Consider the following 55,251-nt stretch of genomic DNA (forward strand, 5'->3'; position numbering starts at 1 on the left):
ATCTCCCGGGTCAGCCGGCCCAGCCACTGCTTCGCCGTACCGTGCCACTGGTGGTCCATCACGACGATCCGCAGCGCCTTGCCGCGCCACTTCCGGGCAGCCTTCATGTACGCCGGGATGTGCCACGAGTTCACGACCAGGACGTCGGGCTGGAACTCCTCGAGCTCGGCCAGCAGCAGGTCGACGTCGGGCTGACCGGTCCACCCGGTCGCGTGCAGGCCCTCGGTGAGCTCCTCGTCGTTGAACGCGCCCCAGAACGCCGTCTTGGTCTCCTGGTACATCAGCCGGACGTCGTGCCCGGCAGCGTGCAGCTCCTGCATGCCCGAGGTCGAGTAGCCGGTGATGTACTGCCAAGCGAGGTAGATCCGGAGGCGCTCGGTCACGGGACCGGTCACTGGACAGCCTCCACCAGCCCGCGGAAGTACTCCACGGTGGGCTTGAGGCCCTGGTCGAGCGAGACCGTGGGGCTCCAGCCCAGCAGGCTCTGCGCCTTGTCGATGTTCGGCTTGCGGCGGACCGGGTCGTCGGTGGGCAGCGGCTCGTGGACCAGCTTGCTCTCCCCGCCGACCAGCGCGATCACCTTCTCAGCCAGCTCCAGCATGGTGAACTCGCCCGGGTTGCCGATGTTGATCGGGCCGGTCACCTCGGGCGGCGAGTCCATCAGCGCGATCAGGCCGCTGACCAGGTCCTCGACGTAGCAGAACGAACGGGTCTGCTCACCGTCGCCGAAGACGGTCAGGTCCTGGCCCTGGAGCGCCTGCATGATGAAGTTCGAGACCACCCGGCCGTCGTTGGGCAGCATGTTCGGGCCGTAGGTGTTGAAGATCCGGGCCACCTTGATCGGCAGGTCGTGCTGGCGGTAGTAGTCGAAGAACAGCGTCTCCGCGCAGCGCTTGCCCTCGTCGTAGCAGGAGCGCAGGCCGATCGGGTTCACGTTGCCCCAGTACGACTCCTCCTGCGGGTGGACGGCCGGGTCGCCGTACACCTCGGAGGTGGAGGCGAGCAGGATCTTGGCGCCGGTCCGCTTGGCCAGGCCTAGCATGTTGATCGAGCCGTGCACGCAGGTCTTCGTGGTCATCACCGGGTCGCGCTGGTAGAAGACCGGCGAGGCCGGGCAGGCGAGGTGGAAGATCTCGTCGACCTCGACGTACAGCGGGAAGGTGACGTCGTGGCGCATCAGCTCGAAGCGGGGCTCGTCGAGCAGGTCGTAGAGGTTCGCGCGGGTGCTGGAGTAGAAGTTGTCCACCACCAGCACGTCGTGTCCCTGGTCGAGCAACCGCCGGGTCAGGTGCGAGCCGATGAAGCCGGCACCACCGGTGATCAGCACCCTTTTGGGCGGGCCCGGGACATCAGGAACGGGGTTGGGGATCATGGGAGGGAACTTAGCCGACAAGCACCTCCCACGTTCACGTAACCCACCGGTCCCGGCCATCGGCCGACAGTAGGATTCGCCGCATGAAGATCACCATCGCCGGAACCGGCTACGTGGGGCTGTCCAACGCCGTGATCCTGGCGCAGCACCACGACGTCTGGGCGCTCGACCTGGTCCCGGAGAAGGTCGACCAGATCAACGCGCGGCAGTCCCCGATCGAGGACGCCGAGCTCGAGGAGTACCTGGCGACGCGGCCGCTCAGCCTGACCGCGACCCTCGACAAGCACCAGGCGTACGACGGCGCCGAGTTCGTCGTGGTGGCGACGCCGACGAACTACGACGAGCGCACCAACTACTTCGACACCGGCTCGGTGGAGTCGGTGATCGCCGACGTCGTCGCACTCGCCCCGGAGGCGACCGTCGTGGTGAAGTCGACCGTCCCGGTCGGGTTCACCGCCCGGATGCGCGAGGAGCACCCCGGGGCGTCGATCATCTTCTCCCCCGAGTTCCTCCGCGAGGGGCACGCGCTCTACGACAACCTGCACCCGTCCCGGATCGTCGTCGGCGCCGACGACGAGCGGGCCCGCCGGTTCGCCGACCTGCTCGTCGAGGGCGCCATCAAGACCGACATCGAGGTGCTCTTCACCGGGTCCACCGAGGCCGAGGCGATCAAGCTCTTCGCCAACACCTTCCTGGCACTGCGGGTCGCCTACTTCAACGAGCTGGACACCTACGCGCTCAGCCACGGGCTCGACACCCGGCAGATCATCGAGGGCGTCGGGCTCGACCCCCGGGTCGGCAAGCACTACAACAACCCGTCCTTCGGGTACGGCGGCTACTGCCTGCCCAAGGACACCAAGCAGCTGCAGGCCAACTACCGCGAGGTCCCGCAGAACCTGATCAGCGCGATCGTCGAGGCGAACACCACCCGCAAGGACTTCATCGCCGTCGACATCCTGCGCCGCAACCCGCAGACGGTCGGCGTCTACCGGCTGATCATGAAGGCCGGTTCGGACAACTTCCGAGACTCCTCGATCCAGGGCGTGATGAAGCGGATCAAGGCCAAGGGGATCGAGGTGGTGATCTTCGAACCGGCCCTGGAGGACGAGCTCTTCTTCAACTCCGAGGTGATCTCCGACCTCGACGAGTTCAAGAAGCGCGCCGACGTGATCATCGCCAACCGCCGTACCGACGCGCTCGACGACGTCGCCGACAAGGTCTACACCCGCGACATCTACGGGAACGACGAGTAGGTCCACAGAGACTGCACAGACGCCGCACAAGGTCGTCGCAGGGCGGACGGTCAACCTCGGAGGCATGACCTCCCTCAGCGTTCTCCCCCAGCAGCTCGCCCGCTCCGCCGTCCGGATCCGCCCCCTCCAGGCCGCGTACGCCGGCCTGCTCGCGGCGACCGCGCTGCTGTACCTCTGGGGCCTCGGTGAGTCCGGCTGGGCCAACTCGTTCTACTCCGCCGCGGTCCAGGCCGGCTCCGAGTCGTGGAAGGCGTTCTTCTTCGGCAGCTCGGACGCGGCGAGCTCGATCACCGTCGACAAGACCCCGCTGGCGCTCTGGCCGATGGCGCTCTCGGTGCGCCTCTTCGGCCTGTCGAGCTGGAGCATCCTGGTCCCCCAGGCGCTCGCCGGTGTCGCGACGGTCGCCCTGATCCATCGCACGGTCTCCCGGACGACCGGATCGGCACCGGCTGGGCTGCTCGCCGGCGCGGCGATGGCGCTGACTCCCGTCGCGGCGCTGATGTTCCGGTTCAACAACCCCGACGCGATGCTGGTGCTGCTGCTCACCGGCGCCGGCGTCGCCACCCTCCGCGCCATCGACGAGTCCCGAACCGAGACCGGCCGCCCGTTGCGTTGGCTGGTCCTCGGCGGCGGTCTGGTCGGCCTGGCCTTCCTGGCCAAGATGCTGCAGGCGTTCCTGGTGCTGCCGGCCCTGGCGCTCGCCTACCTGGTCTGCGCGCACACCCCGATCGGCCGCCGGATCGTGCACCTGCTGGCCGCCTTCGGCGCGATGGTCCTCGCCGGGGGCTGGTGGGTGGCGATCGTCGAGCTCTGGCCGGCCTCGTCCCGGCCATACATCGGCGGCTCCCAGAACAACTCGATCCTGGAGCTGACCCTGGGCTACAACGGCCTCGGCCGGCTCTCGGGCAACGAGACCGGCTCGGCGGGCGGCAACGCCGGTGCCGGCGGTGGCGGCTGGGGAGCCACCGGGATCGGCAGACTGTTCAACAGCGAGATCGGCGGGCAGGTCGCCTGGCTGGTCCCGGCCGCCCTGGTCCTCGGCGCCGGAGCGCTCTGGGTGGCGCGGCGCGACCCGCGGATCCGCTCGGCGGTCGTCGTCTGGGGCGGCACCCTGGTGGCCACCGGGCTGACCTTCAGCTTCATGGCAGGGATCTTCCACGCGTACTATACCGTCGCGCTCGCCCCGGCGATCGCCGCACTGGTGGGCATCGGCTCGGCCGCGATCTGGCGGGACCGGCACGACCCGGTCGCGCGGGCGGTGCTCGCCGTCGCCGCCGCGCTGACCACCGCGACCGCGTTCGTGCTGCTCGGCCGGTCGCCGGACTTCCAGCCCTGGCTGCGACCGCTGGTGGTCGTCACGGGTCTCGGCGCCGCACTCGCCCTGCTCGGCGTGCACCGGCTGCCCCGGCGCTGGGCGGCTGCGGTCGCCGGCGTCGCCCTGGTCAGCGCGCTGGCGGGGCCTGCGGCGTACGCCGTCCAGACGGCGAGCGTGGCGCACACCGGGTCGATCCCGTCAGCCGGGCCGAGCGTGTCCGGCGACGCCCGTCGCGGTGGGCCGGGTGGCGGGCCGGGCGGTGGTCCTCGCCCCGGTGGCGGTCAGCCTCCGCAGGGAGCTCCTGCGGCAGGTGGCGGTCCCGGTGGCGGTCCCGGTGGCGGTCCCGGAGGCGGCGGAGCCGGCGGGCTGCTGAACGGCAGCACCTCGACCACGGCGATCACCGCGCTGCTGCAGACCGGCGCGTCGTCGTACACCTGGGCCGCGGCGGCGATCGGCTCGAACACCGCGTCGGGCTACCAGCTGGCCTCGGAGCTGCCGGTGATGGCGATCGGCGGCTTCAACGGGTCCGATCCGTCCCCGACGCTGGCCGAGTTCCAGACCTACGTCGCGAACGGCGAGATCCACTACTTCATCGCCGGCGGGAACGGCGGCGGGCCGGGAGCCGGCGGGAGTACCAGCTCGGAGATCAGCGCCTGGGTGAGCGCGAACTTCACCGCGCAGACCGTCGACGGGATCACCCTCTACGACCTGTCCGGGAGCAACGGCTGAACGCGTCAGGACAGCACGATCGCGGGCAGCGCCCGGGCCAGCCGCTCAAGCAGGTCCTCGCGGGCGATCCCGCGCGGGTCGTCCACCCAGTCGATGATGACGACCTCGAGCATCGCGGCCCAGCCGTTGACCAGCAGCCGTATCGTCGGCGAGTCGGAGAGCCCGAGCGCCTCGAGCCCCTCGGGGCCGGTGACCTCGAAGATCCGATCGGTCAGCGCCTTGCGGCCCTGGTCGTAGATGGCCCGGAGCTCCTCGTTGCCGCCGGCGGCCGCGCGGACCAGGGAGACGTAGCCGGTGTAGTTCTCGACCACGTAGTCGAGGTAGGCGCCGATCGAGACAGCCAGCTGCTCGATCGGGTCGTCGATGTCCCGGGGCGCGGTGATCGCGACCAGGTCCTCGACAGCCCGTCGTACGACGGCCAGGTGGAACTCCTGCTTGTTGCCGAAGTAGTGGTACAGCAGACCGCGCGAGATCCCGGCCTCCTCGGCCAGCACCTCGATGGAGATCTCCTCGAGCGTCCGGGTCGAGAGCAGCCGGGTGCCGAGGTCGAGCAGCTGCTCGCGACGGCTCTCCGGGGACATCCGGAGCCGGCCGGTGCGGGCCGACCGGGGCTCACTACTGGTGGTCATGTGTCCTACATTACTGAACCTCAGTCAATAGCGCTATTGACGATCGTTCAACAGGCGGTAGGATCATCAGCATGACCTCCACGACCAGTCTCCCCGAGCGCGTTCGCGTCCTCGTCGTCGGTGCCGGGTTCGCCGGCCTCGGCGCGGCCATCAAGCTGGACGAGGCCGGGCAGGCCGACTTCCTGGTCCTCGACAAGGGCACCAGCGTCGGCGGCACCTGGCGCGACAACACCTACCCCGGTGCTGCCTGCGACGTGCCCAGCCAGCTCTACTCGTTCTCGTTCGCCCCGAACCCGAACTGGTCGCGGTCGTTCTCCCCGCAGCCGGAGATCCACGCCTACCTCCAGGACGTCGCCCGCTCCTCCGGCGTGCTCGACCGGTTCCGCTTCGGCGTGACCGTCGAGGACGCCGCCTGGGACGAGACCGACCAGGTCTGGACCGTGACCACCAGCGCCGGCACCGTCACCGCCGACGTCGTGATCAGCGGCTCCGGCGGTCTCTCCGAGCCGAAGAACCCGGAGATCAAGGGCATCGACGGCTTCACCGGCGAGATCTTCCACACCGCCCGCTGGGACCACGACGTCGACCTGGCCGGCAAGCGGGTCGCCATCATCGGCACCGGCGCCTCCGCGATCCAGGTGATCCCGGAGATCGCCAAGACGGTCGGCCACCTCGACGTCTACCAGCGCACCGCGCCCTGGGTGATGCCGCGCCACGACCGCGCCTACACCCGCGTGGAGAAGCTCGGCTTCCGGTTCCTGCCGGGGCTCCAGAAGCTCTACCGCACGGCGATCTACTGGGGCCGCGAGACCTACGTCCCCGGGTTCGTGAAGGCGCCGGCGATCCTGACCCCGGCCAAGACGATGGCCCTGGCGAACATCAAGAAGGGGATCAGCGACCCGGAGCTGCAGCGCAAGGTCACCCCGGACTTCCAGATCGGCTGCAAGCGCATCCTGATCTCGAACACGTACTACCCCGCGCTCGCCCAGGCCAACGTCGACGTGATCACCGACGGCATCGCCGAGATCACCCCGACCGGGATCGTGACCAGCACCGGCGAGACCCGCGACATCGACGTCCTGATCGTCGCGACCGGCTTCTACACCACCGACCAGCCGATCGCGCACCACATCAAGGGCCGCGACGGCCGCACCCTGGGCGACGTCTGGGCCGAGCACGGGATGGCGTCGTACAAGGGCACCACCGCCGCCGGGTTCCCGAACCTGTTCCAGATCGTCGGCGCCAACACCGGTCTCGGCCACTCGAGCATGGTCTTCATGATCGAGAGCCAGATCGCCTACATCCTCGACGCGCTGGCGCAGATGGGAGCGCGGCAGCTCGCGACCGTCGAGCCGACCCCCGAGGCGCAGAAGTCCTGGAACGAGGACATGCAGCGCCGGATGCGGAGCACCGTGTGGAGCACCGGCGGCTGCGCCTCCTGGTACCTCGACGAGCACGGCCGCAACACCACCCTGTGGCCGCGGACCACGTTCGCGTTCCGCGGGCTGCTGCGCAGCTTCGACATCGAGAAGTACGTCGTGACCGCCCGGTCCGACGCCCCCGTGAGCAAGGCCAACACAGAGAAGGAGAGCGTCGCATGAAGTCGCTCAACGACAAGGTCGTCGTCATCAGCGGAGCCGGTGGCGGCATGGGTCGCGAGATGGCCCTCAAGGCGGCCCGCGAGGGTGCGCTGCTGGCGATCTCCGACTGGAACGCCGAGGCACTGGCCGAGACCGTCGACCTGGTCAAGGGACTCGGTGCCGAGGTCCGCAGCGACGTCATCGACGTCTCCGACCGGGCCGCGATGGGTGCCTGGGCGACCGCCGTCGCCGAGCAGTTCGGCCGGGTCAACGTGGTCGTCAACAACGCCGGCGTCACCGTGACCGGCGACTTCGAGGAGATGTCCTACGAGGACTTCGACTGGATCGTCGGCGTCAACTTCAACGGCGTCGTCAACGGCACCAAGGAGTTCCTCCCGCACCTGATCGCCTCCGGCGACGGCGCCCTGGTGAACATCTCCAGCCTCTTCGGCCTGGTCTCGATGCCCGGGCAGACCGCCTACAACGCGACCAAGTACGCCGTCCGCGGCTTCACCGAGGCCCTCCGCGAGGAGATGCTGATCAACAAGCACCCGGTCACGGTCACCTGCATCCACCCGGGCGGCATCAAGACCGGGATCGCCCGCAACGGCCGCAAGACCGCGAGCCAGGACGCCGGCAAGATCGACGAGCTCTTCGACAAGCGCCTGGCCCGGATGACCGCCGAGAAGGCCGCCGGGATCATCCTGGACAACGCGGTCAAGGGGAAGGCGCGGGTCCTGGTCGGCATCGACGCGCACATCATCCACCACCTCGCCAAGGTCGCCGGCTCGCGCTACCAGGACGTGGTGGCGTGGGGCGCACCGAAGACGATGCCCAAGCCCAAGAAGTAGGCAGGACCTCCGTAGGCTTGCCCGCGTGACCGACCTCCGAGCCGTCCGCGTCCGCACCCGCAAGTGGCCCGACGAGCCGCACTGGGAGTTCGACGCGGTCCGGCTGGGGGTCGACGCGCTCGGGCACTGGCTCGGCGTCACCAGGGGCACCTGGCTCGCCAAGCCGGGCAAGGGCTTCACCGCCTGGGCCGACCACGTGGTGCTGCTCCCCCACGACGACTGGTGGGTGGCCACCATCTACGGCAACGATGCCGACCGCCCGGTGGACTTCTACGTCGACATGACAACGCCCTGCACCTGGTCGGAGGACGAGTCCGAGGTCCGCTGCGTCGACCTGGACCTGGACGTGATCCGCGAGACCGACGGCCGGGTCTGGATCGACGACGAGGACGAGTTCGCCGAGCACCAGGTCGCGCTGGGCTACCCGGCCGAGGTGATCGCCGGTGCCCGGGCGAGCTGCGACGAGGTCTTTGCGGCGATGTCGGCGGAGAGGGCGCCGTTCGACGGCAGCGTGGCCCGCTGGCTGGCGAAGCTCGCCGAGATCCGCCAGCCGTAGTTCCCGTACAGCTAGAGCACGCCGGTGTACGGGTCCCGGTCGGTGATGCAGTACGTCGCCCCGGACGGGTCGCGGAGCACCGTCCAGTGCTGCCGGGTGGCCTCCACCCGGGCGCCGAGCCCGCGGTGGCGATCGGTCTCGGCGGCACGATCGGTGGTCGCCAGGTCCAGGTGCGCACGGACCGGGCCGTTCTCCTCGTCCAGGCGCTGCAGCAGGATCCGTAGCGGCACCTCGTCGGGCCGGGCCAGGAAGCGGAACTCGGGACGGCTGCCCTCGTGCAGCTCCCACCCGGTGGCGTCGGCCCAGAAGGCGCACTCCGCGTCGTACGCCGACGGGGGCACGTCCAGGCAGACCTGGTCGACCAGGCTGGCCTGTCCCCCGGCCCAGATCCGCGGCAACGGCCGGACGCCCGACTCGCCCTCGTTGAGGCAGTAGGGCAGCCCTCCGGGTGACCGCAGGACCTCCAGGTCGCGGTCGCCCTCGTGCAGGTCGAGGTGCACCCCGGCCGGTCCGGCGCCGATCCGCTGGAACCGGAGATAGGGATCGCCGTCGGGAGGCAGGAAGGTGGCGAACTCGCCGTCGGCGCCGCGCGTGCTCGAGAGCGTCGAGCCGGTGACCCCGCACCAGAACGCCGCGGCCGCGGCCTGGCGGGAGGCGGGCACGTCCACGAAGGCGGTGATCCAGGCTGTCGTCACCCTGGTGATGCTCCCATGTGTCAGCATCCTCATGTGGCCATCGACTTCGCGGTATCGCCCCGGCCGACCCTTGGGGTCGAGTGGGAGTTCGCCCTCGTCGACCACCGCACCCGGGACCTGGTCAATGCCGCCTCCGAGCTCTTCGACCTGGTCGAGGAGCGCCACGGACCGGAGCCGCGGCTGCACAAGGAGCTGCTCCGCAACAGCGTGGAGCTGACCACCGGCATCTGCGAGAACACCGACCAGGCCATCGCCGAGCTCGTCGAGATGCTCGCCAAGGTGGTCCCGGTCGCGGCCGACCTCGGCGTCGACCTGTTCAGCGCCGGGACGCACCCGTTCGCGGCCTGGTCCGACCAGCTGCTCACGCCCGGGCACCGCTACGAGGAACTGATGGCCCGGACCCAGTGGTGGGGCCGGCAGATGCTGATCTGGGGCGTGCACGTGCACGTCGGCGTCGCGAAGGACCAGGTGATCCCGCTGGTCTCGGCGCTGCTGAACTGGTACCCGCACCTGCAGGCGCTCTCCGCGTCCTCGCCGATCTGGGCCGGCCACGACACCGGCTACGCCAGCAATCGGGCGATGATGTTCCAGCAGCTGCCGACCGCGGGCCTGCCGTTCCAGTTCTCCGACTGGGCCGAGTTCGAGTCGTACGCCGACGACCTGCTCACCACCGGCGTAATCGAGAACATCGACGAGATCCGCTGGGACGTCCGGCCGGCGCCCCGCACCGGGACCGTCGAGATACGGATCTGCGACGGCGTGTCGACTCTCTGGGAGATGCGCGCGCTGGTGGCCCTGACGCACTGCCTGGTGGTCGACCTCTCCGAGCGGCTGACCCGGGGAGAGACGCTGCCGACGATGCCGCCGTGGCACGTCCAGGAGAACAAGTGGCGCGCGGCCCGGTACGGACTGGAGGCCTGGATCATCCTGGACGCCGACTCGAACGAGCGGCTGCTGCGCGAGGACCTGACCGACCTGGTGGACCGGCTGATGCCGGTGGCCGCCCGTCTCGGGTGCGCCGAGGACCTGGAGCTGGTCCACGAGATCACCCGGCTGGGGGCGTCGTACCAGCGTCAGCGCGCGGTGGCCGAGGCGACCGGCGGCGACCTGGTCGCGGTCGTCGACGCGGTGGTGCGCGAGCTTTAGGAGGACCAGGCGTAGCTCCGTAGCGGCGGCTCCGCGGCGACCGTGTCGGCTGCCCCGAGCCCGATGGTGTTGCCGAGGACCAGCGACGGCAGGCTGAGCGCGCCCAGGACCGGATCGAAGCCCGGCGGTGGCTTCGCGCAGCCCTGCGCGGCGACCCGCGCCGGGGAGGCCGGCCCGTCGTGATCGAGCGCGTCCAGGGCGAGCTGGAAGCCGACCAGGTCGATGGCACCCAGCAGGATGTGGTCGGACGGGTCCCCGGGGCAGATGTCCTGGAGCGCCACGTTGGTGATCCGGCCACCACCGCCGTGCAGGGACGAGCTGCCCCGGTCATCGGCGTTCGGCACGACGACCTTGTCGCGATGGGTGTACACGTTCGTGTAGGAGATCCGCGGGAACGTCTCCTGGCCGCTGTTCAGGGCCGCGATGAAGGCCGAGGTGCTCCGCTGCTGGAACTCGGCCGGCCGGCAGCCCTTGGTCGCGCACGCGGCGAACCCGGTGGTGCCGTGGTTCGACGGCGCCAGGCCGATCAGGTCGTCGACCATCGGGCGCAGGTCCGGCCAGAACCGCAGCGCCCACCGCGGCAGCATCCCGCCCTGGCTGGCACCGATGATCGAGATCTTCCGCTCCGCCCGGCGGTGCAGCTCGCGGATCGCCCAGACGACGTACTCGGCGTTGACCTGGATGTCGCCCGTCGCGCGGTAGGGCAGCTGGACCAAGCAGTACGGCGTCCGACTCGCCTTCAGCGCCGGCCGGTAGAGGAACGACCAGTTCTCCTCGGCGGTCACGCTCGTGCCGTGCACCAGGAGCACCGGGGTTCGGGTGGCGCGGTCGACGTTCGCCGAGCACACCAGAGCGGCACGGAGCACGGCCGGTGGCGTGGTGAGCGCCGGTCCCGGCCGGTCGACCGGCGGGTACCCGACCGTCGTTGCGTCCGCGGGCGCACCGAGCATGCCGACCATCAGCGCGGTGACGGTCAGGGCGAGGAACCTGTGCATGGCGAGAGCATTTCCCATCACGCCCGTGATGTAAATACTCGTGACCTGAGGCGCTGGAGCGCTACGACCGCCGGAACAGACGCCGCAGCAGGCTTCGCCGGCTCCTGCGCGGCGCCGGTGGCGTCGCGACGGCGTCCGTGCCGAGCCGGATGCCGTCCCGGTCGGCCCGCACCGGCACGTTGATCCCGCCGTCGCGGGTGACCTGCACCGCGCGGAGGTTCTTCCCGAGGTCTTCGCCGAAGGGTTTCGTCACCGTTCCTCCTAGGTCTCACGCCAGTATGCGCCCCTTGGACGCGGTGCTCACTGGTCCCAGCCGATCGGCGGGATCGCATCGGTCGCTTCCAGCGGGTCCATGCCGCTGACCGCGAGCAGGTCGGCGATCAGCGACCGGACGCTCGCCAGGACCACCTCGGCCGAGAGCATCGGCGTGCGCTCCAGGGTGGACGACGCCTGTCCCATCGCCAGCAGCGGGTCGCGGAGCCCGCTGGCCATCCGGTCGGCCTTCAGCTCGGCGGCCATCCCGTCGGTGACGTCGGCCAGGTCTCGGAGGAAGACGGCGTACCCGGCCGGGATCGGCTCCCGGCGGTGGCAGGCGACGGCGACCCGCCGGGCCAGGACGCGGGTGTTGCGCAGCGCGAAGTCGAGCGGTTCGACCAGCTCGGCCATCCGGCGCACACCGCCCTTGTGCCGGTAGCGGAAGGGCGAGGAGGCGAGCACCGAGAGGCCCTCGTCCGAGGCGGCCTGCAGTTCCGCGATCAGGGCATCGGTACGGCGGGCCTCGGCCAGCGTCGACAGCGCACGTTCGGCGTCGCCGTCCTCGATCCGGTCCGCCGACGCCCGGAGCAGCGCCGAGATCTTCCGGATCACCACCGAGACCTGCTCGCGCGGACGGCGCAACGGTGCCCGCGGGACCACGGTCGCAGCGACCAGCGCCACCGCTCCCCCGATCAGCGCGTCGCTCCAGCGCAGGAACGCCTTGCCCGGGTCCGGCAGCAGCGTGCTCACCACGATCGCCTGGACGGCCGCCTGGGTCACGAAGATCGCGCCGGCGTCCAGCAGCAGCGCCGAGACCATCGCGAGCGAGACGATCAGCGCGATCTGCCAGCCGCCCGAGCCGAGCAGGTGGGTCAGCGCATCGCCGAGGAAGACGCCGATCGCCACCCCGAGCGTCACCTCGGCCACCCGCCGCAGCCGTTGCCCGTACGACGTCCCGAGACTCACCACCGCGGCGATCGGCGCGAAGAACGGGGTGTCGTGCCCGATCAGGTCGGCGGCGACGAACCAGGCGACACCGGCCGCGATCGCGCACTGCCCGATCTGCCAGCCCTTCGACCGCAACCGGGCGAGGCGGGCCCGCAGCGACGTGCGGCTCCGGGTGAAGGCCAGGTCGAAAGTGGTGCCGCTACTTCTTCGATCCACGCCCGTGCAGCATCGTGATCAGCTTGCCCAGTTGCTCCTCGGCCTTTTCGGTGCGCTGGAACGTGGTCAGCGCGAGCAGCGGCTTCATCCGCTGCTTGGTGATCGCGTGGGCGTAGGTGAACTCCTTGAGGCCCTCGGGCCCGTGGATCCGCCCGAAGCCGGAGTCGCCGACCCCGCCGAAGGGCAGCGACGGCACCCCGGCGAAGGTGATCACGCCGTTGATCGCGGTCATCCCGACCCGGAGCCGCTCGGCGATCCGCATCCCGTTGCGCTTGCTGAACACCGAGGAGCCGAGCGCGTACTTCGACGCGTTGGTGAGCGCGACCGCCTCGTCCATGGAGGCCACCTTGGTGACCGTCATGGTCGGGCCGAAGGTCTCCTCGGTGACGGCCGACGACGTCTCCGGCACGTCCACGAGGATCACCGGCTGCACGAACCGGTCGCCGACCGACTCGGGTCCGCCGAGGACCGCCTTGCCTCCGTCGGCGATCGCGCTGTCGATGTGCCGCTTGATGATGTCGATCTGGCTGGGCATCGTGATCGGGCCGATCTTGGCGTCGGCGTCGTTGGTGGCGTGCACCTCCTTGGTGCGCGCGATCACCTGGGCGAGGAAGTCGTCGTACACGCGCTCGTGCACGTAGACGCGCTCGACGCCGGCGCAGGTCTGGCCGGCGTTGGCGTTCGCGCCCCAGACGGCACCGTCCACGGCCGCCGCGACGTCGGCGTCCTCGTCGACGATCAGGGCGTCCTTCCCTCCGGCTTCGATCAGCACCGGCGTGAGCGTCTCGGCACAGGCGGCCATCACTCGCTTGCCGGTCGCGGTCGACCCGGTGAAGGCGACCTTGTTGACCCCCGAGCGGCACAGCGCCGCGCCGGTGTCGCCGAGGCCGGTGACCACCTGGAGGACCGGCTGCCCGAAGACCTCGGCGGCGGTCTCGGCGAGCCAGACCCCGACGCCCGGGGTGTACTCGCTGGGCTTGAAGACGACCGCGTTGCCCGCAGCCAGGGCGTAGGCGATCGAGCCCATCGGGGTGAACACCGGGTAGTTCCACGGGCCGATCACGCCGATCACGCCGAGCGGGCGGAACTCGACCGTCGCCTTCTGGTTGGCCATCACCAGACCGCTGGGCACCTTGTGCCGGCCGAGCACCTTGCCGGCGTGCCCGGCGGCCCAGGCCAGGTGATCGATCGCCAGCGCGCACTCGAGCATCGCGTCGCCGTGCGGCTTTCCGGTCTCGGCCTGCATGATCGCGGCGAGCTCGCCGACCCGCCGGGTGACCTCGCCCTTCCAGGCGTTCAGCAGGCCCTTGCGCTCGGCGAAGCTCAGCCCGCTCCACCAGTCGGCGGCCGTACGGGCCCGAGCGACCGCGGCGGCGACCTCGGCCTCGCCGGCGATCGGGTGGCTCGCGACCACGGCACCGGTCCGCGGGTTGATCGAGGCGAACGACGAGGAGGTCGCGGTGCTGGGGTCGGTGATCGTCATGGCACGAACCTACTCCCGCCGGGCTCGGGTGTGCAGCCCCGTGCACCACCCTGCTTCCCAAACGCCACACGAGGCGCAAGGATCGCGACGTGCCCACACCTATCGACCCCACCTCGCTCGGGTTCCTGCTCGCCGAGAACCGCAACCAGCCGATGCACGTCGCCGGTCTGCAGCTGTTCGAGAAGCCCGCCGATGCCGGCCCGCACTTCGCCCGCGAGCTCTACGAGGCCGCGCTCGACACCGAGGAGATCGCGCCGCTGTTCCGCAAGCGCCCGTCGCGGAGCATCAGCAGCCTCGGCCAGTGGGTCTGGACCGACGACGCCGAGTTCGACATCGAGCACCACGTCCGGCACAGCGCGCTCCCCGAGCCGGGCCGGATCCGGGAGCTGCTCGAGCTGGTCTCGCGGCTGCACGGTCAGATGCTCGGCCGGGAGCGGCCGCTCTGGGAGGCGCACATCATCGAGGGGCTCGCCGACGGCCGGGTCGCGATGTACACCAAGCTGCACCACTCCTTGGTCGACGGGATCTCGGCGATGAAGCTGATGCAGAGCGTGCTCAGCACCGACCCGGACCGCCGCAACATGCCACTCCCCTTCGACGCCCGCGCGGTCCGGTCGAAGAAGGTGCGCGAGCCGTCCGCCCGGGACCTGACCTCGGTCCCGATGGACACCCTGCGCAGCGCGATGGGCCTGGCCGCGGACGCCGGCGGGCTGCCGGCCGCGCTGATCCGCACCCTCAACAAGGGCGTCAAGAACGAGGCGTCGGCGCTGTCGTTCTACGCCCCGAAGTCGATCTTCAACGTGAACATCACCGGGTCCCGCCGATTCGCCTCGGACGGCTGGGCGCTGGACCGGCTGCGGGCCATCTCCAAGGCCAGCCGGACCACCTTGAACGACGTCGTGCTGGCGATGTGCGGCGGCGCGGTCCGCAACTACCTGATCGAGCTGAACTCCCTCCCCGACACCTCCCTGGTCTCGATGGTCCCGGTCGGGCTCAAGTCCCGAGGCTCCGACTCCGAGGCCGGTGGCGGCGGGAACGCGGTCGGCTCGGTGATGGTGAAGCTCGGCACCGACCTGGCGGACCCGGCCGACCGGCTCGCCGCGATCCACGCCTCGATGAAGGCCGGCAAGGCGGCCCTGGAGTCGATGACGCCGAACCAGATCGTCGCGATGAGCGCGCTCGGCATGGCCCCGTCGCTGGCGATCCCGATGCTGCGGCTCAACGGGGTCGTCCGGCCGCCGTTCAACCTGATCATCAGCAACGTCCCCGGGCCGCGCAGCACCCAGTTCCTCAACGGCGCCCGGCTGACCGGCACCTACCCGGTGTCGATCCCGATGCAGGGCATGGCTTTGAACATCACCTGCAACAGCTACGCCGAGGACATGTGCTTCGGGCTGACCGGCGACCGCCGCCGGGTACCGCACCTGCAGCGGCTGCTGGTGCACCTGGACAGCGAGCTGACCGCTCTGGAGCAGGCTGTCGGGGCCTAGAGCGCCAGGACGGCGCCCTGCCAGCGACGGCGCAGCCAGCGGTCGTGCGAGGTCATCAGGACCGTGCCGGGCGTGGCCCGGAGGGCGTCCTCGATCTCGGAGGCCAGCGCCAGGGAGAGGTGGTTGGTCGGCTCGTCCAGGAGCAGCAGGTCCGGCTCCGCGGCGACTGCCAGGGCCAGCGCCAGCCGGCGCCGTTGACCCACGCTGAGGTCGCCGATCGGGCGGGTCAGGTCCTGGGGAGCGAGCAGCCCGAGTGACCGCAACGAGGTGCGTCCGCTGCCCGGGGCGGCCGCGAAGGTCGCGGCCGCGCTCAGGTCCATCCGGGCGAACACCGGGTCCTGCTCGACCATCGCCACCTGTCGGGCCGTCACGGTCACGGTGCCCGCGTCGGGCTCGATCCGGCCGGCGATCGCGGCCAGCAGGGTCGACTTGCCGCTGCCGTTCGGTCCGACGACCAAGAGCTGGTCGCCGTGGCGCAGGTCCAGCTCGTCGAGAGCGACCCGCGGACCTGACGGTCCGTCCACCCGGAGCCCGCGGACCGAGACCGCCGGCCCGGTCCCGCCGCCGTGGGCGAGCCGGCCCGCGAAGGCGATCCGCTTCGGGGGCTTGCGGACCTGGGAGCGCTCGGCGAGGTCGAGCCGTCGCTGGGCATCGTTGACGCGGCGGGCCTGGGCGCGCTCGACGTTGCCGCCCTTGAACTGGTGGATGAACTTGTCGTTGTCGCGCGGGCCCCGGCCGCGGGCGATCGCGTCGGTGCCGATCCGGGTCTTCTCGCGCAGGCGCTCGAGCTCGTCCTGCTCGGCGGCGTACTGCTCCTCCCAGCGCCGCCGGCTCTCGGCCTGGTGCTCCAGGTACGCCGAGAACGAGCCGCCGAAGCGGCGGCCGCCCTTCCCGTCGCTCCCGAGCGCGCCGGCATCGAGGTCGACGATCTCGGTGCAGACGGTGTCCAGGAAGGTGCGGTCGTGGCTGGCCGCGACGATCACGCCGTGCTGCCGGACCAGCGACTCCTCCAGCAGGCGCAGCGCGTCGCCGTCCAGGTGGTTGGTCGGCTCGTCGAGGAGCAGAACCGCGGGCCTCCGGACGAGCGCCGCCGCGAGCGCCAGCCGGCTCCGCTGACCCCCGGAGAGCGTCGAGAGCGGACGCTCCCGATCGAGGTCCGCGAGACCGAGGCCGGCCGCCGTGACCACCGCACGGCGCTCGGCGTCCCACGCATCGTGCTGCGTCGCCCAGGCCAGCACCCGGTCGTAGCGGTTCGCCGCGTCCGGGTCCGTCCCCAGCCGGCCCGCGAGCTGCTCCAGCTCCGCGACCGCGGCCCGCAACGGCTGCAGCGCCCCGTCGAGGAGGTCGCCGACGGTCCCGGTGACCTGCGGGTCGGGCTCCTGGGGCAGGTAGACCAGGTCAGCCGGGGCCCGCACCTCGCCGGCGTCCGGGAGATCGATCCCGGCGAGCACCCGGAGCAGGGTGGACTTCCCGGAGCCGTTCTCGCCGATCAGGCCGACCCGGGATCCGGGCGCTGCGGTCATGCTCAGGTTGTCGAGGACGGTGCGGACCCGGTCACGGGTGGCGTAGCGCCGGATCAGGTCGGTGGCGACGAGCGGGGACGGTTTCATGACGACGTGCTCCAGGAACGGAACGAGGCAGGTCGGGCACGGCCACGGGCACCTGCGGGGACGTCGTCAGATCTTCATGATGGAACCACCCTACCGAGGCCGGCACCGGGACCAAACCCCTTTTCCGGGCCCGGCCGTCGGTAGGGTTCGCTCATGGCTGCTGACTGGAGATCCGAGCTTGTCGACCTGATCCGCACGCTGATCCTCCAGGCCGCGCCGGACGCGGTCGAGGAGGCGAAGTGGCGCAAGGCCTCCAACCCGGACGGCGTGCCCACGTTCTCGCGCTCCGGGTTGATCTGCACGGTGGAGACCTACAAGGACAAGGTCAAGGTCACCTTCGCCAAGGGCGCCTCGCTCGCCGACCCGGACGGGCTGTTCAACGCCAGCCTCGACGCCGGAACCCGTCGGGCGATCGACGTCTTCGCAGGCGACAGCCTCGACCAGGACGCGTTCGCGGACCTGGTCCGGGACGCGGTCGCGCTCAACCAGGCCTAGACGTCACTCCTGGGCGAGCGTCGCCGGATCGGTGTTGGCGCCGCAGATCAGGACCGCCACCCGCTCGCCGGGTTCAGGGACGTAGGCGCCGGAGGTGAGGGCGGCGTAGGCCGCCGCCGCGCCGTACTCGGCCGGGATCCGGTAGCGCCCCCACAGGGCGGTGCGCGCTGCCGTGATGTCGTCGTCGCCGACCAGCACGGAGGTCGGACCGGTGCGCTGGGCGACCTCGAACGCGATCTCACCGACCCTCCGGGCGCCGAGGGAGTCGGCGGTGATGCCGGAGACGGTCACGTCGACCGGACGGCCGGCGTCCAGGGCGGAGCGCAGCGTCGGGATGCTCGTGGGTTCGACTGCCACGATCCGGGCCCGGTCGTGCGCCGCCGCCGCGACGCCGGCGTACAGGCCGCCGCCGCCGACCGCGACCACGATGGTGTCGATGCTCGGCTCGTCCTCGAGGATCTCCAGCCCCAGGGTGCCCGCCCCGGCGACGACCTCGGACTGGTCGTAGGCGTGCACGAAGACGGCGTCCTGCTCGGCGGCGTGGGTGGTGGCCGCGTCGTACGCGTCGGCGTACTCGGTGCCCACCTGGTGCACGACCGCGCCGTAGGCCCGTAAGCGGTCGACCTTCACCGCAGGCGCGTTCGCGGGCACGAAGACCGTGGCCGGGACGCCCAGCACGGAGGCGGCGTACGCGTTGGCCAGCCCGGCGTTGCCGCCGGAGGCGACCACGATGCCGTTCCGGTCGTCGAGCTCACCGCGCTCCCGGGCGGCCAGCTGCCGGTTGAAGGCACCGCGGGTCTTGAAGACCCCGGCGTGCTGCAGGAACTCGCACTTGATCCAGAGCCGGCCGTCGCCGGTGTCCAGCAGCGGCGTACGGCGGATCCGGCCCGCGATGCGCGCCTGGGCAGCCTCGACCTCGACCCGGGTGACCAAGCGATCAGGCAGCGGAGGCGACGACGTTGCCGCCGCGCGCAGGGACGCGTTCGACGGCGGCCTCGGCGATCAGGCGGGCCTCCTCGACGGCGACGGTGTCGCTGACCTCGCGGAGCACGTCGGAGAGCGGGACCTCGAGGGCTTCGCAGAGCGAGGCGAGGAGCTCGGAGGAGGCTTCCTTCTGACCGCGCTCGATCTCGGAGATGTAGCCCAGACTGATCCGGGCGTCCGAGGAGAGCTCGCGCAGGGTCATGCCACGACGCATCCGCTCAGCGCGCAACACGTCACCGAGTTGCCGGCGAAACAGCACCATCCCGCGATCTCCTCTTCGTCCTGCTGAGCCCAACGCTACCGGTAGCCAGGTTCTTCCCGACCAGAACTCGACCAACGGGACGGACTTTCTCTACGGAATTGTCCGGTACCGGCCCCGGCGGTGCTCCAGCGGGCTCTCGTCGTCGACGATCAGCAGGTCCTCGATGCTCGTCACGACCAGCTGGGACCAGGCTTCCTCGCGCAGCTCTTCGACGCGGACCAGCGCCCGGGTCCGGTCGGCCAGGACCGGCCCGTGCTCGGTCTGCTCCCACTCCCCCGTCCGGAACGGTCCGCCGGGGGCCGGTGCGGTGCCGGCGAAGGCCTCGGCCAGGTCGCGATCGGCCCAGGTCAGCAGCTGGACGACCGCGCGGCCACCGGGTGCGAGCGCCTCGGTCAGCGCCGCGTCGGGGTCGAGCAGCCCGAGGATCCGACCCGGGTCCCCGTTGGCGACCATCAGCGACGACACGGTGAGCCCGACCCGGTCCGCGCCGGAGCCGGCGGTCCACAGCGAGACCGCCCCGCCGAGGCGACCGCGGAAGCGTCGTACCGGGTCCGGCGGCTCGGCGAAGGGGTTCGTGGAGTGGATCGTCAAGATGCTTGCGGCTCGGCGGCCCGGGAGTCGTCGCCGTCGTCGTCGGCAGCGGTCTCCGGGGCCGGCTCAGCGGCCGCGGCCTTCTCGGCGGCCTTCGCGGCGACCTCGGCCTTCTTCTGCTCCTCCTTGGCCCGGGAGGCGTACATGTCGACGTACTCCTGGCCGGAGAGGCGCATGATCTCGTACATGATCTCGTCGGTGACCGAGCGCAGGATGTAGCGGTCGTTCTCCATGCCCTCGTAGCGCTCGAAGTTCAGCGGCTTGCCGAACCGGACCACCGGACGGGTGATGGTGCCGAACTTCTTGCCCGGAGGGGCGACCACGTCGGTGCCGATCACCGCGACCGGGATCACCGGGACCCCGGTCTCCAGGGCCAGCCGGGCGACGCCGGTCTTGCCGCGGTAGAGCCGGCCGTCGTGCGAGCGGGTGCCCTCGGGGAAGATCCCGAACATGTCGCCCTCGGCGAGGATCCCCTTCGCCGAGCTGAGCGCACCCTCGGCGGCTGAGGCACCGGAGCGGTCGATCGGCACCTGGCCGGCGCCGGAGAAGAACAGCTTCTGGAACCAGCCCTTGATGCCGGGGGTGTTGAAGTACTCGGCCTTGGCCACGAAGGTGACCCGGCGCGAGAGCGTGAGCGGCATGAAGAGCCAGTCCGCGTAGGAGAGGTGGTTGCTCGCCAGGATGGCCGGACCCTCGACCGGGAGGTTCTCGGCGCCCTCGGTGCGCGGCCGGAAGACGACCCGCAGCAGCGGCCCGATCGCCACGAACTTCAGGAACCAGTAGAACAACTCGTCACCTCCTCGACACCTGAACGGTCACCCGAACCCTAGCCCCTCCACCAGGTGCGTGAAACGATGAGTGCATCTGCTGATACACCGCCGAAGTGAGGTTCTCGTGTCCTTGGCCCCCCACGCCGAGCCGTTCTACGCCGACGGTACGCCGGACGCCTCCGGACGTCGCGTCGGCGTCCTGCTCAGCCACGGTTTCACCGGGTCCCCGGCGTCGGTCGTCCCCTGGGGTCGGCACCTCGCCGGACTCGGCTACGCGGTCGCCGTACCGCGGCTGCCGGGGCACGGCACCACCTGGCAGGAGATGGCCGAGACCCGGTACGACGACTACTACGCGGCGATCGAGTCCGAGTTCGAGGCGCTCAAGGCCCGCTGCGACGTCGTGGTGGTCGGCGGCCTCTCGATGGGCGGCTGCCTGACGCTGAACCTGGCCGAGCGGCGCGCCGGAGAGATCGCCGGACTGGTGATGGTGAACCCCGCCGTCGCGAGCACCAACAAGCAGCTGTTGCTGCTCCCGGTGATGAAGCACCTGACCAAGGCGTTCCCCGCGATCGGCAACGACATCAAGAAGGACGGCGTCCTCGAGTACGCCTATCCGAAGACGCCGCTGAAGCCGCTCGCCTCGATGCTCGCGGCCTGGAAGCAGGTCCGGGCAGACCTGGCCAAGGTGACCGCGCCGGTGCTGCTGTTCCGCTCGGCCGACGACCACGTGGTGGATCCGTCCTCGGCCGCGATCATCCTGGCGGGGGTCTCCTCCACCGAGGCGACCGAGCGGGTCCTGACCGAGAGCTATCACGTGGCCACCCTGGACAACGACGCCGAGACGATCTTCACCGAGTCGGCCGACTTCATCGCCCGGGTGACGGCGCCGTGAGCGTCGGCGACGAGAGCGCCCGCCGGGCGCAGGAGGACGCGGACTTCCAGCGGATCGTCGAGGGGTACGGCGAGCGCCCGGAGTTCCCGGAACTGGTGGTCCCGGAGGTCGTCGAGCCGCAGGCCGAGCTGGCCGGGCCGGTCATCGACGGACCTCCCGAGCTGGCCGAGTCGCCGTGGGCGGACGACGACCACTTCGTGCCACCGCCGCCTCCCGCCGCGCCGATGCCCCGAGGTATCCGCGGGCTGGCCTGGAGCGGGCTGTTCGGCGTCCCGATCCTGGTGCTGATCTCGATCATGGTGGACGTGTCGCTGCCGACGCCGATCCCGTTGCTGCTGCTGATCTGGTTCGTCGGCGGCTTCGGCTACCTGGTCGCCACGATGGCCGGCGGCCCCGACCCGGACTCGGGCTGGGACGACGGGACCGCCCTGTGACGTCCACCGACACCGTCGAGATCAGCGGCCACCTGATGGACTCGGGGATCCTCTCCCGGGTCCTCGACGACATCCGCGAGTACGGCGGCGACTACGTGATCGTCCGCTTCGACCTCGGTCACGACGCCGGCGACATCTCGCACGCCGAGCTGAAGGTCTCCGCCGAGGACGACGAGGCGCTGCAACGGCTGCTGATGCGGCTGCAGACCCGCGGCGTCAACCAGGTCGACCCGGGGGTCGCGGCGGTCAAGGTCACCGAGCAGGACGGGGTCTTCCCGGACGGGTTCTACTCCAGCACCAACCTGGAGACCCAGGTCCGCCTGGACAAGTCCTGGCTGCCGGTCGCGAACCCGGAGATGGACTGCGGGCTGATCGTCGAGGACACCGAGGGCGAGCCCCGGATCCACACGCTGCCGATGGCGGACGTGCGCGCCGGGATGAAGGTGATCTGCGGGGCCTCCGGGATCCGGGTCGACGTCCCGGTGGTGGCGGACACGGGCGGATTCGGCTTCATGGAGTCCGACGTGTCCAGCGAGAAGCCCCAGGCAGTCCTGGTCCGGCAGGTGGCCGACGGGATGCGCGAGGCGAAGGCAGCCGGCAAGAAGGTCCTCTGGGTCGGCGGGCCGGGCGTGGTGCACACCGGAGCTGCCCCGGCGATGGTCGAGCTGGTCAACGCCGGGTACGTCGACGTGCTCTTCGCCGGCAATGCGCTGGCGACGCACGACATCGAGTCCGCCCTCTACGGCACCTCGCTGGGCATCGACCTCGCCCGCGGCCAGGGCGTCGAGCACGGCCACGAGCATCACATCCGGGCGATCAACACGATCCGCAAGGCCGGCTCGATCCGTGCCGCCGTCGAGACCGGGGTCCTGACCGGCGGGATCATGCACGCCCTGGTCAAGCAGGAGAAGTCGTTCGTCCTGGTCGGCTCGGTCCGCGACGACGGGCCGTTGCCGGACGTCTACACCGACGTGATCGACGGCCAGAGGGCGATGCGCGCCGAGCTCACCGACGTCGGCTTCTGCCTGATGGTCGCGACCATGCTGCACTCGGTCGCCACCGGGAACATCCTGCCGGCCTCGATTCCGCTCGTCTGCGTGGACATCAACCCCGCGACGGTGACGAAGCTCGCGGACCGGGGCTCGTCCCAGGCCCGCGGGATCGTCACGGACGTCGGGTTGTTCCTGGAGCAGCTGGCCGGGGAGCTGGTGCCGGAGTACCGGCGGCGGTAGTCGTAGAGGAGCCCGCTCGTCCGAGCATGCAGGTGTGCGTCGCCACCGTTTCGTTCACGGCGGCGAGGAATGCTCGCAGGCTTCCTTACCTAGCAACAGGTCATCGAACTCAGACGGATTCACGCAGATGCCCTGCGACTCTCGAAGGAGCCTGACGAGGGAGGGTGGCGGTGTCCAGAGGCCACCGGGAACCCATCCGAGATGTTCTCGAACCGTGTCGTCATCGAGCTCGGGGAGGACCCACCTAGTGACGCCATGAGCGCCACTGAATCCCTCAAGAACCCAAACCCAATCTCGATCAGCAGTCACCGAGCTTCCTTCCCGGAACAGAGGGCCCCGGGTAAGGGGATCACCGCGGCCGCCTGCGGACATAAATATCAGAGATCGGCCCGGCCGTCGCCGCGGCGAACGGATGGCGGCCGTTGCGCTGTAACCGGTGATGACGTCGTACGACGCGGGAGACCCGCGCTCCGAGGTGCTGCTACACGACGGCGCCGAGTGGTGGTGGCGGTCGTAGACGAAGGTCGCGGACGGAGTAGCCGCAACGGCCGATGCCTCGGCCTGGTGCCAGATCCCTATCCAGGCAAAGACCATGGCCATGGCCGTGGCAAGCGCCCGAAGCATCGGTCGACACGCGCGGTCACTTCGTGAACTCCTGTCCGATCAAGGTCCCTGTGCTCGGCGAGATCAGGACCCGGTAGCCGCTCCAGGTTGACGCGGCAATCAGCCCTTTCTCGGTGAGTTCGATCGAGACGAATGCGTCTGACTCTCCTGTTGTGGGGAGCTCGGCTCGCCAGGAGACGTGGGCGTCCGGTCCCACCCCGACCAAGTTCCTCACGGCTGCGTGTCCGCCAGGCGGGTCCAACAACACGACGGCCGCCGTACCGGATGACAACGCGATTAGGTCAAGCACCGGCAAACCATCGAGCATCCCCTCCCATGCGATTGAAGGATCGTCGCGTGAAACCCGAAGTCGCCCGTCGTGCACCGAGAACCAAGCTGTCATTGGAGCGGCACTCCCTTGCCGAAGCTCGACAGCGGAATTCGAACCCAGGAGTATCCAGTCATGATCCGCACCTTCTCCCCCGAGTAGGAGGTCGCCGCGGCGACCTGCGGACATGAATATCAGAGATCGGCCCGGCCGTCGCCGCGGCGAACGGATCTTTGTCCAGCAGCTAGGGAAGCCGGATCAGCTTGATCCCCGCGGACGCCTGCGACAGAGCGGTCTTGAAGATCGGCGCCATGTCGGTGCCCGACGCGGCGCAGAAGAAGTAGTCGCCGTCGCTGTTCTCGGCGTCCCGGCCGGTCGTCGTACCGCAGTCCTTGTCGTTGACGCTCGGGGCGCCGTCCGCTGTCGGCGAGGCGACGTTCGCGAGGACCCCGGTGACCTGCTCTCCGGTCGGTCCGACCCAGACGGTCCTGGTGATGGTCCGGTTGACGGTCTGCAGGATCGTGCGGACCTTGCCGACCAGGACGTCGCTGACCGGGATGATCGCGCTGTCGACGGTGGTCGACGTCGGCGCCGGCGGGTTCGGGTTGTTCAGGTCGCAGGTGATGCCGGAGAGGTTGTAGGCGATCGTGACGACCAGGATCCCGGCAGCCTTCGCGTTGGCCGCGACCGACCCCAGGTTGGTGCAGGCGTTCTGCCCTCCGACGTACGTGTTGGTCGTCGTCTTGGTGGTGGTGTTGTACGTCGTGGTCGTGTTGATCGTGATCTTCAGGCTCCCGGAGCCGACGGTGGTGGTGACCGTCACCGGGTTCGCGACCGGACCGACGGTCGCGTTCGACGTGGTCACCGAGTCGGAGTTCGAGAACAGGTCCGAGCTCGACGACAGCGACGGCGTCCCCGCGGTGGCCGCAGTCTCGTTCGGCTGCCCGTCGGTCTCGAAGATCAGCACCTTCCGCGGCGTACCGGAGTTCCGCGCCGGGAGTGAGCCGAGGTTGTTGGTCGCCCCTACCGCCGATCCGAGGAGGTAGCGCGCCGCCGACTTGAACGGTGCCGCCAGCGACGTCCCGGTGCTCGACGCGGTCAGGCAATTGACGTCCTTGACCAGCTGGTTCGAGGTGTTCACGTCGGTGCCGGCCGCGTTCAGGTAGCCAGTGGTGAACGGCGTCGGGATCCACGGCCCGGTCGTGGTGGTGCTCCCGGTGGGACTGCTCTTGCACGACGACGGCGCCGACGGCCCCGCGCGGCCGATCGTGCCGAGCGCGACGTACTGCTGGGACGGCGTCATCACCTTGAGCATCCCCTTGATGCCGGTGACCATCGCCGCACGGTCCGTCGAGGACATGCTGCCGGTCCGGTCGGCCACGATCGCCACGTCCAGCGGGTTCGGCGGGATCGTGCCGCACGAACCCTTGCAGGCGACCGACTGGGTCGCCCCGGTGCTGCCCTGGTCGATCCCGAGCGCTCGCGCGAAGGTGAACGGGACGTCCCTCGCGTCGGTGAGCCGGATCGTGTTGCAGAGGTCCCCGGAGAGCGGCCGGCACGGGATCGAGCAGATCGACGGACCGCAGCGCAGTCCGGTGTAGACGCTGCCGAGCTTCGACGAGGCCGGGTTGCAGACACCCGGGATCTGGCTGGCGTCCAGCACCCAGGCACTCCCGCTCTTGATCGATCCGACCACGCAGAAGTAGTCGACGTCCGGCGTCGAGGTGGCGTCCGCAGCCTTGGCGAACGCGATCGCGTCGCTCTGGGACTTCATCCCGTTCGTCGGCAGCTGGTACGCGCCGGCCTGGGCACCGGCGTCCATCGAGTCCTGGAGCTTCTGGCGTTCGTTAACCTGGGAGGCGAAGTCGACGCCGAGCGCGGCGATGCCCATGAGCACGACCGCGAGCAGCCCGAACATGATCGCGATCGCGCCGGACTCGTCGCGACGGCGCCTCACTCGATCCTCATCTCGACGGTCTTGGTCAGCTCGACGCCGTCGCCGAAGGTGCTGCCGACCGGGGTGATCCAGGAGTGGTCGAGCGCCACCGTCACGATCACGGTGCCGCCGGCCACCGCGTCGGTCGCGAAGTTCGTGCATACCGAGTCGTCCGGCCTGCGGCACCCGACGGTGACGGTGATCTTGGACGGCGTCTGGCCGACCGGTTCGATCGACACCAGGCTGTTGCGCACCGCGGCGACGATCGCGGCCTGGTCCGGGTCCAGCGACCCTTCACGAGCGCCTTCGCGGGCGGCGTTGTTGACCAGGGTGTCCCGGTTGATCGCCCAGCCGAAGTCGACGATGCCGAAGACGACCATCACCAGGATGGGCACGATCAGGGCGAACTCCAGCGCAGCCGCACCGCGCTGATCGCGATGGCGGCGCCGCGTGCTCGGAGTGACACGTCCGTGTGGCATCGCCAGCCCCCTCCCTGGGACCGGACGAGCCTAACAAAGAAACGGACATTTAGGACACGTTTGTGCCAAATGCCTAGGTGGCCTCAGGGACGACGTGCGAGATCCGCCGCACCGATCAGGCCGGCCTCGTTGCCGAGCGCCGCCCGGGCGATCACCGGAGCGGGACGGTGCCCGAACCCGGTCTCCGCCCCCTCGAACGCGGTCCGGATCGTCTCCATGTCCAGCCAGCTCGACTCGCTGACCCCGCCGCCGACGATGATCACGTCCGGGTCCAGGATCGCCGTCAACGACCCCAGCCCCTCCCCGATCCAGCGGCCCAGCTCGGCGAAGCTGGTGAGCGCAGCGCGGTCACCCCTGCCGGCGGCCTCGGAGACCATCGGCCCCTCGATCGCGGCCGCGTCGCCGCCGGCCAGCTCCAGCAGGATCGCAGCACCGGCCGGGTCCTCGATCGCCAGCTCGCGGGCTCGCGTCGTCAGTCCGGTCCCGGAGCCGTACTGCTCCCAGCACCCGCGCAGCCCGCAGGCGCACGTCCGCCCGCCCGGTACGACGCGCATGTGCCCGAACTCCGCCGCGACCCCGAACCCGCCGCGGAACACCGCGCCGTTCTCCGGCCCGCCGAGCACCAGGCCACCACCGATCCCGGTGCCGATCGTGACCATGGCCAGCGTGCGCGCACCCTGGCCGGCCCCGAACCGGTACTCCGCCCAGGCCGCGGCATTCGCGTCGTTCTCGATCACCGTCGGCAGCGAGACCCGGTCGGCCACCAGCTGGCGCAGCGGCTCGTCGCGCCAGGCCAGGTTCGGCGCGAACATCACCTCGGTCCGGGCCAGGTCGATGAATCCCGCGGCAGCGACGCCGACGCCGGCGATCTCGTGCTCACCGGCGTACTCGGCAACCAGGGCGCCGATCGCATCGGCGATCGCGGCCGGGTGCTCGGCCGGCGACTCCCGGCGGGTGGTCTCCAGGACGGTGCCGTCCTCGGCCACCACCCCGGCGGCGATCTTGGTGCCGCCGACGTCAATCCCTACGGTCAGCGTCACGACTCGTCCCAGCCGCCGTCGTCGTCGAGGTTGATCTTCTCGACCGGCGAGGTCTTGGCGTCGCTCGGGACCTGGGTGGCGAGCACGCCCGCGGCGGCCTGCATCAGCGAGCTGGCGGCGACCGCGAGGTGCGCCTTCACCTCGGGACTGGTCGTGCGTACGACCGTGATCAGCTGGCAGACGGGGCAGTACTTGCAGTCCTCACCGCCGGTCGCGATGTGCTCGTTGAGGTTGTGCATCGCGTCCGACATCGCACCGGCGGCGGACGCCGACGTACCGGAGAAGTCCGTGCCCGCGCCCTTGGCGAGCCCGGAGAGCGCGGCGAAGAGCTTCGCAGCCTCCTCGCCGACGCTGCCGATCGGTTCGCCGTTCGGTCCGGTCTCGTCACTCACGGCTGCTCCTGGGGATCGTCGTTGTCACTGCGGAACTTCACTTGCAGGGAGCCGGCCTCCACACGGGCGCCGGTCACGGTGTGCCGGGCCAGCGCGGCCGGCAGTGCGAGCAACCGACGATAGGACCCGACGGTCACCACCAGCTCGTCGCCGTGCCGGGCCAGGTCGACATCCTCCTTGGCCGCGAACGGCAGCGCGATCCGCAGGACCGCACCGCCCTCGGTACGGGTGATCGTCATCGGGCCGTCCCCGGACGGGATCGCGAGCGGGTCGCTGTCGCCGTACGCCGCCTCGGCGAACGCCGCGAGCGCCTCGGCGCCCATCGGCTCACCCGGCTGGTACGACGACGTCCAGATCGGCAGATCGACGAAAGACTGCCGCACCTCGGCCAGCACACCCTCCTGGGCGGCCACCCAGGCGTCGCGCCAGGCATCGGCGCCGTCGCTGGGAAAGACCCGGTTGGCGATCACGCCGTCGACCCGGTAGCCGTAGAGCGACAACGTCGTCAGCGACCGGCGCGCCTCGGCGACCACGACGGCCTCCGGGGTCAGCACCAGCCGGACGCTGGCGTCCTTGTCGGACAGGATCTGCTGGACCTCCTCGAGGTCGCGGTGCAGCCGCTCGACGGCGTCGAAGACCGAGTCCTCGGGCATCGGCACCCCGGCAGCCCGGGTCAGCACCGGTCGGAGCGCCCGCATCACCTTGCGCTGGACGCCGAACATCCGGGACATGTACCAGTTCAGCGCCTCCGGGAGCGCCAGCAGCCGCAGCGTCTCGGCGGTCGGGGCGCAGTCGACGACGATCACGTCCCACTCCCCCGACAGCGCGTGCTGGCGCAGCTCCAGCAGGGCGAGCACCTCCTCGGCACCCGGGATCACGGTCAGCTCCTCGGCCGTGATCGGGTCCACCCCGGCGGCGTCGAGCACCGACATCAGGTAGCCCTGGATGTCGCCCCAGGAGAGCTCGAAGCGGCGCTGGGCGTCGACCTGGTGCACCCAGAGGTTCGGGGCCACCGGGGTCGGCTCGGCACCGATCACGCAGGCGAACGCGTCCCCGAGCGAGTGTGCGGCATCGGTGGACATCACCAGGGTGCGCTGACCGCGGCCCGCGGCGAGCGTCGCCGTACCGGCTGCGGACGTGGTCTTGCCGACGCCGCCCTTGCCGGTGAACAGGATGATCCGCACGCCCATCAGGTCACCCCAGGGACTCGACGCGCTTCTTCAGACCCTTGAGCGCGGTGTCGATGATGACCTTCTCGGCCTTGCGCCGCAGCAGGCCGATCATCGGGATCGCGACGTCGACGGAGAGCTGGTAGGTCACCTCGGTCCGGGCGCCGACCGCGGCGAGCTCGTAGGAGCCCTCCATCGCGCGGAGCATCTTGCCCTCGGCCAGGGTCCAGCGGAGGACGTCGTCACCGGCGTAGGTGTACGCGAGGGTGTACGAGTCCCGGATCGGCGTGGCCTCCAGCTCGAAGTGCACCTTGTCGGCACGTCCGGCGGCGTCCCGGCCGACGACCTCGGCGGCCTTCATCCCCTGCGCCCACGCGGGGTAGGACTCGAAGTCGACGATCACCGCCATCACCTGGGCGGGAGTCGCATCGATCTCGATGCTCGAGGTGGTCTGTTCGGCCATGGATGGGAGGCTATCCGATGCCGGACGCCCCCTAGTACCGTGCAGGTGCTGGATGAGCAGCAGGTCACATCGATGAGGAGAAGCGTGCGCGAGTACTCCACCCCCCAACAGGTCACCATCCCGGACGTCGGGAACCTGACCGACGACGTCGTCACCAACGGGGTCGAGCACCCGGAAACGGTCGTCTTCGCACGTCGTTCCGGCGACTCCTGGGTCGATGTCACCGCCGCCGCGTTCCTCGACGAGGTGCGTGCCGTGGCGAAGGGGCTGATCGCCGCAGGCGTCGAGGCCGGCGACCGGGTCGCGTTGCTCTCGCGGACCCGCTACGAGTGGACCCTGTTCGACTACGCGATCTGGTTCGCCGGTGCCGCGACGGTGCCGATCTACGAGACCTCCAGCGCCGAGCAGATCGAGTGGATCCTGTCCGACTCCGGTACCCGCGCGGTGATCGCCGAGACCCCGGAGCACACCGGCCGGCTCAAGGCGATCCGCGACCGGCTGCCCGAGGTCCACCACGTCTGGTCGATCGACGACAACGCGGTCGCGGTCCTCACCACGCTCGGCAGCGAGATCAGCGACGAGGACCTCGAGGCCCGCCGTACGGCGAACGGCCCGGACGCGCTGGCGACGCTGATCTACACCTCGGGCACCACCGGACGGCCCAAGGGCTGCATGCTCACCCACGGCAACTTCATGTTCGAGCTGGGCGTCGCCGTCGACGAGCTGGACAAGCTCTTCACCGGCGACGAGGCCTCCACGCTGCTCTTCCTGCCGCTGGCGCACGTCTTCGCCCGGATCATCCAGGTCGGCTGCGTCAAGGCCCGGGTCCGGATGGGGCACTCCGCGGACATCAAGAACCTGCTCGACGACTTCGCGGCGTTCAAGCCCACCTTCATCCTCGCGGTCCCCCGGGTCTTCGAGAAGGTCTTCAACACCGCCTCCCAGCGGGCCGCCGCCGACGGCAAGGGCCGGATCTTCAACCGGGCCGCCGAGGTCGCGATGGCCTACTCCCGCGGCCTGGAGACCGGCAAGGTCGGCCTCGCGGTGAAGGCCCAGCACTCGGTCTTCGACAAGCTCGTCTACGCGAAGCTCCGGACCGCCCTCGGCGGCCGCTGCGAGTACGCCGTCTCCGGCGGCGCGCCGCTCGGCGACCGGCTTGGGCACTTCTACCGGGGCATCGGCGTGAACGTCCTGGAGGGCTACGGGCTCACCGAGACCACCGCCGCGCTGACCGTCAACCTCCCCGACGCCCAGAAGGTCGGCACCGTCGGGCGTCCGATCCAGGGCACCGGGGTCCGGGTCGCCGACGACGGCGAGCTGCTCTTCCGCGGCGGGCAGGTCTTCGCCGGCTACTGGAACAACGAGGCGGCCACCGCTGAGGCCAAGGACGCCGACGGCTGGTTCCACACCGGCGACGTCGGCGAGATCGACGAGGAGGGCTTCGTCCGGATCACCGGCCGGAAGAAGGAGATCCTGGTGACGGCCGGCGGCAAGAACGTCGCACCCGCGGTCCTCGAGGACCGGCTGCGCAGCCACCTGCTGATCGACCAGTGCGTCGTGGTCGGCGACGGCCGGCCGTTCATCGGCGCGCTGATCACCCTGGACCGGGAGACCGTTCCGGGCTGGGCGGAGAGCAACGGCAAGCCCACCGACATCGCGAAGCTCCTCGACGACCCGGACCTGTACGCCGCCGTCGAGGGCGCCGTCGAGGACGCCAACAAGGCGGTCTCGAAGGCGGAGTCGATCCGCAAGTTCGTGATCCTCGGCGACGAGTGGACCGAGGAGGGCGGGCAGCTCACCCCGAGCCTGAAGCTCAAGCGCAACGTGGTGATGCGGGAGAACGTCGACGAGGTCGAGGCGCTCTACTCGCGCTGACTGCTCTCGCTGCGGGCAGGCGGCATAGCCCGTTCGGACTACCCTTTTTCTGACTATCTAGACAGAAAGTGCACATTTAGGTGCAGATGCCCGAATTGTCGGGCATTGTTCATGGTGCGACCGGCACTGGAGGGTGTGCCGGGCAATCACTTCGGTGCTCGCGTGCGAATGCCCTCCGGCGCCTTCGCGCCGGACGAGGACGCCGTACACGGGACGCCATGAACGAAGGGGGTCCCTCAGATGGATCGAAGGAGAGCTCTGCTGATTGGCGCCGCGGTCATCGCCGCGCTGGGCACGCTGCTGGTCTTCCTCTACGTCCGGAGCGCCGACACCCGCGCCGCGGACAAGTTCGAGGCGGTGCCGGTGCTGATCGCCACCAAGCAGATCAACGCCGGTGAGTCGATCGCCGCGGCCCAGGCGGCCGGCAAGATCCAGGAGGGTTCGGTCGGTGACGGTCAGCGCCTCGCCGACGCCCTGACCTCGCTCGACGGGATCAGCACCCAGGTCGCCCAGACGACCATCTACCCGAACGAGCAGATCATCGCCTCGAAGTTCGCCGCGACCCCGGCCTCGACGAGCACGCTGACCATCCCGAAGGGGATGATGGCGGTCTCGATCAACCTGACCGACACGGCCCGCGTCGCCGGGTTCGTGAACCCCGGTGACGAGGTGGCGGTCTTCCTCAACACCAGCGGCGCGGCCGGCCTCGACTCCGCCAACAAGCTCCTGCTGCCCAAGGTCGAGGTGATCGCGGTCGGCACCACCACCGTCGTCGCCACCACCACGACCGATGCGACCGGAGCCCAGACGACCGAGCAGCTGCCTCGTACGCTGTTCACCCTGGGGGTCTCCCAGGCGCAGGCACAGCGGCTGATGTTCGCCACCGCGAACGGTGAGCTCGCCTTCGGCCTGCTCAACAAGGACTCGGTCGTCACCCCGCGCGAGGCTGTCGACGCCGGCAACCTCTTCCGATGACCAGGCCCTAGCGAAAGGACATCGGAATGCCAGTCCTCGTCGAACCTGATGCCGGGTGGGCCACCGCCCTGGCCGTCGCTCTGCCCCTGGGCACCCAGGTGGTGGAGGACTCCGACCAGTTGGCCAAGTGGCTCGTCGACAACGACCGCGAGTACGTCGTCCTGATCGGTCCCAGCACGGACCTGGCGACCGCACTCGCCGTCGGGGCCGCGCTCCGCTCCACGCACCCCGCGCTCGGGGTGGTGCTGCTCCGCGAGCAGGCCACCGCGGACGTGTTCCAGGCAGCGATGCAGGTCGGCGTCACTGCGGTCGCGAGCGCGCACGACCAGGACAGCATCGCCGCCGCCGTCGACCGGAGCCGGCAGACCTGGGAGGCGATCCGGGGCCCGATCGGCGAGCAGGACGGCCGTGAGGGCAAGGTCATCACGGTGTTCTCGCCCAAGGGCGGCGTCGGCAAGACCACGGTCGCGGTCAACCTGGCGGTCGCGCTCAGCAGCGGCGGCGCCTACCGGTCCTGCATCGTCGACCTCGACCTGGCCTTCGGAGACGTCGCGATCACCTTGCAGGTGATCCCGGACCACACCATCTCCGAGGCGATCGAGGCCGAGGAGCACCTGGACTTCAGCCTGCTCGAGACGCTGCTCACCGTGCACGAGAACTGCTCGATCCTGGCGGCGCCGACGCACCCGGAGGCCAAGGACCGGGTCTCCCCCGCGCTGGTACGGCGGGTGCTGCGGATCCTGCGCGAGCAGTTCGACTACGTCGTGGTCGACACCTCGCCGGCCTTCGACGACCAGGTGCTGCACGCCTTCGACGAGACCGACGACTGCATCCTGGTCGCCACCCTCGACGTGCCGACCGTGAAGAACGTCAAGGTCGCGATCGAGACCCTCGACGCGCTGAACCTGGTCGAGGGGCGGCGGCACCTGCTGCTCAACCGCGCCGACGACGAGGTGGGGCTCTCCCCGCAGGTCGTCGAGGGGCTGCTGAAGATGAAGGTCACCACCGCACTGCCCTCGGCCCTGGCCGTGGCGAACGCGACCAACCACGGGCGGCCGATCGTGCTGAGCCGCCCGGACCACCCGGTCAGCAAGGCGCTGGTCCGGCTGGCGCAGGACCTGCGCACGACCAACACCGACGGATCGCCGATCCGGAGCGCGCACGCACGGCCCGTGGAGCCGGCACCCAAGCGTCGCGTCTTCGGCCGGCGTCGCAAGTAACCACACACGGGGGGCTGGGGAGCAATGAGCGATTTTTCGGACCGACTCGCAGAACTGATGCGGACGTCGCAGCCGCCGGCATCGGACCAGCCGGCCGCGCCGGCAACCGATGCCGGGACCGCGACCCGGCCCACGGCGGCCGCGCCCACCGTGGCCGCAGCAGCACCGGCACGCGCCGCCCGGCCCGCCCGGGCCGCGACCACCGCGGCGCCCGCCGCGCCTGCCAAGACCGCGCCGACGCACTTGGCGACCCCGCCCGGTCGGGACGTCGTCGCCCCGACCTCCGCGGCCGCCGTACCGGCGAAGGGGAAGCCTGCCAAGGACCGGTTCGACGACCTCAAGGGCTCGGTCCACGAGGAGCTCCTGGTCCAGCTCGGCCCCAAGCTGTACGACGCCAACCTGACCGCCGCCGAGCTCGAAGCGATGGTCCGCCAGGCACTGGCCGACGTGATGGCCGCCAGCGACCGTCCGCTCACCGCCAACGACCGGCAGCGGATCACCCAGGAGATCGCCGACGACATCCTCGGCTACGGCCCGCTGGAGCCCTACCTGCGTGACGAGAGCGTCGCCGAGGTGATGGTCAACGGTCCGTTCGACATCTGGCTGGAGCGCAACGGCAAGTTGGTCCGGGTCGACGGCACCTTCAACGACGAGGCGCACCTGCGCCGCACCATCGACAAGATCGTCTCCCGGATCGGCCGGCGCATCGACGAGGCGTCCCCGATGGTCGACGCCCGGCTCCCCGACGGCAGCCGTGTCAACGCCGTGGTCCCCCCGCTGGCCATCGACGGCAGCTCGCTGACCATCCGGAAGTTCGCCACCGACCCGCTGACGGTGCAGAACCTGATCGACTTCGGCTCGATGTCCCGCAAGACCGCCGACTTCCTGGAGGCCTGCGTCAAGGGCCGGCTGAACGTGATCGTCTCGGGCGGTACCGGTGCCGGCAAGACCACCACCCTGAACGTGCTCTCCTCGTTCATCCCCTCCGACGAGCGGATCGTGACGATCGAGGATGCCGCCGAGCTTCAGCTCAAGCAGGACCACGTCGTCCGGCTGGAGTCGCGCCCCTCGAACATCGAGGGCAAGGGCGAGGTCAGCATCCGCGACCTGGTCCGCAACTCCCTCCGGATGCGGCCCGACCGCATCGTCGTCGGCGAGGTCCGGGACGCCTCGGCGCTGGACATGCTGCAGGCGATGAACACCGGTCACGACGGCTCGATCTGCACCGTCCACTCGAACGGTCCGCGCGACACCCTGGCCCGGCTGGAGACGCTGGTGCTGATGGCCGGCATGGACCTGCCGATGCGCGCGATCCGGGAGCAGGTCGCCTCCGCGGTCGACCTGATCGTCCACCAGGCGCGCCTCAAGGACGGCAGCCGGCGGATCACCCACGTCACCGAGGTCGAGCGGATGGAGGGCGACGTGATCACCCTCCAGGACATCTTCCTGTTCGACAACAACGCCGGCTTCGACGCCGACGGACGCAGCCTCGGCACCCTGAAGGCCACCGGTCTGCGACCGAGCTTCCTGGAGAAGATGGCGCACTCCAACGTGACCATCGACCCGCGCACCTTCGTCCCGGAGTCGTTGTGAGGACCTCCTGGCGGCTGCTGGCCGCGACCGGGGTGGCCGCCCTGGGCCTGCTGGCTCCCGGTACGGCGCACGCAGCGGGCGACGCGACCATCGACCACTCAGAGCTGCGCGGGGACACCCTGCGACTGCTGGTCTCGGTGCGCGGCGACGCCGACGTCGACCTCGGCTCGACGAAGGTCACCCTCGGTGGGGACGCGGTCGAGGCCACGGCCGAGCTCGCGGCCTCCAGCGACAAGGTGCGCCGGACGACCGTGCTCGCGATCGACACCAGCAACAGCATGAAGGGCGCCCGGATCGCCGAGGCGAAGAAGGCCGCGCTCACCTACCTGAACGCCGTTCCGACCAACGTCCGGGTCGGCATCGTGACTTTCGACGACAAGGTCGTCGTCCGGCAGGCCCCCAGCCTGGACCGGGCGCAGTCCAAGTCCGTCATCGACGGCCTGACCCTGCGCCTGAACACCGCGCTGTACGAGGGCGTCCAGACCGCGATCGACGCCACCGGTGAGGCGGGGGGCCAGCGCCAGGTGCTGGTGCTCTCCGACGGCGAGGACAACACCAAGGCGGACCTGCAGCCGGTCGTCGACCGGATCGCCGGATCCGGGGTGAAGGTCGACGTGGTCTCGCTGGAGCAGGGCGCCGACGCGCCGGCGCCGCTGGCCGCGATGGCCGAGGCCGGCGAGGGCGTCGTGATCGCCGCGGCCGACCCGAAGGCGCTGACCACCGCGTTCACCGCCGAGGCCGGTGCCCTCGCCCGGCAGGTCCTGGTGACCGCCACGGTGCCGTCCTCGGTGACCGCCAACGACGCCACCGTCGCCGTCACCCTGACCGCAGGGGGCAGCACCCACACGGCCGACGCCTTCGTCTCCGTCCGGGACGCCGGCTCGCCTGCGGCCGGTACGTCGAAGGTCTCCGACGTCGTCAACGGGTCGATGGCGATCTCGCAGCCGCTGATGTACGCCGCGGTGCTGGCCATCGGCGTCGGGATGATCGGTCTGATCGTCGCCCTGGCCGGTGGTTCGCCGCGCGAGGCCAAGGTGCCGCTCTCGGACCAGTTCGACCTCTACACCGCGACCGCGCCGGTCGGAGGCCCGACCCGGTCCCAGGTGCTCGCGAACCAGGCCGCAAGCCACACGCTGGCCGAGCAGGCCCGGCAGGCGGCGAGCACCGTGCTCTCCTCCAACGCCGGCATGGAGGCCAAGATCGCGCGGCGGCTCGAGGGCGCGGGGATGGCGCTCAAGTCCTCGGAGTGGCTGCTGATGCACCTCGGCATCACCTTCCTGGCCGGCATCGTCGGGCTGCTCGGCACCGGCGGCAACGTGCTGGCGATGCTGCTCTTCGTCGTACTCGGCGCGATCGGTCCGTGGGTCTACCTCGGGGTGAAGCGCGCCAAGCGGCTCAAGGCGTTCGGCGCCGGACTGGCCGACACCCTGCAGCTGATGTCCGGGAGCCTCTCCGCGGGGCTGTCGCTGGCCCAGTCGATGGACACGATCGTGCGCGAGGGCGCCGAGCCGATCACCTCCGAGTTCAAGCGGGCGATCGTCGAGAGCCGGCTCGGGGTCGGCCTCGAGGACGCGCTCGACGGCGTCGCCGACCGGATGGGCAGTCGCGACTTCAAGTGGGTCGTAATGGCGATCCGGATCCAGCGCGAGGTCGGCGGCAACCTGGCCGAGCTGCTGCTCACGGTCGCCGGCACGCTCCGCGAGCGCGAGTACCTGCGCCGGCACGTGCAGGCGCTCTCCGCCGAGGGGCGGCTGTCCTGCTGGATCCTCGGCGGACTGCCGCCGGCGTTCCTGGTGTACCTCACGCTGACCAAGCCGGAGTACGTGAAACCGATGTACACCACGCCGATCGGCTGGTTGATGTGCGCCGGGATGGGCATTCTTCTGGGTGTGGGCATCGTCTGGATGTCGAAGGTCGCAAAGGTGGACGTGTGATGAGTGCTCTCGTGATGATCCTCGGAATCGCGCTGATCTTCGGTGCGCTCGTGATCGTGATCGCCGCCCTGGCGCTCTCCCCGCGCGGTGACCTGGGCGTGAACCGGTCGATCGCGGTCCTCGAGGCGCTCACCTCGGCGCCGAAGGAGATGACCAAGGAGATCGACGCCCCGTTCGCCGACCGGGTGCTGATCCCGCTGCTGTCGAAGGCCCAGGGCCTCGGCAAGCGGCTGACCCCGGACGACGCGAACGAGCGGATCCACCAGAAGCTGGAGCTGGCCGGCAACCCCCAGGGCTGGACGGCCGATCGGGTCAGCGCCGGCAAGGTGGTCTGCTTCTTCGCCACCCTCGGCCTCTCCCTCGCGCTCACGCTGGCGATGGGGCTCGCCTTCCTGCCGACGCTCGTCATCGTCGTCGGCCTCTCCGTCCTCGGCTACCTGGCACCGAACTTCTACCTCTACCAGCGCGCCTACGACCGTTCCGAGACGATGCAGCGCGCCCTGCCGGACGCGATCGACCTGCTGACCATCTCGGTCGAGTCCGGGCTCGGCTTCGACGCCGCGGTCGCCCAGGTGGCCCGGAACACCGAGGGTCCGCTCGCCGAGGAGTTCGCCCGGATGCTGCAGGAGATGCAGATCGGCCGCGGCCGGACCGAGGCGCTGCGCTCGATGGCCGAGCGCACCAACCTGCCCGACCTGCGCTCGTTCGTCAGCGCGATGGTGCAGGCGGACTCCTTCGGCATCCCGATCGCCCAGGTGCTCCGGGTGCAGTCCTCCGAGATCCGGGTCAAGAAGCGGCAGTGGGCCGAGGAGATGGCCCAGAAGGTGCCGGTCAAGATCCTGATCCCGCTGATCTTCTGCATCCTGCCGTGCCTCTTCATCGCCGTGCTCGGCCCGGCCGGCATCCAGATCATGAACAGCTTCGACGGCACCATCAAGTGACCGAGCTGCTGCGGGTCGCGGCCGCGGCCAGGGTCTTCACCCTGGCCGTGATCGCGTCCACAGCACTCGTCGGCGACGTCACCCTCAACGGGCTCTGGTACGTCGCCGCGCTGGCTGTCGCGGCCGAGGTGCTCTCCTGGCGCCGGGTCCTGCCGGACCGGACGATCGTGATCCTCGAGGGCGCCCTCACCGGCGTCGTCGCCGTGTGGGCCTACCCCGAGCACCAGGCCGCGATGCCCTACCTCGCCATCCCGGTGCTGATCGCCGGGATCGCCGGCGGTGCGCGCTGGGTCGGCGCGGTGCTGGTCGTCGAGGCCGCTGCGATGAGCCTCGGCGGCTGGTTGCTGGTCGGCAGCTACGACGAGGACCTGGCCAGTGCGGCGGTGACCTGGCTGACCACCGGCCTCGGCCTGGGCGGTCTCGGCGCGTACACCCGGCGGCACGTGACCAGCACCGGGACCGATGCGTCGTACCGGAGCGCGTTGGGGTTGATCCGGCAGCTGCACTCGCTGTCGGGTCGACTGACCTCGGGCCTGGACCCGGTCGACCTGGCCGACCAGGCGATGGCGGTGGTGGCCGAGGAGGTCGTCGTACGGCGTGCCGTCGTGCTGCAGCGCCAGGGCAGTGAGTTCGCACCGCTGCGCTACTCGACCGGGGCGATGAGCTTCCCGGTCGACGACGTCCACCCGCTCCTGGAGCAGTGCTGGCAGACCCAGCGGCCGGTGCTCAACGCACCCCTGCTCGTCCTGCCGCTGACCACCGGCACCGAGAAGGTCGCCGTCCTGCTGGTCGAGTGCGCCGCTCCCCCGGACCCGAAGACGATCGCCGACGTCGCGGCGCGCCTGGAGCCGGCAGCCGTCCAGCTCAGCGCGGCGCTGCTGTTCAGCAGCGTGCACGAGAGCGCCACGGCCGAGGAGCGCCGGCGGCTCGCGCGCGAGGTGCACGACGGCGTTGCCCAGGACGTCGCCTCGCTGGGCTACCTGGTCGACAACCTGGCCGCCTCCACGGTGGATCCGCAGCAGGCCGAGGACGTGGCGCTGCTCCGCAAGGAGGTCTCCCGGGTGGTCGCCGAGCTGCGCAACTCCGTCTTCGACCTGCGCAACGAAACCGCGCCCGGGCAGGGCCTGGGGCAGAGCATCGCGCTCTTCGCCCGCCACGTCGGATCGCACTCGCCGCTCACGGTGCACGTGACCCTGGACGAGTCCGAGGCGCTGCGGTTGCCGCCGGCCGTCGAGGCCGAGCTGCTCCGGATCGCCCAGGAGGCGATCAACAACGCCCGCCGGCACTCGGACGGGTCGAACCTCTGGGTCGGCTGCCGGGTGCACCCGCCGTACGCCGAGATCACCGTGAGCGACGACGGCGACGGACTGCGCTCGCCGCGGGTGGACTCGCACGGGTTGCGGATCATGAAGGAACGGGCTGAACGGATCGGTGCGGAGCTGACCGTGGAGTCTCCGATCCTGGACGAGCGCGGAACCCGCGTGTCGATCCGCCTGGCGTGACCGCGTTCGACCTCGGCACCGACTACTCTGCCGGGAAAGAAGAGGGGTCCGCCTTGCCCACGTCCGTAGTACTCGTCGACGACCACGAGCTGATCCGTCACGGCCTGGCCGTCGCCTTCGCCCGCGAGGACGGCTTCGTCGTCGTAGGCGAGGCCGCCACCATCGCCGAGGCGCACCTCCAAACGGGGGCCCTGCGCCCGGATGTCGTCGTGATCGACCTGCGGTTGCCCGACGGCTCCGGACTGGACCTGGTCCGCTCCCTGCGCAAGGAGCGCGACGACCTCGGCCTGGTGGTGCTGACCATGTACGCCGGCGACGAGCAGATCTTCGCCGCGATGGACGCCGGTGCCTCCGCCTTCGTCGGCAAGGACGCGCCCAGCGGCGAGGTGATCGCGGCCGCCCGGCACGCTGCGGTGGCACCGCGCTCGTTCACCTGCGCCGGTCTGCCGGAGGCGATGATGCGCCGGCTGTCCTCCACCACTCCCCGCCTCTCCGACCGCGAGCGCCAGGTCCTCGACCTGCTCGCCGACGGACTCGGCGTGGCGACCATCGCTACCAACCTCTACATCAGCGAGTCGACCGCCAAGACCCACATCGCGAAGGTCTACGAGAAGCTCGGCGCCGGCAACCGGGCCCAGGCCCTGGTCGCTGCGATGCGGATGGGCCTGATCGACGCGACGCCGCCGCCCAGCTGACCTTTTCCGCCTGTCCCCTTCCGGCCCCGTTCGTGCCACGCGGCATGGTCCGAAATGACTATATGGTTCAAACCGGACATATCAGCCCTTTACCCTCTCAAAGTGACATAGTGAGCAAATCGACGGTCAGCCGTCACCGCTCACAGCACCATCACACGGGGAGGGAAACCCAAATGCTTGAGTTCTTCCGCAACATCACCAGCCGGCGTGACGAGGACGGCGCGTCCGCCGTCGAGTACGGCCTGCTCGTGGCCGGTATCGCCGCGCTGATCGTCGCCGTGGTGTTCATCTTCGGTGGCGTCATCCGGGACGCGTTCAAGTCGACGTGCAGCACCGTCGCCAACAACGGCAACCCGACCGCCGCCGCCACCTGCAACTGATCCATCCACCTGAACCCTGAAGGAGTAACACCATGATCGAGTTCTTCCGCAACCTCACCAGCCGCCGTGACGACGAAGGCGCCTCCGCTGTCGAGTACGGCCTGCTGGTCGCCGGTATCGCCGCGCTGATCGTCGCGATCGTCTTCGTCTTCGGTGGCGTCATCCGCGACGCCTTCAACGACACCTGCGGCAAGGTCAAGACCGGCGCGGCCACCACCGCTGCCACGTGTAGCTGACCCACACGCCTGGGGGGCACCACGACCACGACGCTTCGGCGCCGTGGTCGCGGTGCTTTTCGGCGTTCTCAGCGCCCGGCGGGCGCCGCCGCCACCGCTTCGGCCATCCCGATCCGCTGCAGCACCGTCGGGTGCGAGCCGAACCAGAACTGGCTCAGCCGGGGCGGGGTCGGGTCGGCCAGCGACCGGAGCGCCAGCTGCCGCTGCATCGCGATGAAGGTGGCGCTGTCCCCGGTGGTCTCCAGGGCAGTGCGGTCGGCCCGGGCCTCGATCGCCCGGCTGATCGTGTTCTGGGCCGGGCTCGCCAGGAACGCGCCCACCGCGACCAGCGCGAGCAGGAGCGGTACGGCGCGCGGGTCACCGACGCCGTCGGTGCCGGTACGCCGCAGCAGCCACCCGCTGCTGAACAGCAGCCCGAGCAGGCCGACCCCGAGGATCGACCCGACCGCCCCGAGGACAGTCCCGGTGAGCACGTCGCGGTGCTTCGCGTGGCCGAGCTCGTGGGCGACGATCGAGGCCACCTCGGGCCGGCTCAGGGTGCTCAGCACGGTGTCGTAGACGACCACCCGGCGGGTGCTGCCGAACCCGGAGACGTACGCGTTCAGCGTCGTCGTACGGCGGGACGCGTCGGCGACCAGGACGTCGTCGATGGGCACGTTCTCGGCGCGCGCCAGCGCGAAGATCTCGGTGCGCATCGGGCCGGCCGGCATCGAGGTGAAGTCGTTGAAGAGCGGCTCGACCACCACCGGGTAGACGAACGAGCCCAGCATCGTCAGAGCCGCCGCGGAGGCCGCCGCCCAGACCGGCCAGCTGCGCGGGAGCCGGCGGGCGAGCAGCATCACCGCGAGCAGGCCGATCGCGGTGAACACCCAGGCCACCCCGAACGAGAGCGCCTGGTCGCTCGCCCAGCCTCCCCAGCCCTGGGTGCTGAGCCCGGCGTCGACCTGCAGGTGGTGTGCACGGGCGGACAGCGGCACCTGCACCACCGAGCCGACGAGCATCACCAGGCCGCAGCCGACGAGCGCCATCAGCCACCACGGCCCCGGCAGTCGCGCGACCAGTCGCGACCCGGAGCGGGTGAAGCCGAGCCAGCACGCCACCACCAGCCCTAGCGCCAGGTTCCCCCAGCCGGAGATCCGGAGCATCCAGGAGAGGTGCTCGGCCCGGTCGATCTGCGCCGGCGTGAAGACGGCGTCGGCCGGCACCGCGTGCACGGACTGGCCCGGGAGCCAGTGCCACGGCACCAGCACGACGGCGAGGACCACGAAAGCCACTCCCCCGACGACGGCGACGGCAGCGCTCAGTCGTCTCATGCCGTCAGCCTCCCACGCTCCCCGAAACGCCTGCCCGGGCCAGGTTCCGGGAGTCGGCGCTCCACCGCTTCACGAAAGCAGCCTGGGTCGTGCCGAGCACCTGCCGGAACGCCTGCTCGGCGCTCGTGCCCCCATCCACGGCGTCGTAGAAGGCGACCAGCTTCTTCTCGCCGTAGCTCTGCGCGATGAACCGGGTCGCCAGCCAGGCCTCCTCGTACGTCGCCCCGAGTCCGGCCGCCGTGGGCGCCAGGTCGTCGGCCGTGGGCAGGTGGTCCGGAGGACCGTCCTTTCGGATCCGGGCCAGGATCTGCGAGGCGGCGGTGCGGACCGGGATCCCGGCGTGGGCCAGCGCGACGTAGTCCGCGAAGCCCTCGAGCAGCCAGGTCGGCATCGACACGAAGGTCGCCTCGGTCGCGACGTGGGTCGACTCGTGGCTGACCACCACCTGGGCGCCGCGCGGCCCGAGCGCATCGAAGACCCGCGGGTTGAGGAAGACGTGCACCGGGGAGCCGGGATCCAGCGAGCCGTCCACCGACGCGGTCACCGCCGCGATGTTGGCGTACTCGTCCTGGGAGGCGCCGAGCGCGCGGTCGAGACCTTCCTCGTCGGAGGGCGCCTCGATCACCAGGGTGCCCTTCCAGCGCGGCAGCACCTTGCCGACAGCGACGACGGCTTTCCGGGCCAGCGCCGAGTAGCGCGTCGCACCGGCTTGCGAGCCGCCTTGGGCCACCACCAGCGTGCGGCCGCTCGCCACCGCCTTGACCGGACCGGTCAGCCACAGCGGCGTCCGCCCGCTGGTGCCGCCGATCCCGGTGATCACCTGGCCGTGCTCGCCGGGCGCGAAGGTGAAGGTGGTCTCGACGGTGGTCGTGCCCTGGTCCCAGTCCCGGAGCCGGTACCTGACCTCGACCGTCCCGCGCCAGGCACCGGTCTCGCTGACGTCGGCGACGTCCGAGCGCTCGTCGACGAACCGGAGACCGAGGTCGACCAGGTGCAGAGCGCCGACGTTCGCGGCGGCGGCCTCGAGCATCGGGCCGGCCGGGCCGAGCCCGGTCGCGGCGGCGGCACCTGCGTCGCCGGAACGGAGTGCCTTCTCCAGCGCGGCGACCGTCACGGCCGCCGCTGCCGAGCGGCTCGTCGAGGAGTCGCTGGACGCGGTCGGCGGCGTGATGCTGGTGTCGTCGGAGCACCCGCCGACCCCGAGGAGGAGGGCGAGCAGGAGTGCGCCCGGGAGGGCGCGCAGGTCAGCCGGGGCGGACGGCACCGACGTACGGCATCGCGTGCAGCGAGGTGACCCGGACACCCGAGCGCGGGTTCTCGGCGTTCACGATCAGGCCGTTGCCGATGTACATCCCGACGTGGCTGACGGGGCTGTAGTAGAAGACCAGGTCGCCCGGCTGGAGGTCGCTCTCGGCGACCCGCATGCCGGAGCCCTGCTGGGCCCGCGAGGAGTGCGGCAGGCCGACCCCGGCGGCGCCCCAGGCGCGCATCGTCAGGCCGGAGCAGTCGTAGGAACTCGGACCGGAGGCGCCGTACACGTACCTCTTGCCGACCTGCGCCATCGCGTACCGGATGGCGACCGCGGCGCGGCCGTTGGCCGGGACGCTCGGAAGCGCGCCGGTGTACTCGCCGCCGAGGAGCTTGGCCCGGGCGTCGGCCTCGAGGTCGTCGAGGACGGCACGTGCCTTGGCGGCCTTCTTGTCGATCTCGGCCTTGTCGGCCTTCATCCGCTTCTCGAGCTTGCCGAGGCGGTCGGCTTCCGCCTTCACGGCGCTCTTGCGCAGCTTGAGGCGGCTCAGCTCGGTGCTGAAGTCCTTCATCACCTGGCCGCGCTGGCTGTTGTACGCCGCGACGGTGTTGAGGTTCTCCAGGAACGCGTCCGGGTTGTCGGAGAGGATCACCTGCGAGGTGGTGGAGAGCGCGTCGCCCTTGTACTGGTCGACGACCATCGCGGCCACCTGCTTGCGCATCCCGTCGACGAGGGACTGCTGGCGGGCCAGGTCGGAGTTCAGGGCGGAGAGCCGGGTGTGGGTCTCGGCGACCTTCACCTTGGCGTCGTTGTAGCGCTCGGAGGCCGCCTCGGCCTGCTGGTCCAGCTTCTCGACCTGCTTCTTCACGGTCTCGAGGTCGGGCTTGGCGGTGGCCGTCGGGGACGCGGCGAGGCCGATTCCCACGGTCACGAGCGCTGTCAGAAGGGCAATCAGGGACGCCACGATCGTGGCGGTGCGGTTGCGGCCGTGAAGCACGAGCGGACGAGCTCCTCTTTGTAGAACGCTTACCAGGTGAGCTGACGGATTCGGGCGCAAAGATCGCCCTACCAGCACCTCCAGGACGTGGTGCTCGTCCTGAGCGGTGCCGGATTCACCCCATGGAAACTTGGGTCCCCGGCTCCGGATCCATGCTCTCCGAGAAGCACGGCGCCAGATTCAACGCGGTCCCTGAGTCACCCGGTCGGCGACTCGTGCAGGGACCTAGCCATGAACCCTAAGCGAACGTTCACGACGTGCCAAACCTGCCTGTCGTGTCCCGGTGTGTTTCGAGACACGTTGGCCACACGAGCCCCAGAAGCCACATCAAGCACAGGAAGCACGGCTAGGCCGACCCGACCTGCAGCTGCTCGGTCGGCGTGACCATCCGCAGCGGCGGCACCAGTCCGGACTCGGCCAGCACCGCGAGCGCCTGCTGCTCGTCGTGGTCGAAGCTCAGCTCGGGCGGAGGTCCGAGCAGCACCGTGACCACGCAGTCGTGGCAGGACAGTCCGCGGACCGCGCAGCTGTCGCAATCGATGAGCACGCTCATGGCTTCACTCTCCTTCGGTGCCCGTCGTCGTGACGAGCTGGAACGAGAGTGGCAGGGACCGCCGACACGTCACGCGCCCGGCGAGGACTCCGCGTCGACGTCGTTGCGGTCGACCAGCTCGATCGCGTCGTTGCGCCCGCACCACCGGCAGGTGACCGCCTCAACCGTCTCCTCGCGCAGCTCGGTCTCCTCGACCCGGTGCTCCCCGGCCAGGTCGAGGTGCCAGAACTCCGTCGTACGACGGGTGCGGGTCACGTCAAACCGCGTCAGGTTGCCGCAGCCACCGCAACGCCAGCGCTGGTGCGGCTCGGGAAGGGCGACGGTCACGCGATCTCCTAGGTGGTCGACGAACATCACGCAGCCTAGTGTGCGCGTCGCGAGCGGATGTGTCGGCGGTCTTTCCTACCGTCAGAACATGACCGCACTGGCCCACCAGATGAGCTTCGACGAGCTCGGCCGGCCGCTGCGCGACCTGACCTTCTGCGTGGTCGACCTGGAGACCACCGGGGCCGCGATCTCGCAGGGATCGATGATCACCGAGATCGGCGCGGTGAAGGTCCGGGGCGGTGAGGTCCTCGGCGAGTTCCAGACGCTGGTCAACCCGCACACCGCGATCCCGCCGTTCATCGCAGTCCTGACCGGGATCACCAACGGCATGGTCGCGCAGGCGCCGCCGATCGAGTCGGCACTCCCGGCGTTCCTGGAGTTCGCCCGGGGCTGCGTGCTGGTCGCGCACAACGCTCCCTTCGACGTCGGCTTCCTGCGGCACTTCTCCGAGAGCCTCGGGCACGCGTTCCCCCGGTTCGAGGTCCTGGACACCGCCAGGCTGGCTCGCCGGATCGTGACCCGGGACGACGCTCCGAACTGCAAGCTGAGCTCGCTGGCCATCGCCTTCGGCTCGACGACCACGCCCAACCACCGCGCGCTCTCCGACGCGCGCGCCACCGTCGACGTGCTGCACGGACTCTTCGAACGGCTCGGCAGCCTCGGGGTGCACACCCTGGAGGAGCTGCAGACCTTCTCCTCGCGGGTGAGCACGGCCCAGCGCAAGAAGCGGCACCTGGCCGAGGCCCTGCCGCACGAGCCCGGGGTCTACCTGTTCCGCGACGACAAGCAGCAGGTGCTCTACATCGGCACCTCCCGCGACCTGCGCACCCGCGTCCGCTCCTACTTCACCGCCTCGGAGACCCGGTCCCGGATGGGCGAGATGGTCGGCATCGCCAGCCGGGTCGACGGCATCACCTGCGCGACACCGCTGGAGGCCGAGGTCCGCGAGCTGCGGCTGATCGCCCAGCACAAGCCGCCGTACAACCGCCGCAGCCGGTTCCCGGAGAAGGTGCACTGGCTCAAGCTCACCAACGAGGCCTGGCCGCGGCTCTCGCTGGTGCGCAAGGTGCTCGACGACGACGCCGACTACCTGGGCCCGTTCTCGTCGCGCAAGCGGGCCGAGAAGTCGCTGGCAGCGTTGCACCAGACCTTCCCGGTGCGGCAGTGCAGCGAGAAGCTGCCGCTGGCGCCCTCGCGGTCCGCCTGCGTGCTGGCCGAGATGGAGCGCTGCCTCTCCCCCTGCGACGGCAGCGTCGACCTCGACTCCTACGCGCTGATGGTCGCCGACCTGCGCGCGAACTTGCTCGCCCGGGCGGACGAGGTGGTCGACGCGATCTCGGTCAAGATGGACGAGCTCAGTGCCGAGGAACGCTTCGAGGACGCCGGGATCCACCGGGACCGGCTGGCGGCGTTCGTCCGCGCGGCCTCCCGCACCCAGCGGCTCAGCGCGCTGACCCGTTGTGCCGAGGTGTCCGCCGCCCGACGCGAGGACGACGGCCGCTGGGCCGTGCACGTGATCAGGTTCGGACGGCTCGCCGGCGCCGGCGTGATCCCGCCGGACGCGCACGCCGGCGAGTACGTCGAGCTCCTCCGGGCCTCCTCGGAGACGGTCCCCGCCGGGCTCGGGCCGACCCCGGCGGCGACGGCCGAGGAGACCGAGAAGGTGCTGCGCTGGCTGGAGAGCCCCGGCGTCCGCCTGGTCCGGGTCGACGGCGACTGGGTCTGCCCGGTGCGGGGTGCCACCCGGCACCTGGCCGTCCACGACGCGGTCGAGCAGTCCCGGAAGACGCTGGCGCCGTTCGAGTAGATTGCCCCCATGATCACTGCCATCGTTTTCGTGAAGGCGGATGTCGCCCGCATCCCGGAGGTCGCCGAGGCGATCGCCGCTCTCGAAGGAGTCAGCGAGGTCTACTCGGTGACCGGTCAGATCGATCTGATCGCGATGGTCCGGGTGCGCGACCACGACGCCGTCGCCTCGACGATCGCCGACAAGCTCAACAAGGTGCCCGGCGTCCTCGAGACCGAGACCCACATCGCCTTCCGCGCCTACTCCCAGCACGACCTGGAGTCGGCGTTCTCGCTCGGCCTGGACTGAGCCCTAGTCATTTCTGACTACTCAGCAGCACCTTTCGGGCCTATTACGCCCTTTGCACCCTTTATTTCGTAATATCCCTTTTGGTCCCCCGTCTCCTTGGGGCACGATCACTGCAGAGCAGTGGTGTCCAGGGGAGGTCTGCTCATGGGGAACGGCGGCAGCTACGACGACGTCTGCGTCATCGTGCCGGTGTACAACGAGGCGACGACGATCGCCGACGTGGTGGTGTCCCTGCGCGCCCGTTTCGCCGACGTCGTCTGCGTCGACGACGGCAGCTCCGACGAGTCCGCCGCGATCGCCCGCGCCGCCGGCGCCACCGTGGTCCGGCACGCCATCAACCAAGGGCAGGGCGCCGCGCTGCAGACCGGTTTCGACCACGTGCTCCGGAACACCGACGCGACCTACGTGGTCACCTTCGACGCCGACGGCCAGCACGTCGTCGAGGACGCGGTCCGGATGGTCGACACCGCGCGCGCCGAGGGCGTCGACGTGGTGCTCGCCTCCCGCTTCACCGGCACCAGCACCGAGATGCCCGCCGTACGACGACTGGTGCTGAAGGCGGGCACCGGCTTCACCCGGTGGAGCGCCAAGCTCGAGGTCACCGACACCCACAACGGCCTGCGGGTGCTCAACCGCACCGCGCTCCGACGGATCCGGTTGACGATGCCGCGGATGGCCTACGCCAGCGAGCTGCTCTCCGCGATCGTGCCCAACGGGCTGAGCTACACCGAGGTCTCCACCACGGTGAACTACACCGAGTACTCCCGCGCCAAGGGGCAGACCAACCTCAACGCGGTCAACATCCTCTTCGACCTCGCGGTCCGCCGGATGCGTGCGTCGTGATCGTCATCAAGGTGCTGCTGATCAGCGCCACCCTGCTCTTCGGGCTGATGACGCTACGCGAGCGCCAGCTCGCCACCCACCAGGCCGTACGACGGATCGCCCTGCTGGTGCTGGTGCCGGTGGGCATCGTCGCCGTGGCCTTCCCGGACACGACCGTCTGGGCGGCGCACCTGGTCGGCGTCAAGCGCGGCACCGACCTGCTGCTCTACATCTTCGTGATGACGTTCCTCTTCACCACGCTGGCCACCTACCAGCGACTGCACCGGGTCGAGCGGCAGCTCGTCGAGCTGACCCGGGAACTCGCCCTGCGGCCGGAGCCGGACCACCAGCGGGAATCCGCGCGGTGAACGCGGCCGACCACCGCCTGCGCAGCACGCTCCTCGCCGGCGCCGGCCTGCTGCTGGTGCAGCTGGGCTGGATCCTCAGCCTGGCGCCGCACTACGGCATCGACGAGTTCGACCACGCCCTGCGAGCCAGCTCGGTCGCTGCCGGGCACTGGCAGCCGGGCGACGACCTGGTCTCCGGCGAGGACGGCCGCGGCGACCTGATCCCGGTCCGCGCCGACGTGGCCCGGTCGGTACGCGCGTCCTGCGAGTCCCGGCCGTACACCGGCCCGCTCAACTGCCGCCCGAAGGCGGACCTCGGCAACGGCGAGGTCCTGATCGCCAGCGCCGCGGCGCGCTACAACCCGACCTACTACGCCGTGGTCGGCACGGTCGCGAAGTCGTTCCACGGCGACGCCAACCTCTATGCGCTGCGGATCGTGAGCGCCCTGCTCTGCTGCCTCCTCTTCATGCTGACCCTCTGGCTCGCCCTCGGCGGTGCCCGGACGCTCTGGCCGCTGGCCGGCATGCTGCTGGCCGCCCTGCCCACGACCGTCTACTCCTCGACCGTCGCGGCTCCGAACGGGCTGGAGATGTTCGCCGGCCTCGGGGTCTGGGTCGCCCTCGGGGTGGTGGTCGCCGGGCCGGCGGGGCGGCAGCGGCGCGGGTCGGCGTACGGGGTGCTGGCGCTGAGCGCTGCGGTCCTGACGAACACCCACACCCTCGGACCCGTCTGGCTCGTCCTGATCCTCGCGGTCACCGCCGTCGTGCACGGACCCGTGCGCACGGTCCGCTCGCTGTGGCCGAGACGCGGCACCGAGGTCGTGCTCGCAGTCGCCGTGTCGGCCGCGGTCGCCTTCGCGGTGGGCTGGATCGTGCTCTCCGGCGTGAACGACCCGGCCACCGAGGGAACCACCTACCCCGGCAGCCCGTGGCCCTCGATCCTCCGCGGCCTCGTGCTCTGGCCCCTCCAGACGATCGGCGCCTACCCGCTGCGCGACGACGAGGCGCCGCTGCTCGTCTACGGACTGATGGTCACGTTGCTCGGGCTGCTGGTCGTCCACGCCGTACGCCGGCTCGGGCTGCGGTCGCGGACGACGCGGGGCATCGTCCTGACCGCTGTCATCGCCTTCGCCGTGCCGGCCGTGCTCACCGCGCGCACCTTCCACCAGATCGGGGCCGCCTGGCAGGGCCGGTACGCCGCCCCGTTCGTCGTCGGCATCATCCTCCTGGCTTGCGCAGCCCTCGACCGGCACCGGAGCCGGCTCCCCCGCGGGGTCGTGGTCGGCGGAGTCGCCGTGCTGCTGCTCTGCGAGCTGGTCAGCCAGTGGTCGGTGATGACCGCGCAGGACTGGGATCCGCCCCCGACCGTGCTGCTGCTCCTGCTCGCCCTCGGGGCCGCCGGGTGCTGGGCGGCTGCGACCCAGGTCTTCCGGCCTGCCGTCGTACCGCTGCCGGTCGCGCCGCACGAGGACCTGGTGGCCGGCCGATGATCGACATCATGCTGCCCTTCTACGGCGACGCCGCGCTGCTCCGGCAGGCGGTCGAGAGCGTGCTCGCGCAGAGCGACCCGAGGTGGCGGCTGCACGTCGTCGACGACTGCTACCCCGACCCCGGTGCCGCGGCCTGGGTGGCGGCCATCGCGGACCCCCGGGTCACCTTCGAGCGCAACGAGCGCAACCTGGGCGTGAGCGCGAACTTCGCCCGCTGCCTGGCGACCGCCACCGCCGACCACGTGGTCTTCCTCGGCTGCGACGACGTGATGGCGCCGACCTACGTCGCGGACGTCTCGGCCGCGATCGAGACGCACCCGCAGGCCGCCGTCATCACGCCGCGGGTGCGGGTGATCGACCGGGACGGGGCTCCGGCCCGGACTCCGGCCGACCGCGTCAAGGCCGTGCTGACGCCGCGGCGCTCCCCCGACGGCAGCGCCGTGGTGCTCGGCGGCGAGGCCCTCGCCGGCAGCCTGATGCACGGCGACTGGTTGTACTTCCCGGCGATCACCTGGCGACGCGAGCTGATCGCCGCCGCCTCGTTCCGGACCGACATGGAGACCGTCCTCGACCTGGCCCTGCTGATGGACCTGGTCCTCGACGGCCACCGGTTCGTGCTCCTCGACACCGCGTCGTTCAGCTACCGCCGGCACGGGGAGAGCGCCTCGTCGGTCTCGGCGCGGACCACCCGCCGGTTCGACGAGGAGGCGCAGCTCTTCTCCGAGGTCGCCACCGCCTGCCTCCGTCGGGGCTGGACCCGAGCGGCCCGGGCGGCCCGGCTGCACGCCACGTCACGGATCCACGCCGCGGTCCTGGTCCCGGCCGCCCTGCGCTCGCGCGACCGTACGGCGGCAGGGGCGCTGATCCGGCACGCCACCAGGAGCGCGTCCCGCTAACCTCGGTCCATGAGTTGGCTCGACGCGCTCGGCTGGATCGGCTCGGCCCTGCTGATCTACTCGGTGATGCAGGCCCGGGTGCTGCGGTTCCGGGTGCTCAACCTGGCGGCCTGCGTGGTCCTCACCGGGTTCAACGCGGCCCTGGAGATCTGGCCGATGGTGGCGATGAACATCGCGTTGTGCGCGATCAACCTCTGGCACATCCGGGCGCTGGTCAGCACCCGGCACGACGTCGAGGCCTACGCGGTGCTCGAGGTCGGTGCCGGTGACGCGTACCTCCGTCACCTCCTGGCCGTGCACCGCGCCGACCTACTGCGGTTCCAACCCGACCTCGACACCCTCGGGGACCCGGACCTGGCCTTCGTCGTCCAGCGCGGCGACGAGACCGTCGGCGTGGTGCTGCTCCGGGTCGAGGGCGGCACCGCGCACGTGCTGCTCGACTACGTGACGCCGCGCTACCGGGACTTCTCCCCCGGCCAGTTCATCTGGCGGCACAGCAACGTGCTCGCCGGCCGCGGCCTGGCCAAGGTCGTCACGTCACCGACGATGGTCGGCGCGTACTACGCGCGGCTCGGTTTCGAGGCCCGCGGCGACGGCTCCTTCGAGCTCGCGCTGACCTGACGGCTAGTGCGCGGCCGCGGCGACCCAGCGGTCCAGGGTCGCCTGCGCGGCACCGGAGTCGAGTGCGGCGGCGGCTCGCTCCATCCCGGCTGCGACCCGGTCGACCAGCGAACCGGCCTCGTCGGCGTGCACGGCCAGGGCCGCGCCGGCATTGAGGACCACCGCGTCCCGGACCGGGCCGACCTCACCCGCGAGCAGGCGCCGGACGACGTCGGCGTTGTAGGCGGCGTCCTGTCCGCGGAGCCCCTCGGCGGTCCCGGCGGGGATGCCGAGCGCCGCCGGGTCGAGCGACTCCTCGACGACCTCGCCCGCGCGCACCGTCCAGATCCGCGAGGTGGTGGTCGTGGTCAGCTCGTCGAGCCCGTCGTCGCCACGGAACACCCAGGCGTCGACGCCCCGGCGGGCGAAGACGCCCGCCATCACCGGTGCCATCCGCGGGTCGGCGCAGCCGATCGCCTGAGCGGCCGGCTTCGCCGGGTTGGCGATCGGGCCGAGGAAGTTGAAGGTGGTGCCGATGCCGAGCTCGCTACGGGCGACCGCGGCGTGACGCAGCGCCGGGTGGAACGCGGCGGCGAAGGCGAAGGTGATCCCCGCCTCCGCGGCGACCGCGGCGACCCGGTCGGCGGGCAGGTCGAGGTGGATCCCGAGCAGCTCGAGCACGTCGGCACTCCCGGCCTTGCTCGAGGCGGACCGGTTGCCGTGCTTGACCACGGTGACCCCGGCGCCGGCGGCCACGATCGCCGCCATCGTGGAGATGTTCACCGAGAACGAGCGGTCGCCGCCGGTGCCGACGATGTCGAGGGTGCGGCCCTCGACCGCGAGCGGCGCAGCATGCTGGTACATCGCGTCGACGAGGCCCTGCATCTCGTCGACCGTCTCGCCCTTGGAGCGCAGCGCGACGGCGAACCCGGCGATCTGGACCGGGGTCGCGGCGCCGGCGAGGATCTCGCCCATCGCCCAGGACGTCTGGTCGGCCGAGAGGTCGGTCCCGGCCACGAGGGCCGTGAGCACCTCCGGCCAGGTGTGGCCGGACATCAGGCCTCGGCGGGAACCCGCGAGCGCAGGATGCGGATCACCGCGTCGGCGAGCTCGATCGGGTCCAGCGGGTGCGACACGGCCGCCTCGGCGCGCGACCAGGTCGCCAGCCACCGGTCGTCCGGCCGGCCGGTGAGCACCAGCGCCGGCGGCGCCTGGTAGATCTCGTCCTTGAGCTGGCGGGCGATGCCCAGGCCGCCGGCCGGGGTGGCCTCGCCGTCGAGGATCGCCAGGTCGATGGTGCCGGAGTCGAGCTGCTGCCAGACGACGGGCTCGGTGGCCACCTCGACGTACTCCAGCTCGGGCAGGTCGGGGTGGACGCGGCGACCGAGTCCACTGATGACCTGGGAGCGGGTCTCGGAGTCGTCGCTGTAGACGAGGACGCGGAGCGGCGCGGCAGAGTTCTGGTTCACCTTCTGGGTCACGCGCCCGATGCTACTAGTCCCCGTCGCCGGCCGCGGCTGCGCGTTCCGCGTTGCGCTCGAGGAGGTCCAGGCGCCGGTCCTCGCGCTCGGCCTCCTTCATCGACGACCGCACCCACTGGACGAAGAGCACCGCGAAGAACATCAGCCCGATCAGGTCGCCGGAGCTCCACAGGATGCCGCCGGCGACGTGCTGGTCGTCGAGCGGGTCCGGCAGCCAGGAGAGGGTCCGGTGCAGGTTCGGGTACCAGTCGCCGCCGATCAGGTCCGACTGGCCCATGATCGTGATGCCCAGGAACGCGTGGAACGGCAGCGTCAGCACGACGATGAGCATCCGTACCGGGTAGCCGAGCCGGTTGGGCAGCGGGTCGATGCCCATCAGCGGCCAGAAGAACAACGACCCGACGAGCACCAGGTGCACGTGCATCAGCTCGTGCTGGTACGTCGAGTGCAAGGTCGCGGAGTACCAGTCGGTGAAGTAGAGCGCCCACGGGCTGACGACGTACAGGGCCAGGGTGAGCGGCGCGAAGGTGAGCACCTTCGCGACCTTGGAGTGCAGCACCTTGAGCAGGACGCCCCGCGGCGCCTTCGGCAGGGTCCGCAGCGCCAGCGTTACCGGCGCGCCGAGCGCCAGGAACAGCGGCACCACCATGCCGAGGATCATGTGCTGGACCATGTGCACCGAGAGCAGGGTGGTGTCGTAGGCGCCGATCCCCGACGACGTCGCGACGTAGAACGAGCCGGTCCCGCCGACCACGAAGGCCAGCGTCCGGCCGAGCGGCCAGTGGTCGCCGCGGCTGCGCAGCGTCCAGACCCCGAGCAGGTAGAGGCCGGCGATCCAGACGGTCCCGATGAACAGCAACGGGTCGACACCCCACTGGGTGAAGACCGCCGCGGCGCTGAACCGGGGCAGATCGGACGCGCCGCTGTCCAGCGGCAGGGGTGACATCAACACTCGCACAGCGTAGAAGCAGGCGGAAACACGTGAGTCACGCCACCCCCTTCAGCCCCACGGCCAGCATCCACCGGGATAGTCGCTCCCAAATCGGGGGGTCGGGGTGCCGTCGGAGTTGAGTATCGACATAATGGCGCTGTGGCGACGACATCCGCGATCCCAGTATCCCGCCTGCACGGGCATCACGACCGACCGAGCATGGTCAGCGTAGGCACCATCATCTGGCTTTCGAGCGAGCTGATGTTCTTCGCGGCCCTGTTCGCGAGCTACTTCACGATCCGTGCGGTGAGCCCCGAGCTGTGGGCCGAGACGACCAGCCAGTTGAACGTGCCGTTCGCCTCGGTGAACACCACGATCCTGGTGCTCTCCTCGGTGACCTGCCAGCTCGGCGTGTTCGCTGCCGAGCGCGGTCAGGTCGGTCGCACCGGCGCGCTCCTGAACATGAAGCTCTGGGGCCTGCGCGAGTGGTTCGTCCTCACCTACATCATGGGCGCGATCTTCATCGGCGGCCAGGCGTTCGAGTACGCCGAGCTGATCCACGAGGGCATCACGATCCCGGCGTCGTCGTACGGGACGATGTTCTACCTGACGACCGGCTTCCACGGCCTGCACGTCACCGGCGGTCTGATCGCCTTCCTCTTCGTCCTCGGCCGGACCCTGGTGGCCCGCCGCTTCACCCACGAGCAGGCCGTTACCGCCATCGTCGTGTCCTACTACTGGCACTTCGTCGATGTCGTCTGGATCGGCCTGTTCGCGACCATCTACATCATCAAGTAAGCCTGAACCGATAGGACCTGTTGTGCGACTGCTCACGCGCAAGATCTCAGCTCGGCTCTCGGCACGTCGGCGCAGCCGTCTCGCCGCGCCTGCCGTTCTCATCCTCGGCCTGCTGGCCGCGGGCGGTGTCGCCCTGGCGATGAATTCCGCGGTCAGCCCGGCGACCGCCCACGACTCGACCCAGGACGCCGAGGCCATCAAGGCCGGCCGCGCCCTGTTCGCGGTCAGCTGCTCGTCGTGCCACGGCATGAACGCCGAGGGCATCATCACCAAGCGCGGCACCAACTACGGCCCGTCGCTGATCGGCGTCGGCGCCGCGGCGGTCGACTTCCAGCTGGAGACCGGCCGGATGCCGATGGCCCAGCCCGGCGCCCAGGCCGTCAAGAAGCGCCCCGTCTTCACCGAGGACGAGGTCGCGGCGATCGCGGCGTACGTCGCCTCGCTGGGCCCCGGCCCGGCGATCCCGGACAAGGAGGCGTACGACGTCTCCGAGGCCACCACCGAGGAGATCGTCAAGGGTGGCGAGTTCTTCCGGACCAACTGCACCGCCTGCCACAACTTCGCCGGCACCGGCGGCGCGCTGCCCAAGGGCAAGTTCGCTCCGTCCCTGATCGGCGTCACCGGCAAGCACATGTACGAGGCCATGGTCACCGGCCCGCAGCAGATGCCGGTGTTCTCCGACGCCGTCCTCTCCCCCGAGGACAAGCGCGCGATCATCGCGTACCTGAAGAACCAGGAGAAGACCCCGAACTACGGCGGCTTCGACCTGGGCTCGTTCGGCCCGGTCTCCGAAGGCATGTTCGCCTGG

The 55,251-nt window shown here is 70.4% G+C and carries 58 protein-coding genes and 1 riboswitch (2 of these 59 cut by a window edge); of the genes, 30 read left to right on the forward strand and 28 right to left on the reverse strand.

Annotation, left to right across the window (positions count from 1 at the left end; genetic code table 11):
• Window positions 1-395, reverse strand: the 5' end (the start) of a protein-coding gene (locus EFK50_RS06625) for a glycosyltransferase family 4 protein (RefSeq protein WP_123226778.1). Its footprint begins 694 nt before the window's first position; only the first 395 of its 1,089 coding nucleotides appear in the window; the start codon lies at window positions 393-395; its stop codon lies beyond the left edge, outside the window.
• Complete coding sequence (locus EFK50_RS06630; RefSeq protein WP_123226779.1) at window positions 392-1,372, reverse strand: UDP-glucuronic acid decarboxylase family protein; 981 nt, start codon at window positions 1,370-1,372, stop codon at window positions 392-394. Before EFK50_RS06630 ends, EFK50_RS06625 begins: the two co-directional genes overlap by 4 nt.
• An 83-nt stretch (window positions 1,373-1,455) precedes the next feature.
• On the opposite strand from EFK50_RS06630, the gene EFK50_RS06635 reads away from it, so the two are divergent.
• Window positions 1,456-2,625: a nucleotide sugar dehydrogenase gene (locus tag EFK50_RS06635; protein WP_123226780.1), complete on the forward strand. Its 1,170-nt coding sequence runs from the start codon at window positions 1,456-1,458 to the stop codon at window positions 2,623-2,625.
• A 64-nt stretch (window positions 2,626-2,689) separates the two neighbouring features.
• Entirely contained in the window at window positions 2,690-4,669 is a 1,980-nt protein-coding gene (locus EFK50_RS06640) for a mannosyltransferase YkcB-related protein (RefSeq protein WP_123226781.1), read from the forward strand.
• 5 nt (window positions 4,670-4,674) lie between these two features.
• On the opposite strand, the gene EFK50_RS06645 is transcribed toward EFK50_RS06640, so the two are convergent.
• Complete coding sequence (locus EFK50_RS06645) at window positions 4,675-5,298, reverse strand: TetR/AcrR family transcriptional regulator (protein WP_123226782.1); 624 nt, start codon at window positions 5,296-5,298, stop codon at window positions 4,675-4,677.
• Between the two features lie 71 nt (window positions 5,299-5,369).
• On the opposite strand from EFK50_RS06645, the gene EFK50_RS06650 reads away from it, so the two are divergent.
• The 3 genes from EFK50_RS06650 to EFK50_RS06660 are packed head-to-tail and all read left to right on the forward strand — an operon-like array spanning window position 5,370 to window position 8,285.
• Window positions 5,370-6,899 (forward strand): flavin-containing monooxygenase, encoded by a 1,530-nt coding sequence (locus EFK50_RS06650; protein ID WP_123226783.1) that lies wholly within the window; start codon window positions 5,370-5,372, stop codon window positions 6,897-6,899.
• Complete coding sequence (locus EFK50_RS06655) at window positions 6,896-7,729, forward strand: SDR family NAD(P)-dependent oxidoreductase (protein ID WP_123226784.1); 834 nt, start codon at window positions 6,896-6,898, stop codon at window positions 7,727-7,729. Before EFK50_RS06650 ends, EFK50_RS06655 begins: the two co-directional genes overlap by 4 nt.
• A gap of 25 nt (window positions 7,730-7,754) precedes the next feature.
• Window positions 7,755-8,285, forward strand: a complete 531-nt coding sequence (locus tag EFK50_RS06660; RefSeq protein WP_123226785.1) for a DUF402 domain-containing protein — start codon at window positions 7,755-7,757, stop codon at window positions 8,283-8,285.
• An 11-nt stretch (window positions 8,286-8,296) separates the two neighbouring features.
• Here the strand turns inward: EFK50_RS06660 and EFK50_RS06665 are convergent, their stop codons facing one another.
• The gene (locus EFK50_RS06665; protein WP_221177306.1) at window positions 8,297-8,980 is read right to left on the reverse strand and encodes a VOC family protein; all 684 of its coding nucleotides are present in this window, start codon (window positions 8,978-8,980) and stop codon (window positions 8,297-8,299) included.
• A 33-nt stretch (window positions 8,981-9,013) separates the two neighbouring features.
• Here EFK50_RS06665 and EFK50_RS06670 point away from each other — a divergent pair, with 33 nt between their 5' ends.
• Complete coding sequence (locus EFK50_RS06670) at window positions 9,014-10,126, forward strand: glutamate--cysteine ligase (protein ID WP_221177307.1); 1,113 nt, start codon at window positions 9,014-9,016, stop codon at window positions 10,124-10,126.
• Here EFK50_RS06670 and EFK50_RS06675 read toward each other — a convergent pair.
• The 4 genes from EFK50_RS06675 to EFK50_RS06690 form a co-directional block, all read right to left on the reverse strand.
• A complete protein-coding gene (locus EFK50_RS06675) occupies window positions 10,123-11,121 on the reverse strand; it encodes an esterase/lipase family protein (RefSeq protein WP_183407703.1) in 999 nt (332 codons plus the stop codon). The two genes, EFK50_RS06670 and EFK50_RS06675, sit on opposite strands and share 4 nt — an antisense overlap.
• A gap of 61 nt (window positions 11,122-11,182) precedes the next feature.
• A complete protein-coding gene (locus EFK50_RS06680) occupies window positions 11,183-11,374 on the reverse strand; it encodes a hypothetical protein (RefSeq protein ID WP_123226789.1) in 192 nt (63 codons plus the stop codon).
• Between the two features lie 47 nt (window positions 11,375-11,421).
• Window positions 11,422-12,540 (reverse strand): FUSC family protein, encoded by a 1,119-nt coding sequence (locus EFK50_RS06685; RefSeq protein ID WP_183407704.1) that lies wholly within the window; start codon window positions 12,538-12,540, stop codon window positions 11,422-11,424.
• Entirely contained in the window at window positions 12,524-14,023 is a 1,500-nt protein-coding gene (locus EFK50_RS06690) for an aldehyde dehydrogenase family protein (protein WP_123226790.1), read from the reverse strand. Before EFK50_RS06690 ends, EFK50_RS06685 begins: the two co-directional genes overlap by 17 nt.
• An 89-nt stretch (window positions 14,024-14,112) precedes the next feature.
• On the opposite strand from EFK50_RS06690, the gene EFK50_RS06695 reads away from it, so the two are divergent.
• Window positions 14,113-15,513, forward strand: a complete 1,401-nt coding sequence (locus EFK50_RS06695; protein WP_123226791.1) for a WS/DGAT/MGAT family O-acyltransferase — start codon at window positions 14,113-14,115, stop codon at window positions 15,511-15,513.
• Here EFK50_RS06695 and EFK50_RS06700 read toward each other — a convergent pair.
• Complete coding sequence (locus EFK50_RS06700) at window positions 15,510-17,123, reverse strand: ABC-F family ATP-binding cassette domain-containing protein (RefSeq protein WP_123226792.1); 1,614 nt, start codon at window positions 17,121-17,123, stop codon at window positions 15,510-15,512. The two genes, EFK50_RS06695 and EFK50_RS06700, sit on opposite strands and share 4 nt — an antisense overlap.
• 153 nt (window positions 17,124-17,276) lie before the next feature.
• Here EFK50_RS06700 and EFK50_RS06705 point away from each other — a divergent pair, with 153 nt between their 5' ends.
• On the forward strand, window positions 17,277-17,618 hold the full coding sequence (locus tag EFK50_RS06705) for a DUF1801 domain-containing protein (RefSeq protein ID WP_123226793.1): 342 nt from the start codon (window positions 17,277-17,279) through the stop codon (window positions 17,616-17,618).
• A gap of 3 nt (window positions 17,619-17,621) precedes the next feature.
• Here EFK50_RS06705 and EFK50_RS06710 read toward each other — a convergent pair whose 3' ends face one another.
• From EFK50_RS06710 to EFK50_RS06725, 4 genes are all read right to left on the reverse strand, one after another.
• Window positions 17,622-18,551, reverse strand: coding sequence for a threonine/serine dehydratase (locus EFK50_RS06710; RefSeq protein WP_123226794.1), 930 nt, complete (start codon window positions 18,549-18,551; stop codon window positions 17,622-17,624).
• A gap of 4 nt (window positions 18,552-18,555) precedes the next feature.
• Window positions 18,556-18,864, reverse strand: coding sequence for a helix-turn-helix domain-containing protein (locus tag EFK50_RS06715; RefSeq protein WP_123226795.1), 309 nt, complete (start codon window positions 18,862-18,864; stop codon window positions 18,556-18,558).
• Window positions 18,865-18,954: 90 nt separating this feature from the next.
• Window positions 18,955-19,455, reverse strand: a complete 501-nt coding sequence (locus EFK50_RS06720) for a flavin reductase family protein (protein WP_123226796.1) — start codon at window positions 19,453-19,455, stop codon at window positions 18,955-18,957.
• Window positions 19,452-20,243, reverse strand: coding sequence for a lysophospholipid acyltransferase family protein (locus EFK50_RS06725; protein WP_123226797.1), 792 nt, complete (start codon window positions 20,241-20,243; stop codon window positions 19,452-19,454). The genes EFK50_RS06720 and EFK50_RS06725 overlap by 4 nt, the downstream gene beginning before the upstream one ends.
• 106 nt (window positions 20,244-20,349) lie before the next feature.
• On the opposite strand from EFK50_RS06725, the gene EFK50_RS06730 reads away from it, so the two are divergent.
• From EFK50_RS06730 to EFK50_RS06740, 3 genes are read left to right on the forward strand one after another with little or no spacing between them, the layout of a single operon-like run.
• Complete coding sequence (locus EFK50_RS06730; RefSeq protein WP_123226798.1) at window positions 20,350-21,117, forward strand: alpha/beta hydrolase; 768 nt, start codon at window positions 20,350-20,352, stop codon at window positions 21,115-21,117.
• Complete coding sequence (locus EFK50_RS06735) at window positions 21,114-21,551, forward strand: hypothetical protein (protein WP_123226799.1); 438 nt, start codon at window positions 21,114-21,116, stop codon at window positions 21,549-21,551. Before EFK50_RS06730 ends, EFK50_RS06735 begins: the two co-directional genes overlap by 4 nt.
• The gene (locus tag EFK50_RS06740; RefSeq protein ID WP_123226800.1) at window positions 21,548-22,783 is read left to right on the forward strand and encodes an ornithine cyclodeaminase, nickel-pincer nucleotide-dependent; all 1,236 of its coding nucleotides are present in this window, start codon (window positions 21,548-21,550) and stop codon (window positions 22,781-22,783) included. Before EFK50_RS06735 ends, EFK50_RS06740 begins: the two co-directional genes overlap by 4 nt.
• 640 nt (window positions 22,784-23,423) lie before the next feature.
• Here the strand turns inward: EFK50_RS06740 and EFK50_RS23015 are convergent.
• The 7 genes from EFK50_RS23015 to EFK50_RS06775 form a co-directional block, all read right to left on the reverse strand.
• The gene (locus tag EFK50_RS23015) at window positions 23,424-23,903 is read right to left on the reverse strand and encodes a DUF7957 family protein (RefSeq protein WP_484213813.1); all 480 of its coding nucleotides are present in this window, start codon (window positions 23,901-23,903) and stop codon (window positions 23,424-23,426) included.
• Between the two features lie 55 nt (window positions 23,904-23,958).
• Window positions 23,959-25,671 (reverse strand): TadE/TadG family type IV pilus assembly protein, encoded by a 1,713-nt coding sequence (locus EFK50_RS06750; RefSeq protein ID WP_183407705.1) that lies wholly within the window; start codon window positions 25,669-25,671, stop codon window positions 23,959-23,961.
• Window positions 25,668-26,129 carry a TadE/TadG family type IV pilus assembly protein gene (locus EFK50_RS06755; protein ID WP_123226803.1) on the reverse strand — a complete coding sequence of 154 codons (462 nt, stop codon included), beginning with the start codon at window positions 26,127-26,129 and terminating at the stop codon, window positions 25,668-25,670. Before EFK50_RS06755 ends, EFK50_RS06750 begins: the two co-directional genes overlap by 4 nt.
• Window positions 26,130-26,212: 83 nt before the next feature.
• The gene (locus tag EFK50_RS06760) at window positions 26,213-27,169 is read right to left on the reverse strand and encodes an ROK family glucokinase (RefSeq protein ID WP_123226804.1); all 957 of its coding nucleotides are present in this window, start codon (window positions 27,167-27,169) and stop codon (window positions 26,213-26,215) included.
• Window positions 27,166-27,561, reverse strand: coding sequence for a hypothetical protein (locus tag EFK50_RS06765; RefSeq protein ID WP_123226805.1), 396 nt, complete (start codon window positions 27,559-27,561; stop codon window positions 27,166-27,168). Before EFK50_RS06765 ends, EFK50_RS06760 begins: the two co-directional genes overlap by 4 nt.
• Window positions 27,558-28,751: an ArsA family ATPase gene (locus EFK50_RS06770; protein WP_246004067.1), complete on the reverse strand. Its 1,194-nt coding sequence runs from the start codon at window positions 28,749-28,751 to the stop codon at window positions 27,558-27,560. The genes EFK50_RS06765 and EFK50_RS06770 overlap by 4 nt, the downstream gene beginning before the upstream one ends.
• A 4-nt stretch (window positions 28,752-28,755) precedes the next feature.
• Window positions 28,756-29,193, reverse strand: a complete 438-nt coding sequence (locus EFK50_RS06775) for an SRPBCC family protein (RefSeq protein ID WP_123226806.1) — start codon at window positions 29,191-29,193, stop codon at window positions 28,756-28,758.
• An 84-nt stretch (window positions 29,194-29,277) separates the two neighbouring features.
• Here EFK50_RS06775 and EFK50_RS06780 point away from each other — a divergent pair, with 84 nt between their 5' ends.
• The 10 genes from EFK50_RS06780 (at window position 29,278) to EFK50_RS06825 (ending at window position 40,544) form a co-directional block, all read left to right on the forward strand.
• On the forward strand, window positions 29,278-31,068 hold the full coding sequence (locus tag EFK50_RS06780) for an AMP-dependent synthetase/ligase (RefSeq protein WP_123226807.1): 1,791 nt from the start codon (window positions 29,278-29,280) through the stop codon (window positions 31,066-31,068).
• Between the two features lie 240 nt (window positions 31,069-31,308).
• Entirely contained in the window at window positions 31,309-32,043 is a 735-nt protein-coding gene (cpaB, locus tag EFK50_RS06785) for a Flp pilus assembly protein CpaB (RefSeq protein WP_123226808.1), read from the forward strand.
• A gap of 26 nt (window positions 32,044-32,069) precedes the next feature.
• Window positions 32,070-33,263: a CpaE/TadZ family protein gene (locus EFK50_RS06790; RefSeq protein ID WP_123226809.1), complete on the forward strand. Its 1,194-nt coding sequence runs from the start codon at window positions 32,070-32,072 to the stop codon at window positions 33,261-33,263.
• A 57-nt stretch (window positions 33,264-33,320) separates the two neighbouring features.
• Window positions 33,321-34,856, forward strand: coding sequence for a TadA family conjugal transfer-associated ATPase (locus EFK50_RS06795; protein WP_123226810.1), 1,536 nt, complete (start codon window positions 33,321-33,323; stop codon window positions 34,854-34,856).
• Complete coding sequence (locus EFK50_RS06800; RefSeq protein WP_123226811.1) at window positions 34,853-36,790, forward strand: type II secretion system F family protein; 1,938 nt, start codon at window positions 34,853-34,855, stop codon at window positions 36,788-36,790. The genes EFK50_RS06795 and EFK50_RS06800 overlap by 4 nt, the downstream gene beginning before the upstream one ends.
• Complete coding sequence (locus EFK50_RS06805) at window positions 36,790-37,731, forward strand: type II secretion system F family protein (RefSeq protein ID WP_123226812.1); 942 nt, start codon at window positions 36,790-36,792, stop codon at window positions 37,729-37,731. The genes EFK50_RS06800 and EFK50_RS06805 overlap by 1 nt, the downstream gene beginning before the upstream one ends.
• Window positions 37,728-39,233, forward strand: a complete 1,506-nt coding sequence (locus EFK50_RS22800) for a sensor histidine kinase (RefSeq protein WP_123226813.1) — start codon at window positions 37,728-37,730, stop codon at window positions 39,231-39,233. The genes EFK50_RS06805 and EFK50_RS22800 overlap by 4 nt, the downstream gene beginning before the upstream one ends.
• A gap of 53 nt (window positions 39,234-39,286) precedes the next feature.
• On the forward strand, window positions 39,287-39,928 hold the full coding sequence (locus EFK50_RS06815; RefSeq protein WP_123227000.1) for a response regulator transcription factor: 642 nt from the start codon (window positions 39,287-39,289) through the stop codon (window positions 39,926-39,928).
• Between the two features lie 173 nt (window positions 39,929-40,101).
• A complete protein-coding gene (locus EFK50_RS06820; RefSeq protein WP_123226814.1) occupies window positions 40,102-40,308 on the forward strand; it encodes a Flp family type IVb pilin in 207 nt (68 codons plus the stop codon).
• A gap of 32 nt (window positions 40,309-40,340) precedes the next feature.
• Entirely contained in the window at window positions 40,341-40,544 is a 204-nt protein-coding gene (locus EFK50_RS06825) for a Flp family type IVb pilin (protein ID WP_123226815.1), read from the forward strand.
• A gap of 68 nt (window positions 40,545-40,612) precedes the next feature.
• On the opposite strand, the gene EFK50_RS06830 is transcribed toward EFK50_RS06825, so the two are convergent.
• The 5 genes from EFK50_RS06830 to EFK50_RS06850 all read right to left on the reverse strand — a co-directional run bounded on the left by EFK50_RS06830 (window position 40,613) and on the right by EFK50_RS06850 (window position 44,983).
• Window positions 40,613-41,857 (reverse strand): M48 family metallopeptidase, encoded by a 1,245-nt coding sequence (locus EFK50_RS06830; RefSeq protein ID WP_123226816.1) that lies wholly within the window; start codon window positions 41,855-41,857, stop codon window positions 40,613-40,615.
• Window positions 41,858-41,861: 4 nt separating this feature from the next.
• Window positions 41,862-43,121, reverse strand: a complete 1,260-nt coding sequence (locus EFK50_RS06835) for a hypothetical protein (protein WP_123226817.1) — start codon at window positions 43,119-43,121, stop codon at window positions 41,862-41,864.
• A complete protein-coding gene (locus EFK50_RS06840; RefSeq protein ID WP_246004068.1) occupies window positions 43,102-44,037 on the reverse strand; it encodes a C40 family peptidase in 936 nt (311 codons plus the stop codon). The genes EFK50_RS06835 and EFK50_RS06840 overlap by 20 nt, the downstream gene beginning before the upstream one ends.
• 75 nt (window positions 44,038-44,112) lie before the next feature.
• Window positions 44,113-44,270, reverse strand: a riboswitch (cyclic di-AMP (ydaO/yuaA leader).
• Between the two features lie 179 nt (window positions 44,271-44,449).
• Window positions 44,450-44,656 carry a hypothetical protein gene (locus EFK50_RS06845; RefSeq protein WP_123226818.1) on the reverse strand — a complete coding sequence of 69 codons (207 nt, stop codon included), beginning with the start codon at window positions 44,654-44,656 and terminating at the stop codon, window positions 44,450-44,452.
• A gap of 69 nt (window positions 44,657-44,725) precedes the next feature.
• Window positions 44,726-44,983, reverse strand: coding sequence for a hypothetical protein (locus tag EFK50_RS06850; RefSeq protein ID WP_123226819.1), 258 nt, complete (start codon window positions 44,981-44,983; stop codon window positions 44,726-44,728).
• Between the two features lie 88 nt (window positions 44,984-45,071).
• On the opposite strand from EFK50_RS06850, the gene EFK50_RS06855 reads away from it, so the two are divergent.
• The 7 genes from EFK50_RS06855 to EFK50_RS06885 all read left to right on the forward strand — a co-directional run bounded on the left by EFK50_RS06855 (window position 45,072) and on the right by EFK50_RS06885 (window position 51,254).
• A complete protein-coding gene (locus EFK50_RS06855; protein WP_123226820.1) occupies window positions 45,072-46,790 on the forward strand; it encodes a DEDD exonuclease domain-containing protein in 1,719 nt (572 codons plus the stop codon).
• A 9-nt stretch (window positions 46,791-46,799) separates the two neighbouring features.
• A complete protein-coding gene (locus EFK50_RS06860) occupies window positions 46,800-47,078 on the forward strand; it encodes an Lrp/AsnC family transcriptional regulator (RefSeq protein ID WP_123226821.1) in 279 nt (92 codons plus the stop codon).
• Between the two features lie 144 nt (window positions 47,079-47,222).
• Window positions 47,223-47,921 (forward strand): glycosyltransferase family 2 protein, encoded by a 699-nt coding sequence (locus EFK50_RS06865; protein WP_123226822.1) that lies wholly within the window; start codon window positions 47,223-47,225, stop codon window positions 47,919-47,921.
• On the forward strand, window positions 47,918-48,268 hold the full coding sequence (locus EFK50_RS06870) for a DUF2304 domain-containing protein (RefSeq protein ID WP_123226823.1): 351 nt from the start codon (window positions 47,918-47,920) through the stop codon (window positions 48,266-48,268). The genes EFK50_RS06865 and EFK50_RS06870 overlap by 4 nt, the downstream gene beginning before the upstream one ends.
• Window positions 48,265-49,737 (forward strand): DUF2142 domain-containing protein, encoded by a 1,473-nt coding sequence (locus EFK50_RS06875; protein ID WP_123226824.1) that lies wholly within the window; start codon window positions 48,265-48,267, stop codon window positions 49,735-49,737. The genes EFK50_RS06870 and EFK50_RS06875 overlap by 4 nt, the downstream gene beginning before the upstream one ends.
• Before the next feature lie 8 nt (window positions 49,738-49,745).
• On the forward strand, window positions 49,746-50,633 hold the full coding sequence (locus EFK50_RS06880) for a glycosyltransferase family 2 protein (protein WP_123227002.1): 888 nt from the start codon (window positions 49,746-49,748) through the stop codon (window positions 50,631-50,633).
• A gap of 9 nt (window positions 50,634-50,642) precedes the next feature.
• Complete coding sequence (locus EFK50_RS06885; protein ID WP_123226825.1) at window positions 50,643-51,254, forward strand: hypothetical protein; 612 nt, start codon at window positions 50,643-50,645, stop codon at window positions 51,252-51,254.
• Between the two features lie 3 nt (window positions 51,255-51,257).
• On the opposite strand, the gene trpD is transcribed toward EFK50_RS06885, so the two are convergent.
• Genes trpD through EFK50_RS06900 form a run of 3 tightly spaced genes read right to left on the reverse strand, consistent with a single transcriptional unit; the run spans window position 51,258 to window position 53,660 of the window.
• Entirely contained in the window at window positions 51,258-52,289 is a 1,032-nt protein-coding gene (trpD, locus tag EFK50_RS06890) for an anthranilate phosphoribosyltransferase (RefSeq protein ID WP_123226826.1), read from the reverse strand.
• Window positions 52,289-52,714 (reverse strand): Rv3143 family two-component system response regulator, encoded by a 426-nt coding sequence (locus tag EFK50_RS06895; protein WP_123226827.1) that lies wholly within the window; start codon window positions 52,712-52,714, stop codon window positions 52,289-52,291. Before EFK50_RS06895 ends, trpD begins: the two co-directional genes overlap by 1 nt.
• Window positions 52,715-52,727: 13 nt before the next feature.
• Window positions 52,728-53,660 (reverse strand): cytochrome c oxidase assembly protein, encoded by a 933-nt coding sequence (locus tag EFK50_RS06900; RefSeq protein ID WP_123226828.1) that lies wholly within the window; start codon window positions 53,658-53,660, stop codon window positions 52,728-52,730.
• Between the two features lie 204 nt (window positions 53,661-53,864).
• Here EFK50_RS06900 and ctaE point away from each other — a divergent pair, with 204 nt between their 5' ends.
• Together ctaE and qcrC are read left to right on the forward strand one after the other, a co-directional pair.
• The gene (gene ctaE / locus EFK50_RS06905; protein ID WP_246004069.1) at window positions 53,865-54,443 is read left to right on the forward strand and encodes an aa3-type cytochrome oxidase subunit III; all 579 of its coding nucleotides are present in this window, start codon (window positions 53,865-53,867) and stop codon (window positions 54,441-54,443) included.
• 22 nt (window positions 54,444-54,465) lie between these two features.
• Window positions 54,466-55,251, forward strand: the 5' portion of a protein-coding gene (gene qcrC / locus EFK50_RS06910) for a cytochrome bc1 complex diheme cytochrome c subunit (protein ID WP_246004070.1). 96 nt of this gene lie beyond the right edge of the window; only the first 786 of its 882 coding nucleotides appear in the window; its start codon is at window positions 54,466-54,468; its stop codon lies off the right edge, out of view.

Origin of the sequence: Nocardioides marmoriginsengisoli, from assembly GCF_003725695.1 — a bacterium.
Taxonomy (GTDB): Bacteria; Actinomycetota; Actinomycetes; order Propionibacteriales; family Nocardioidaceae; genus Marmoricola; species Marmoricola marmoriginsengisoli.

What these genes read in the sequence shown, in the direction of transcription:
- EFK50_RS06845 (WP_123226818.1), bottom strand. Translation starts at nt 44,656, where the DNA reads ATGAGCGTGCTCATCGATTGCGACAGCTGCGCGGTCCGCGGACTGTCC.
- EFK50_RS06820 (WP_123226814.1), top strand. Translation starts at nt 40,102, where the DNA reads ATGCTTGAGTTCTTCCGCAACATCACCAGCCGGCGTGACGAGGACGGC.
- EFK50_RS06675 (WP_183407703.1), bottom strand. Translation starts at nt 11,121, where the DNA reads ATGCACAGGTTCCTCGCCCTGACCGTCACCGCGCTGATGGTCGGCATG.
- ctaE (WP_246004069.1), top strand. Translation starts at nt 53,865, where the DNA reads ATGGTCAGCGTAGGCACCATCATCTGGCTTTCGAGCGAGCTGATGTTC.
- EFK50_RS06775 (WP_123226806.1), bottom strand. Translation starts at nt 29,193, where the DNA reads ATGGCCGAACAGACCACCTCGAGCATCGAGATCGATGCGACTCCCGCC.
- EFK50_RS06805 (WP_123226812.1), top strand. Translation starts at nt 36,790, where the DNA reads ATGAGTGCTCTCGTGATGATCCTCGGAATCGCGCTGATCTTCGGTGCG.
- EFK50_RS06860 (WP_123226821.1), top strand. Translation starts at nt 46,800, where the DNA reads ATGATCACTGCCATCGTTTTCGTGAAGGCGGATGTCGCCCGCATCCCG.
- EFK50_RS06650 (WP_123226783.1), top strand. Translation starts at nt 5,370, where the DNA reads ATGACCTCCACGACCAGTCTCCCCGAGCGCGTTCGCGTCCTCGTCGTC.
- EFK50_RS06630 (WP_123226779.1), bottom strand. Translation starts at nt 1,372, where the DNA reads ATGATCCCCAACCCCGTTCCTGATGTCCCGGGCCCGCCCAAAAGGGTG.
- EFK50_RS06865 (WP_123226822.1), top strand. Translation starts at nt 47,223, where the DNA reads ATGGGGAACGGCGGCAGCTACGACGACGTCTGCGTCATCGTGCCGGTG.
- EFK50_RS06715 (WP_123226795.1), bottom strand. Translation starts at nt 18,864, where the DNA reads ATGGTGCTGTTTCGCCGGCAACTCGGTGACGTGTTGCGCGCTGAGCGG.
- EFK50_RS06885 (WP_123226825.1), top strand. Translation starts at nt 50,643, where the DNA reads ATGAGTTGGCTCGACGCGCTCGGCTGGATCGGCTCGGCCCTGCTGATC.
- EFK50_RS06880 (WP_123227002.1), top strand. Translation starts at nt 49,746, where the DNA reads ATGCTGCCCTTCTACGGCGACGCCGCGCTGCTCCGGCAGGCGGTCGAG.
- EFK50_RS06790 (WP_123226809.1), top strand. Translation starts at nt 32,070, where the DNA reads ATGCCAGTCCTCGTCGAACCTGATGCCGGGTGGGCCACCGCCCTGGCC.
- EFK50_RS06700 (WP_123226792.1), bottom strand. Translation starts at nt 17,123, where the DNA reads ATGAAACCGTCCCCGCTCGTCGCCACCGACCTGATCCGGCGCTACGCC.
- trpD (WP_123226826.1), bottom strand. Translation starts at nt 52,289, where the DNA reads ATGTCCGGCCACACCTGGCCGGAGGTGCTCACGGCCCTCGTGGCCGGG.
- EFK50_RS06825 (WP_123226815.1), top strand. Translation starts at nt 40,341, where the DNA reads ATGATCGAGTTCTTCCGCAACCTCACCAGCCGCCGTGACGACGAAGGC.
- EFK50_RS23015 (WP_484213813.1), bottom strand. Translation starts at nt 23,903, where the DNA reads ATGTCCGCAGGTCGCCGCGGCGACCTCCTACTCGGGGGAGAAGGTGCG.
- EFK50_RS06690 (WP_123226790.1), bottom strand. Translation starts at nt 14,023, where the DNA reads ATGACGATCACCGACCCCAGCACCGCGACCTCCTCGTCGTTCGCCTCG.
- EFK50_RS06755 (WP_123226803.1), bottom strand. Translation starts at nt 26,129, where the DNA reads ATGCCACACGGACGTGTCACTCCGAGCACGCGGCGCCGCCATCGCGAT.
- EFK50_RS06795 (WP_123226810.1), top strand. Translation starts at nt 33,321, where the DNA reads ATGCGGACGTCGCAGCCGCCGGCATCGGACCAGCCGGCCGCGCCGGCA.
- EFK50_RS06645 (WP_123226782.1), bottom strand. Translation starts at nt 5,298, where the DNA reads ATGACCACCAGTAGTGAGCCCCGGTCGGCCCGCACCGGCCGGCTCCGG.
- EFK50_RS06705 (WP_123226793.1), top strand. Translation starts at nt 17,277, where the DNA reads ATGGCTGCTGACTGGAGATCCGAGCTTGTCGACCTGATCCGCACGCTG.
- EFK50_RS06655 (WP_123226784.1), top strand. Translation starts at nt 6,896, where the DNA reads ATGAAGTCGCTCAACGACAAGGTCGTCGTCATCAGCGGAGCCGGTGGC.
- EFK50_RS06770 (WP_246004067.1), bottom strand. Translation starts at nt 28,751, where the DNA reads ATGGGCGTGCGGATCATCCTGTTCACCGGCAAGGGCGGCGTCGGCAAG.
- EFK50_RS06830 (WP_123226816.1), bottom strand. Translation starts at nt 41,857, where the DNA reads ATGAGACGACTGAGCGCTGCCGTCGCCGTCGTCGGGGGAGTGGCTTTC.
- EFK50_RS06855 (WP_123226820.1), top strand. Translation starts at nt 45,072, where the DNA reads ATGACCGCACTGGCCCACCAGATGAGCTTCGACGAGCTCGGCCGGCCG.
- EFK50_RS06900 (WP_123226828.1), bottom strand. Translation starts at nt 53,660, where the DNA reads ATGTCACCCCTGCCGCTGGACAGCGGCGCGTCCGATCTGCCCCGGTTC.
- EFK50_RS06640 (WP_123226781.1), top strand. Translation starts at nt 2,690, where the DNA reads ATGACCTCCCTCAGCGTTCTCCCCCAGCAGCTCGCCCGCTCCGCCGTC.
- EFK50_RS06635 (WP_123226780.1), top strand. Translation starts at nt 1,456, where the DNA reads ATGAAGATCACCATCGCCGGAACCGGCTACGTGGGGCTGTCCAACGCC.
- cpaB (WP_123226808.1), top strand. Translation starts at nt 31,309, where the DNA reads ATGGATCGAAGGAGAGCTCTGCTGATTGGCGCCGCGGTCATCGCCGCG.